Genomic DNA, 57,146 nt, shown 5'->3' on the forward strand with positions numbered 1-57,146 from the left:
GACGTGCATGTCCAGGCTGCGGTCATACAGGGTCAGTTTTCGGCCCAGGGCGATCTGCGCCAGCTCCTGCTTGTCCAGGGGCTCGCCAGGCTGCTTGAGCAGGGCTTCCAGCAGGCGGCTTTCGGAAACGGTCAGGGCGATGTCCTGATCGTCGATGTTGACCACACCGCGCACTGGGCTGAAGCACAGATCGCCCAGCTCCATCTGGCTGGAGGCTGCCACCGGGTGGCTGCGGCGCAGCACGGCGCGCAAGCGGGCGGTGAGTTCGCGAGGGTCGCAAGGCTTGGCCAGGTAGTCGTCGGCGCCCAGTTCCAGGCCGAGGATTCGGTCCAGGGGCTCGCCCCGGGCCGAGAGCATCAGTACCGGCAGGTCGGGGTGGTCGTTGCGCAGTTGCTTGAGCAGCTCCAGGCCGCTGCCGTCGGGCAGCATCACGTCCAGGACTACGGCAGACGGGGCCATTTCCGACAAGGCCCGGCGTGCACTCAGGCCATCGTGGCAGGCCCGCACTTGAAAGCCTTCCTGGCCGAGCCAGCTGCTCAGGAGCTCGCACAGCTCCTGGTCGTCATCAATCAGTAACAGGTCGCTCATGAATCACTCAATTTAGCCATTGTCGACGCTTGCGATGTCCGCCACTGGCAAAGATACCGCAGAGCAGGGCGATGAGGGCCACGCCGCCGCCGGTGACGAACCATTGCTGCTGGTCGGTCAGCAGGCGTGGCGCCGGGTTGGCCTGGGCCTCTTTGAGTTGCAGCTTGAGGCGCTGGTTCTCCTGGCGCAAGCGGGTCAGCTGCGGGCTTTCCCGTTCGGCATCGGCATTCTGCAGTTGTTTGCTCAGCTCTTCACGCAGGCGTTCGCTTTCTTTCAAGCGTTGCTGCAACTCGGTGATCTGACTGCCGGCACTCAGGGACAGCGGCGTGGAATGGCCGGTTTCCTGGGTTTCCTCGGCAAGGGCCGGAGCCCCGATCGACAACATGACCAACAGCAGGCACAGCGGACCTTGGCGCATCGAAACTCCTGATTCCAATCGAGTGTTGGGCAGGTTGTCGGCCGTCAAACGAGAATAATGAGCGATTGAGAACGCGATGAACCGTGAAGGTTCATCGCGTCAGGGAGGATTTACGGCATCGATTGCCTGAACGGCTTGACCTGCACATGGGCATAGACGCCGGAGGTCACGAAGGGGTCGGCGTCGGCCCAGGCTTGGGCGGCGCTCAGGGAGTCGAACTCGGCGACGATCAGGCTGCCAGTGAAGCCGGCGGCGCCAGGATCATTGCTGTCGATCGCCGGGTGTGGGCCGGCCAGCACCACACGCCCTTGGTCCTTGAGCACTTGCAACCGTTCCAGGTGCGCCGGCCGGTTGGCCAGGCGTTTTTCCAGGGAGTTGGCGACGTCTGTGGCAATGATTGCGTAAAGCATGTCAGTCCTCGGTTTTCGGGGTAGTGGGATCAGCGTCATGCAGGTGGCGCGACAGGTAGACGCCCTGGCCCACCAGGAACAATACAGTCATGCCCAGGCTGCCGAAGACCTTGAAGTCGACCCAGATGCTCTGGAAGGTGAAGGCGACGAACAGGTTGGCGGCGCCGCAGAACAGGAAGAAGGCGATCCAGGCGATGTTCAGGCGGGTCCACACCGGGTCCGGCAGGGTCAGGGCATGGCCCATGATGCGCTTGATCAACAGGCGATCGCCGATGAAGTGGCTGCCGGCAAAGGCCAGGGCGAATAGCCAGTTGACCACCGGCGCCTTCCATTTAAGGAAGGTTTCGCTATGGAAGGCCAGGGTCAGGCTGCCAAAGACCAGGCAGGCGATCAGGGTCAGCCATTGGCTTTTTTCCAGTTTGCGCTGGGAAATGAACAGTGCGCCGTAAACCGCCAGGGAACTGATGATCAGTACTGCGGTGGCGCTGTAGATACCGCCCACGCTGACTTCGTGACCGGCAAGGTCGACGATCCGGGGATCGATTTTGTAGACGATGAAAAACAGGAACAGCGGGATGAAGTCGATGAATTGTTTCACAGTGGCAGCCAGAAGCAGGATGTGGCGGCATAATAACAAACATCCTTGGTAGCGAAAGCGCCAGCTGACTTGAGGTTTTATCGTCCTGTGAATGTTGATTTGCACTGCCATAGCACGGCCTCCGACGGCGCCCTGGCGCCTGCGGTTCTGGTTGCGCGTGCGTACGAGAGAGGCGTGCGAATCCTGTCCTTGACCGACCACGACACCCTCGAAGGCCTGGCGGAGGCCCGTCAGGCAGCGGCGCAACTGGGCATGCAGTTGGTCAACGGCGTCGAGCTGTCCTGCACCTGGGGCGGCGCCACTATTCATGTGCTGGGCTACGGATTCGATACCCAGGCCCCGGCTCTGGTGGCGGCCATCGACAAACTGCACGAGGGGCGCTGGCTGCGCTCCGAGGAGATCAGCCGCAAGCTGGCCCTCAAGGGCATGCCCGGGGCGCTGGAAGGCGCCAGGGCGATCCAGCAGGAGTTGGGGGACAGTGGCAATGCCCCGGCGCGGCCGCACTTTGCCGACTATCTGGTACGTGCCGGTTTTGTGAAGGATCGTGCCGAAGCTTTTCGCAAATGGCTGGGGGCGGGAAAGCTGGGGGACGTCAAACAGCATTGGCCGACGCTGGAAGACACCGTCGGCACCCTTCGCGAGGCGGGGGCCTGGGTCAGTCTGGCCCATCCCTGGCATTACGATTTCACCCGCAGCAAGCGCCGCCGCTTGATTGCCGACTATATTCAAGCCGGCGGCCATGCAATCGAAGTAGTCAATGGCCACCAACCTGCAGAGCAAGTGGGCAGTTTGGCTATCCTTGCTCGTGAATTCGGACTGCTGGTCAGCGCTGGCAGTGACTTTCATGGCCCAGGAGGCTGGTCCGAGATCGGCGAGTATCGTCCGGTTCCGGAGGACCTGCCGCCACTTTGGTGTCGGTTCAAACATGAGCCAATTATTGCCGCCTGAACAGGTAGAGACAGTGAGTCAATTTTTCCAGATCCACCCGGAAAACCCACAGCCACGTCTGATCAAACAGGCCGTCGAGATCATTCGCGGCGGTGGCGTGGTGATTTATCCCACGGATTCGTCCTACGCCGTTGCCTGCCAGATGGGTGACAAGGGCGCGATCGAACGAGTGCGGCGCTTGCGTCAACTGGACGACAAGCACAACTTTGCGCTGATCTGCAGTGACCTGTCGCAGTTGGGGCTGTTCGCCAAGATCGATACCGGCACTTTCCGCCTGCTCAAGGCTCATGTGCCGGGGCCTTACACCTTCATTCTCAACGCCACCCGGGAAGTCCCGCGCCTGCTGCTGCACCCCAAGCGCCGCACCATCGGCCTGCGGGTGCCGAGCAATCCTATTGCCCTGGCGCTGCTGGCCGAGCTGGGTGAGCCACTGATGAGCGTCAGCCTGATCATGCCCGGCGATACCGAGGCTCTGAGCGACCCCTATGAAATGCGCCAGCTACTGGAGCATCAGGTGGACCTGATCATCGACGGCGGCTTTGGCAGCACCGAGTCCTCCACGGTGATCAGCCTGGCCGATGGTGAACCGGAAGTGATTCGCGTCGGTTGCGGCGACCCTGCGCCGTTCATGGCCGAGGCCTAGATGTCCGTACTGGAAACCGTCGACGAGCAGGCCGGCGCCCAACAGGAGCTGCCATTCGCCATGGTCTACGGCCAGGCGGTCATGGAAATGCCCCTGGACCTGTACATCCCCCCGGATGCCTTGGAGGTCTTCCTCGAAGCCTTCGAAGGCCCGTTGGACCTGCTGCTGTACCTGATCCGCAAACAGAACATCAACATCCTCGACATCCCGGTGGCGGAAATCACCCGTCAGTACATGGGCTATGTGGAGCTGATGCAGTCGGTGCGCCTGGAGCTGGCCGCCGAGTACCTGGTGATGGCGGCGATGCTGGCCGAGATCAAATCGCGGATGCTGCTGCCGCGCTCCGCTGAGATCGAGGAAGAAGAGGATGATCCCCGGGCCGAGCTGATTCGCCGCCTGCAGGAGTACGAACGCTTCAAGGCGGCCGCCGAAGGCATCGACGGCCTGAGCCGGGTCGGCCGCGACGTGGTGGTGCCCAAGCTCGATGCCCCGGAGGCCCGGGCGCGCAAGCTGCTGCCGGATGTGGCCCTGGAAGAGTTGCTGATGTCCATGGCCGAGGTGCTGCGCCGTGGTGACATGTTCGAAAGCCATCAGGTCAGCCGCGAAGCCTTGTCCACCCGCGAACGCATGAGTGATGTGCTGGAGCGGCTCAAAGGCGGTGGCTTCGTGCCCTTTGTCGAGCTGTTCACCGCAGAAGAGGGGCGCCTGGGAGTGGTGGTGACCTTTATGGCGATCCTCGAACTGGTCAAGGAATCCCTGGTCGAGCTGGTGCAGAATGAGCCCTTTGCGGCCATCCACGTACGGGCGCGAGCCGAATAACGAGCTTAAATCATGAATTTGAATGAACCCCGCGAGCTGGCGCCCCTGCTCGAAGCCTTTCTGTTGGCCTCGGGAAAACCCCAGTCCCTGGAGCGCCTGTTCGAGCTCTTCGAAGAAGCAGAGCGGCCGGACCCGGCCGTCTTCAAGAAGGCCCTGACCCTGCTGGGCAAATCCTGCGAAGGGCGGGCTTTCGAGCTCAAGGAAGTGGCTTCCGGCTATCGCCTGCAGATCCGTGAAAAGTTCGCGCCCTGGGTCGGCCGCTTGTGGGAAGAGCGCCCGCAGCGCTACTCCCGTGCCCTGCTGGAAACCATGGCCCTGATTGCCTACCGTCAGCCGATTACCCGGGGCGAGATCGAGGATGTGCGCGGCGTTGCGGTCAACAGCAACATCGTCAAGACCCTGCTCGAACGCGAGTGGATTCGGGTGGTGGGTTACCGCGATGTGCCGGGCAAACCGGCGATGTTCGCCACCACCAAGGCGTTTCTCGACCATTTCAACCTGAAGAACCTCGATGACCTGCCGCCCCTGGCCGAGTTGCGGGAGATCGAGGCCGAGCCGGTGCTGGAGTTCGACGATGCGCCGGTGCCCGAGCACCTGCAGCAGTTGGCCGATGCCAGCGCCGAGCCTGAGGAACCCAAGGAAGAAACCAGCTTCCATAGCCTGCTGCTGGAGCTGGACTCCATGGAGGAGGGAATCAAGACCGACTTCGACGACCTGCATCGTGATGGCGCGGTTGAGCCAGAGAACCCGGAGCCGGTGGTCGATCAGCCTGAGGGGCAAACCGAGGCTGCCGTCCCTGATGACAACTCTGATGACACCGATGAACTTGCGGTCGAGCCCGAAGAGGAGCCGCTGCTTGACGCCGAGGACGATGTGCTGGGCGTTGCCGAGGCCCGAGCCAAGTTGCTGGCTGCCGTTGCGGCCCTGGAGCCTTCGGCGCCGGACTTGAGTGAAGAAGAGGCCGAAGCCCTGGCCCTGGCCGAAGCGATCGAAAACGAACGCCGTCTGCTGGACGACTGACCGTAGCTGGCTGGCCAGTGAAGGTGTCGACCGGTTGGGTGCAAGGCGTGTGGGCCTCTTCGCCGGCAAGCCGGCTTGTGCAGAAGGGGCGCCGGTGGGCGGAAAAAAGCCTGGGCGGCGACTTATCAACTAGTCTGTGATGCGCAACCGCCGCCATGAGCGTATGATTCGCGACCCTTTGGCGATCCCTTCGCCAGAGAACCTGTTTTCACGTCTTCAGGCCGCTCTAGCCTGAAGCGATACACCGGGAGGTGCCCAGATGAGCGATAACGATCAGAACGACCAGGAAATCCGTCCAGCCGGCGAGAAGCTGCAGAAAGTCCTCGCCCGCATTGGCGTCGGCTCGCGCCGCGACGTCGAGTCCTGGATCAGCCAGGGCCGGATCAAGGTCAACGGCAAAGAGGCCACCCTGGGCCTGCGCGTCGACCTGCATGACGCCATTTCCATCGATGGCAAGGTGATCAAGCGCGAAGAGGCCGCCGAATCGGTGCGCCGCGTGATCATGTACAACAAGCCCGACGGCGAGATCTGCACCCGTGACGACCCGGAAGGCCGTCCGACCGTGTTCGACAAGCTGCCGCGTCCGCGGGAAGGCCGCTGGATCAACATCGGCCGCCTGGACATCAACACCACTGGCTTGCTGATGTTCACCACCGATGGTGAGCTGGCCAACCGCTTGATGCACCCCTCCTACGAAATGGACCGCGAGTACGCGGTGCGTGTGCGTGGTGAAGTCGACGACGAGATGATCGAGCGCCTGAAGGCGGGCGTTATGCTCGAAGACGGCCCGGCCAAGTTCACCGATATCCAGCAGGCGCCCGGCGGCGAAGGTTTCAACCACTGGTACCACTGCGTGGTGATGGAAGGCCGCAACCGTGAAGTGCGTCGCCTGTGGGAGTCCCAGGGCCTGGTGGTGAGCCGACTGAAGCGCGTGCGTTTCGGCCCGGTGTTCCTCAACTCCGACCTGCCCATGGGCCGCTGGCGCGAAATGAGCCAGTACGAAGTCGACGTGCTCAGCGCCGAAGTCGGCCTGACGCCGGTGGCGCTGCCACAGCTCAACGCCAAGTCCAAGGACAAGCTGGAGCGCATGCAGCGTAAATCCTCGCGTCCGGTAGGCAAAAGCGAGCGTGTACGCACCCTGCGTCCGGCCAATGGCGCACCGGCCAATCCGCGGGTGTCCCGCGAGCCGCAGATCGAAGGCGAGCGTCCAGGGCGCAAGCCGGCGGCCCGTCAGGATGGCGAGCGCGCGCCACGTGCACCGCGTCCGGCAAGCGGCCGTGGTACTCCAGTAGCCGAGCGTCCGGCGGACACCAAGCGTCCAGCCAAGCCGGCACCGAAGTCCAAGCGCCCAAGCCTGGTGCTGGACAAGGACGCACCGTCCGGCAAGCGCCGTGGCGCCCCGGCCGGTAGCGGCCAGCGTCCTGGCTTCGGTCGTCGCAAGCCTGAATAAGCCTCGGCCCGCAGACAAAAAAAACGCCAACCTTCGGGTTGGCGTTTTTTTTGCCCGGTGCTTCGTAGGAGCCGGCTTGCCGGCGAATAGACTCTCAAGCCTTGGGCAAGGCTCATGATCGCCTTCGCCGGCAAGCCGGTTCCTGCATCAAGAGGGGTTAAAAGGCGAACTGGCCGTCGAACACCGGTTTGTTGTCCACCGTCAGCACGCCGGCGCTGAAGATCAGGTCCAGGTGGTGGCTGCCCTTGGCTCCACCTCCCAGCCCCAGATGCAGGCCGCAATGACGCTCTTCAAAGCCGGAGTTGCGTCCGTACAAGGACTTGATGCCTTCGTTGGTGCCGATCCCCAGCTCCTCGATGCGTCGGTTCGACGGGTTGGCGTCCAGGTACTTGTTGAAGTCATTGGCCAGCCCGGGCACCTGGGTGGCGACCTGGCGGATGCTGGAGTTCTCGATCCACAGCTCCAGCGGAGTCTGCAGCACCCCGTATTTACGAGCAAAGGGGATGGTGCTGAGGAAGGTGCCGAGGAATTTCACATGGCCATTGATTGCATCGCTGTGGGTGGCGATCTCACCCGGTGCCAGGTCGTAATTGCCCACGCCGTTGATGTCGGTCCACTTCTTCACGCTGTTCAGGGGCGCCTCGAAATATGAGCCCTGGGGATCGCTGAAACTCAGGGTGCTGGCGTGGGACAGGCGCCGGATCAAGGTGGCGTTGAGGTCGGCGATACGTTGTGGCTCGACGCTGAAGGTGTCGTAGAAATAGTCGCCGTAATCCTTGAACAGCAGGGACTTCTTCCAGTGTTCGGCCATCAGGCCATGCAGGGGGCGGAGGAATTCCGGGCCATCGGGGCGTGGCTGGGGCAGGGTCGAGGAGTCGTAGAAGAAGATGTACAGGTCACAGTCGATGATCGCCTGGGCGAGGCGTTCGGCCGGCTCCAGGTCCAGGCGCAGGGCGCTGACAGTCAGGGGTGTGGCCTGGCGCGATTGTTCGATGATGGCGTTGGCCATGGCCTGGTAGTCGGCGGTATGACCGATCACCACATTCGATGCTTGGGCACCGCTCAAGGCCGGATGGCGTTCGAGGTAGTACAGGAAATGGCGGATGGCGCGGGTCTGGTCCATAAAACCTCCCTGGAGGACAAAGGTGACCGGGGCAGGCGCGAGGCCTGCTCCGGTCCGGGCGCCTTACATCGGCCACATCGCCGTGCCGAACGGCACCACCGCCTCGGCCTGCATCATTTCCACGGCCGCATCGTGGGTTGCCGCTTCGAACCAATCGTCCAGTTGCAGTTCGGTTTCCAGGTCTTGTTCCAGTGTTTGCATGGTGACTCTCCTAGATGACATAGGGCACAGCAGTCCATTGGCGGAACGGATCAACAGCGGCGAACGGGATGGTTGCGAGGGCTGCTCATCCACTCCTCGTACTTGTCGGATGAGGCATCCGGCAAGTGGCTGGAAACCTAGTTCAGGGGATTTTGAAGTGCAAAAAAATAATTAGATTATTTTCTACTGAACTTTATTTTCTATTTCAGGGGCGGAAATATATCACCTGAAAACAAAAAGCTAAGGCTTTTTCCGATGTGGGATGGCGTGCGCGTCAATTTGCAGTCGCCGCGCTGGTCGATCTGGTTTGGCAAATTCACGTTACGCACTGTAAAGAAAGTTTTACGAAATCCTCCGTGTTTCGCCCTGAATCGGCCAAGGCCCGGACGCTGTAAGGAAAAGCTGCCGCCGGGCATCGGTTAATCCGCTCGCCAGAGCTCTGGCCCGCTTGTTCCAGGGCGCCAAGGCAGGTGAGATGCACACCTGCCTGCGTACAGGTGCATAACAAGAAGGAGGCGCAATGAACGCCGTAACCGACTTTCACCGACACCCTTCGAAGGGCGATGGTCATCGCACCTTCATCGACGACCCCACTCGGTCCGTCCAACTTTGCGCCGCCGATGCCGAGCATCGAGCAGGCCCCTCAGGATCCCGGTTACCGGCACGCTGATACAGCGGTGTCTGGCGGCAGGGGGTCAGGGGTGTACAATGCGCGGCGTTTTAACTGTGACCCAACTGCGTACCCGCGCACTTTGCGTCTGCGCCGCGTGTTTCAGCCTGCTCCCAGGGCGCTGAAGACACTGCTGCCGGGCCAATAAACTCAAGGTTATCCACCTTGTTCACTCCGCCGCGTCACGAGCGTGGTGGGTTCGATTTCGTCACAGATAAAAACAAACAGGTGACGCATGACCGTTAGAAAAACGCTGAACTTCGGGTGCCTGCGCTGGGGTTTGCTCCGCGCCGCTTAAGCCTTCACCGGGCGGCAACGTCTTGCAAACATCATCAAACCTTGCGTGAGAACCTTTTCATGAGTGGACAAAACTCGCATTCGGGCGAGCTGAAACGCGGCCTGAAAAATCGCCATATTCAACTGATCGCCCTGGGTGGCGCGATCGGTACCGGTTTGTTCCTGGGGTCGGCCGGGGTGCTCAAATCCGCCGGTCCGTCGATGATCCTCGGTTACGCCATCTGCGGTTTCATCGCCTTCATGATCATGCGCCAGCTGGGCGAGATGATCGTTGAAGAGCCGGTGGCCGGTTCTTTCAGTCACTTCGCCCATAAGTACTGGGGCGGCTTTGCCGGTTTCCTTTCCGGCTGGAACTGCTGGATTCTCTACATCCTGGTGGGCATGTCGGAACTGACTGCGGTCGGCAAGTATGTGCATTACTGGTGGCCGGAGGTGCCGACCTGGGCCTCGGCGGCGGTGTTCTTCGTGATGATCAACGTCATCAACCTGGCCAACGTCAAGGTGTTCGGCGAGGCTGAGTTCTGGTTCGCCATCATCAAGGTGGTGGCCATCGTCGGCATGATCGCCCTGGGCAGCTACCTGCTGGTCAGCGGTAACGGCGGCCCGCAGGCATCGGTGAGCAACCTCTGGTCCCATGGCGGCTTCTTCCCCAACGGCGTCAGCGGACTGGTGATGGCCATGGCGATCATCATGTTCTCCTTCGGCGGCCTGGAAATGCTCGGCTTCACTGCTGCCGAGGCCGACAAGCCGAAAACCGTGATCCCCAAGGCCATCAACCAGGTGATCTACCGCATCCTGATTTTCTACATCGGCGCCCTGGTGGTGCTGCTGTCGCTGACCCCGTGGGACACCCTGCTGGTGACCCTGAATGCCTCTGGCGATGCCTATAGCGGCAGTCCGTTCGTCCAGGTGTTCTCGATGCTGGGCAGCAACACGGCAGCGCACATCCTCAACTTCGTGGTCCTGACTGCAGCGTTGTCGGTGTACAACAGCGGCACCTACTGCAACAGCCGCATGCTGTTGGGCATGGCCGAGCAGGGCGATGCGCCGAAAGTCCTGGCCAAGATCGACAAGCGCGGCGTGCCGGTGCTGTCGATCCTCGCCTCGGCGGTGGTGACCTTCGTTGCCGTGGTGCTCAACTACCTGATTCCCCAGCACGCCCTTGAGCTGCTGATGTCCCTGGTGGTGGCAACCCTGGTGATCAACTGGGCCATGATCAGCTACTCGCACTTCAAGTTCCGCCAGCACATGAACCGTACCGGTCAGACCTCGCTGTTCAAGGCGCTGTGGTACCCCTACGGCAACTATGTCTGCCTGGCGTTCGTGGTGTTCATCCTCGGCATCATGCTGATGATTCCAGGCATTCAGATCTCGGTGTACGCGATCCCGGTGTGGGTGGTGTTCATGTGGGTCTGCTACCTGATCAAGAACAAGCGCAGTGCTCAGCACTCGCTGCAAGCAGCCAGCACTGCGCTGAAGTAAGCGCGGCCTCGGCCATGACAGACCCGGCTCCGGCCGGGTTTTTCATGCCTGTGATCTTTGTGGGAGCGAGATCGCTTTCGTCGGCCAGTCGGCTCCTGCATGGGAGCTGCCTGTTGCAGGTGCTGGCTTGCCAGCGAACAGGTCCGCAAGAGCGTGGGGAATGGGGGTATCCTGTGCACCCTGAAGACGGATTCCTGTTCCATGCTGGTGATTTCCAACAACGTGCATCTGCCGGATGCCGAGATCGAGCTGACCGCCATCCGCGCCCAGGGCGCCGGTGGTCAGAACGTCAACAAGGTGTCCAGCGCAGTGCATCTGCGCTTCGATATTCCTGCCTCGTCCCTGCCACCTTTCTACAAGGAGCGCCTGCTGGCGCTGCGCGACAGTCGCATCACCAGTGACGGCGTGATCATTCTCAAGGCCCAGCAGTACCGCACCCAGGAGCAGAATCGCGCCGATGCCCTGGAGCGTCTCACCGAGCTGATCCTCAGCGCCGTCAAGGTGGAAAAGAAGCGCCGCCCCACCAAGCCGACCCTGGGCTCGAAGAAGCGCCGCCTGGAGACCAAGGCCAAGCGCGGCAGCATCAAGGCTGGCCGCGGCAAAGTGGACTTCTAGCGGTTCGAACGTTCCTTACGCTGCTTGGGGGCCTGGTGATACAGGTACAGGCTTAGCAGCAGGCCGCAGCACGCGGCGATGGCGGCAAACAGGAAGATCGAGGCAAAGCCGAAACCGCCGGCAATCGCCCCGGCCAGTGGTCCGGTGATGCCCAAAGACAGGTCGATGAACAGCGAGTAGGCGCCCACCGCCGCGCCACGGCTGGAGGCCGGCACCAGATTGACCGCTTCCACGCCCAGTGCCGGGAACACCAGGGAGAAGCCAAAGCCGCTCAAGGCCGCGCCGGCCAGGGCCCAGTTGGCATCGGGGGCCAGCCACAGCAGGAGCAGGCCGAGGGTTTCCACCGACAGGCAGGCAATGGCCACGCGAAAGCCGCCGAGGCGGTTGATCAGGTTGCCGAACAGCAGGCGTGCACCAATGAAACTGGCGCCGAACAGGCTCAGGCACAGCACCGCGTTGGACCAGTGCTGGGTCGTGTAATACAGGGTGATGAAGGTGGCGATGGTGCCAAAGCCGATGGAGCCCAGGGCCAGGCCGCAACCGTGAGGGAAGACTTTGCCCAGCACATGGATGAACGGCAGGCGTTCCCCGGCGACTATCGGCGCGGCGAGTTTTGGCCAGGCCAGTAGCAGGCCGAGCACCGCCAGCAGAATGATGCTTACCCCCATGCTCCACAGGCCCAGGCGGTTGACCAGCCAAACCCCCAGGGGCGCGCCGATGGCCAGGGCGCCATAGCTGGCGATGCCGTTCCAGGAAATCACCTTGGCGGTGTTCTGTGCGCCGACCCGGCCGATGCCCCAACCAATCGACCCCGAGCCCACCAGGCTTTCCGCGCTGCCCAGTACCAGGCGGCCGATCAGCAGGCTGATCAAACTCAGGGTCGGCTGACCCTGCAGCCAGGCGGAAAGCAGCATGAACACGCCGCTCAGGCCGCAGCCGGCCAGGCCGTACATGACGGCGCGCTTGCAGCCCAGGTTGTCGATGATGCGTCCGGCGTAGGGACGGCTGAGGAGGGTGGCCAGGTATTGCACGCTGATCACCAGGCCGGCGATCACTGCGCCAAACCCCAGGTCGCTATGGACGTAGCCTGGCAGTACCGCCAGGGGAATGCCGATATTCAGGTAGCCAATAAAGGTGAACAGGACGATGGAGACGACTTGCAGCGTGACCGTCAAGGGGCGCTGGGTATCTGGCATGGGGATGGGTCCACTGCGACAGCTAAATAGATAGGCTGCTTATGATACCGATGTGGACGGGGATGCAGGGGCAGAAATCGACGCGTTGTTCAGAACGTCCCTGGTTGAGGGATTGAGTCAGGCGTCTTTGGCGCTCAGCAGCTGAGTGGTGACCAGAGCGGCCAGGGCATTTTCCTGGGTGCCGAAACGGGCCAGCAGGGCGGCCTGTTTTTCCGGGCTGAGGCGATTCCAGATCTCGATCATTTTTTCCGCAGTACCCAGCAGTACGCTGGCTTGGGTTTCGCTGAAGGAGTCGGTCATGGTTCGGCAGGGGCTCGGGGGGGGGAAGATTCAGGCGGTGTGGAAAGCGCTTGAGTAGCGCTTTCCACACGGTCTGGTTACAGCTCTTTTCAGTCTTCGCTGTCGGCCTTGCGGCTGTCGGCGGCTTCTTGCACTACAGGCTTTTCGGCACTGGCTTGTGGCGTGGTTGTCTGCTCAGTTTCGTGCAGGCTTGGGAAGGGGAGATTCGGGATCTCATGCATGTCGTTGCTCCTCGCAAAGTCTGTTTTTTAAATCGCTGGGTAGGTCCGCGCTTTTAAAAAGCCTGGGCAGGATACAGCACTGGAAATGACAAAAAGATTTTTATCGCGATTTCGGGATGAAAGGACAAAGCGGCGGCAGGAACCGGCTTGCCAGCGAAGGCACCCTCAGGGCCTCCCGCGCCGGCAAGCACGCGCTCTGCTTTTAGACGACCCGAGCGATCGCCTCAGCCAGCAGGTTCAGGCGCGAAGCGTCGATTCCGGCCACGTTGGCCCGGCCGGAACTGACCATGTACACGCTGTGGTGTTCACGCAGTTCCTTGACCTGAGACGGGCTCAGGCCGGTGTAGGAGAACATGCCGCGTTGCACGCCGATGTGGGCGAAGCGCTCGGCCAGTCCATAGGGCTGCAAGGCTTCCAGCAGGCCGGCGCGCAGTTGGGCGATGCGCTGGCGCATGGCTTCCACTTCGTCGGCCCAGAGGCTTTTCAGCTCCGGGTCGCCGAGGATGGTGGCGACTACTGCGGCCCCATGATCCGGTGGTGTGGACCACAGGTTACGGGCGATATGGGCCAGTTGACTGCGCACGTCGATGAGTTTTTCGGCGTCCCGGGTGCAGACGATCAGGGCCCCGGTGCGATCGCGGTACAGGCCGAAGTTCTTCGAGCAGGAACTGGTGATCAGTACTTCCGGCACTTCGGCGGCGAACAACCGCACCGCCCAGGCATCCTGTTCCAGGCCGTCGCCAAAGCCCTGGTAGGCGAAGTCGATCAGCGGCAGCAGGTTGCGCTTGCGCACCACCTCCAGCACCCGTTGCCAGTCGGCCTGGCTCAGGTCGAAGCCGGTGGGGTTGTGGCAGCAGGCGTGCAGCAGCACCACGTCGCCCTCGGGCACCCGGTTCAGGGTGTCCAGCATGGCCTCGACGTCCAGGCGGTTGTCGCTGCCCACGTAGGGGTAGTGACTGACCTTGACCCCCGCTGCGGCAAAGATGGTTTCGTGGATCGGCCAGGTCGGGTTGCTCAACCAAACGCCGCGGCCCGGCAGGCACTGGGCGATGAAGTCGGCGCTCAGGCGCAGGGCGCCGGTGCCGCCGGGGGTCTGGGTAGCACCGGCGCGCTGCGCGGCGATGAGTGGCGAATCACTGCCCAGTACCAGTTCATTGATTACCTTGCCGAAGGCCGCGTCACCGTGGCCTCCGATGTAGGTCTTGGTGGTCTGGCGATCCACCAGGCGCTGCTCCGCCAGCTTCACCGATTGCGGGATCGGCGTCAGGCCCTGAGCATCCTTGTAGACCCCCACGCCGAGGTCGAATTTGCGCGGATTGGGATCGTTGGCGTAGGCCTCCATCAGGCCGAGAATCGGATCGCCGGGTACGCGACCGATGGCATCGAAATGCATTACTTGCGTCCTTCTGCGGTCTTGGCCACTTCGTCGGTGCGGGCGGCCATGATGAAGTCGTTGCGGTGCAGGCCCTTGATCGAGTGGCTCCACCAGGTCACGGTGACTTTGCCCCATTCGGTGAGCAGGCCCGGGTGGTGGCCTTCGGCCTCGGAGATCTCGCCCATGGCATTGGTGAAGGCCAGGGCGAATTTGAAATTCTTGAACAGGAAGACTTTTTCCAGCTGCATCACGCCGTCACGAACTTCGATGTTCCAGTCGGGGATCTGCTTGATCAGTACCGGCAGTTCTTCGTCGCTGACCTGAGGGGCATCGGCGCGGCAGGCTTCGCAATGGGCTTGGTTCAGAGCGGTCATGGTGTATTCCTGAGTTCGATTCTTGTTGGAAGTTACTATCTTTCGCAGCCGCCCGCGAGGGCGGGCTGCTCAGGCCGCCTTGGGTTTTGGCGGGAATTTGGGGGCGTGCAGGCCCAGCTGCATGCCTTGGTGAACCAGGGCCATGATGTCTTCATGGGCCAGGTCGAACAGGCGCTTTAGGTTGGGCAGGGCAAAGTAGATGGGTTGCAGGATGTCGATGCGATAAGGCGTGCGCATGGCTTCCAGCGGATCGAAGGCCTGGTGCTCCGGCTCTTCGGACAGGCTGTAGACGGTTTCCTTGGGCGAGGAGAGGATGCCGCCGCCGTAGATGCGTCGTCCGTCCGGGGTGTCCACCAGGCCGAACTCGATAGTCATCCAGTACAGACGCGCCAGGTAAACGCGCTCTTCCTTGGTGGCTTGCAGGCCGAGCTTGCCGTAGGTGTGGGTGAATTCGGCGAACCAGGGATTGGTCAGTAGCGGGCAGTGGCCGAAAATCTCGTGGAAGATGTCCGGTTCCTGCAGGTAGTCCAACTCTTCAGGAGTACGAATGAAGGTCGCCACCGGAAAGCGCTTGCTGGCCAGCAGTTCGAAAAAGGTCTGGAAAGGAATCAGTGCCGGCACCCGGGCCACTTGCCAGCCCGTGGTTTCGCCGAGGACCTTGTTGATTTCACTCAGCTGCGGGATGCGGTCGTGGGGCAGTCCGAGCTTGTCGATGCCGTCCAGGTACTCCTGGCACGCGCGCCCCTCGATCACTTTCAACTGGCGCGTGATCAGGGTGTTCCACACCGCGTGTTCTTCGGGTGGATAGTCGATAAAACCTTGCGCGTCGGGCTCGCGGGCCACGTACTGCGTCTGCTTCATGCTGCTCTCCTGCCAGGGGATGCGTTCTTGTTATGTGTGACCCCAGTGATACCCCAGGGTGCGACGCTTTGCAGCAGCTGACTGGCGCTGACGGAGGGGGTTAGGACGTTAATTTGTAAACTAATCGTTACGGTTTTGCCCAGGGCTCCCAAGTATTGTGGGTTTTCAGGTTTGAAAAAGCCCTTTGCTGTCACATAATCTTGACGATTATCTGCGCCATCCAGCAGAAAGTTTGCAAATGCCGACGTCAAAAGCGTCGGTTTTCGGCGTTTATGCCCTCCATTATCCGCTTCGGGCCTTTCTTCATGCGTATCAAAGTTCACTGCCAGAACCGCATCGGCATCCTGCGGGACATCCTCAATCTGCTGGTGGAATACGGGATCAACGTGGCCCGGGGCGAGGTGGGGGGCGAGCATGGCAACGCCATCTATCTGCACTGTCCGAACCTGATCAACCTGCAGTTCCAGGCATTGCGCCCCAAGTTCGAATCCATCGCCGGAGTGTTTGGCGTCAAAAGGGTCGGGCTGATGCCCAGCGAGCGTCGGCACATGGAGCTCAATGCGCTGCTGGGTGCCCTGGAGTTCCCGGTGCTGTCCATCGACATGGGCGGCTCCATCGTGGCCGCCAACCGAGCGGCAGCGCAGTTGCTGGGCGTGCGGGTGGATGAAGTGCCGGGGATTCCGCTGTCACGCTACGCCGAGGACTTCGATTTGCCGGAGTTGGTGCGGGCCAACCAGTCGCGGATCAACGGGCTGCGGGTCAAGGTCAAGGGCGACGTGTTTCTGGCGGACATCGCCCCGCTGCAATCCGAGCACGATGACAGCGAGGCCATGGCCGGTGCGGTATTGACCCTGCATCGGGCGGATCGGGTTGGTGAGCGTATCTACAATGTGCGCAAGCAGGAGCTGCGGGGCTTTGACAGTATTTTCCAGAGCTCGAAAGTCATGGCAGCGGTGGTGCGGGAAGCCCGGCGCATGGCGCCCCTGGATGCGCCTCTGTTGATTGAAGGCGAGACCGGCACCGGCAAGGAGTTGCTGGCCCGCGCCTGCCACCTGGCCAGCCCTCGGGGCCAGTCGCCGCTGATGGCTCTGAACTGCGCCGGGCTGCCGGAATCCATGGCCGAGACCGAGCTGTTCGGCTATGGCCCCGGGGCCTTCGAAGGGGCTCGGGCCGAGGGCAAGCTCGGGCTGCTGGAACTGACGGCCGGCGGCACGCTGTTTCTCGATGGTGTGGGGGAAATGAGCCCGCGCCTGCAGGTCAAGTTGCTGCGTTTCCTCCAGGATGGCTGCTTCCGTCGTGTCGGCAGTGACGAGGAGGTGTACCTGGATGTGCGGGTGATCTGTGCGACTCAGGTGGATCTGTCCGAACTCTGTGCCCGGGGCGAGTTTCGCCAGGACCTGTACCACCGACTCAACGTGCTGTCCCTGCATATTCCGCCGCTGCGCGAATGCCTCGATGGTTTGACGCCCCTGGTGGAGCACTTCCTCGATCAGGCCAGTCGCCAGATCGGTTGTCCGCTGCCACGGCTGGCTCCGGCGGCCATGGAGCGCCTCAGTCACTATCACTGGCCGGGCAATGTCCGGCAGTTGGAGAACGTGCTGTTCCAGGCGGTCTCGCTGTGTGATGGCGGCATGGTCAAGGCCGAGCATATCCGTCTGCCGGACTATGGCGCCCGCCAGCCCCTGGGGGACTTTTCCCTGGAAGGCGGCCTGGAGCAGATTGTCGGTCGCTTTGAAAAGGCGGTGCTGGAAAGTCTCTATGCCGAGCATCCCAGCAGTCGGCAGCTGGGCAAGCGCCTGGGGGTTTCCCATACCACCATCGCCAACAAGTTGCGCCAGTACGAGGTCGGCAAGGAGTCGCCGGAATGAAAAAAGCCCCGCTTATGAAGCGGGGCTTTTCGTTTGGCTCGGGGCTGGCTGTCTTCAGATATGGAAGTAGCCGACACAGGAGTCAAAAGGCAGGCGCTTGAGTTCGATCTTGTTCATGTCGAACACTTCGCGCAGGGCCTTGGTTTCGCCCGGGAAGTTGCGGTAGGCGACTTCGTCGAGAACCACGATAGCGCCCTTGGGCATGTACGGCAGGAAGGTTTCCAGGGCGACCTTGGTGGGCTCGTACAGGTCGGTGTCGAGGATCAGCATGGCCACTACCAGGTCCGGACGCGACTTGACGAATTCCGGCACGGTCTTGCAGATGTCGCCCTTGACCAGCTCGCAGCGCGGGATGCGGTTCACCGGACGCAGCAGGTCGTTGGCATCGATCATGTCCTGGATCAGCGACTGGTCGGTGTCGGAGAACATGGTCTCGTTGATGTCGGCCGGGTCCTCGTCCTTGTTGATGCTGGTGAAGCCTTCGAAGGTGTCGAAGCCGACGATGGAGCGGTTGATGGCATAAGGCTCGAGGATCATCGACAGGTGCATGTAGAGCATCAGCGAGTTGCCCTTGTACACGCCGCACTCGATGATCGCCCCGGGCACATCCATGACCTTCTTGAACAGCTCCATGCGCGACAGCGCGGCGGTGACGTTGATGCGGTTGGCGAAGACGAAGGGCGCGTCGGCTACGTACTCGGCGTCGACCCGCTTGAGTACGCCGGCGCGGGTTTCGTTGTATTGGGCTTCGGCGGGGGTAAGGCGACGTTTGGTCATGGCTTGAATCCTTGGAAATTCGAGAAGTCGTGGGCGTGGAAGTAGTCTTTGAAGCCGGAGCCGACGTCGGGGCAGGCGCTGTCTACGTTGGGGGCTCCGCGGTTGTGTTTCAGGTCTTCGAGGTGCATCAGGCGGAAGTCCACGCTGAAGCGGGTGCGGTCGGTACGGTTGGGGACAGTGCCGTGCAGATGCGAGCCGGAGAACACCAGCATCTCGCCTGAGTTGCCGGCGATGCGCAGTTCAGAGCTGTCGTCGATCTCCCCGAGGGGCACCGGGTGGACCCGTACTTCTTCGGTCAGGTTGTCCTTGGCCTTGTGTCGCTGGTTGCTGATCCAGTCCTTCAGGCTCCAGTCCTTCGAGGTGTTGGCCACCGGCTTCTCGAAGTAGCTGGGGTTGATCATCATGGTCTGGTCCGGGGTGATGGTGTAGACCGGCATCCAGGTGTTGATCTGGCAATCCACGCTGCCGTACCAGCTGTCGCGATGAGGCTTGTAGGCGTAGCTGACGCCAGCGTGCAGGTAGTCGTAGTTGGGCACGACCCGCAGGCGCGGTACGTCGAAAATGTAGTCCCGAGGATCGATGCCGATCTCGTGAATGAAGCCAAGGATCAGATCCTTGACGCGCTGGCTGTTGGTGAACTGGCCCTTGAGTCGGGTAACCCGGCTGACGAACTCTTCTACCGGCATCATCGTGTGCAGAGCCTGGTGGTTGGTTTCGCCATCGAATGCCGCGGTGATGCTTTCCTTGGCGTACCCGCAGAGTTCTTTTGCGGTGGCCAGGTCAGTGTCCAGGAAGATATCCCCGGAATAGATGGCTTCCTTGAAGTCAGCTGTCTTGCGCAGCTGATTGAGGTACAGGTTCAAAGTGGTTCTCCTTGGCAGTCACTGGCTTAGGTGTCGGCCACCCCTGCGCAAACTGAAGTTGCGATAGCCAGTCACTGTGCCTAGCAAGATCCGTTCACAAAGTGTCCAGCCCGAGTGCGGAACGAACCCAGGGCGTGCGACCGAGGCTTGCCGTTAGCGGCATAAGTCCGCCGTTTTTTCGTCTCTCATTCCGCCCTGAAAAACCCGTTGCTCGCGGCAAAGCCCCGGCCTGTATGGGGAGCGCTGTTGGAAGTTAAAGTTGGTGTAGAAATTGCTTACGCCATGCTCAGTACAGTGTGGGGCGGCAAACGTCCGGCAGATGAGGAACGATTGTGGACAAGTACCTTTATGTGGCAATGACCGGCGCCAGCCAGAATGCTCTGGCGCAAAAGGCTCATGCCAACAATCTGGCGAACATCTCCACCAACGGTTTTCAGCGCGACCTGGAGCAGGCGCGCGCGATGCCGGTGTTTGGTGACAGTTTTCCGGCGCGGGCCTTTGCCATGGGGGAGCGGCCGGCAACGGATTTTACTCCCGGCTCTATGGTGGAAACCGGTCGTGACCTGGACGTGGCCGTCAGCGGCAAGGGCTGGATTGCCGTGCAGAGCCCCGATGGCAGCGAAAGCTATGTGCGTACCGGCAGTTTGAATGTCGACGCTCTGGGCGTGCTGCGTGCAGGCAATGGCATGCCGGTCATGGGCAATGGCGGTCCTATCGCCGTGCCGCCAGAGCAGAAGATCGAAGTCGGCCAGGACGGCACCATCAGCATTCGTGCCATGGGTGAAGGTCCGCGGGTCATGGCCGAGGTCGATCGCATCAAGCTGGTCAATCCGGATATCAAGAACCTGACCAAGGGCCTGGATGGGTCGATCAAGACCAAGGACGGCCAGCCGGCGCCTGCCGATGCCAATGTGCAGTTGGTCTCGGGTTTCCTGGAGTCGAGCAACGTCAATGCCGTGGAAGAAATGACCGCGGTGCTGGCCTTGTCCCGCCAGTTCGAATTGCACGTCAAGATGATGAACAGCGCCAAAGAAGACGACCAGGCCATGGCTCGGGTCTTGCAGATCAGCTAATTACCAGTATCTAGCGCCGTAAAACAGGCGCGAGAGGAGAATCGAATGCTTCCGGCTCTATGGGTTGCCAAAACCGGTCTGTCCGCCCAGGACACCAACCTGAGTGTTATTTCCAACAACCTGGCGAACGTCTCGACCACGGGTTTCAAACGTGATCGCGCCGAGTTCCAGGACCTGCTGTATCAGATCAAGCGCCAGCCCGGTGCCCAGTCGACCCAGGACAGCGAACTGCCAACCGGCCTGCAGGTCGGTACCGGTGTGCGCATTGTCGGGACCCAGAAGAACTTCACTGCCGGCAGCCTGCAGACCACCGAGCAGCCTCTGGACCTGGCCATCAATGGCCGTGGTTTCTTCCAGATCCTGCAGCCCGACGGCACCACGGCCTATACCCGTGACGGTACGTTCCACCTCAATTCCGATGGCCAGATCGTCACTGCCAGCGGTTTTGCCCTGGAGCCTGCGGTGGTTGTGCCCAACGACGCACAGACCTTCACCGTGGGTCAGGACGGCACCGTATCCATCACCATCGCCGGCAACCCGGCTTCCCAGGTGATCGGTAACCTGCAAACCGCCGACTTCATCAACCCGGCTGGCCTGCAGTCCCAGGGCAACAACCTGTTCCTGGAAACCGCCGCCAGTGGCGCGCCGCAAATTGGTACTCCAGGCCTTAACGGCTTCGGCACCACGCTGCAGAACACCCTGGAAGCGTCCAACGTCAGCACCGTTGAGGAAATGGTCAACATGATCACTACCCAGCGGGCCTACGAGATGAACTCCAAGGTGATCTCCACTGCGGACCAGATGCTCTCGTTCATTACGCAGAAGCTGTAATCAAGTCTTGAGGTCGCCACGGGTCTGAAGTGGCGCACCGGCAACATCGTGAGGAAGGGTCATGAATCGGTTTATGTGTGTTCTAGCGCTGAGTGGGAGTGCCGTGCTCGCGGGCTGTGTTGCTCCGCCGCCCAAGCCCAATGACCCTTATTACGCCCCGGTGTTGCCGCGCACGCCGCTGCCTTCCGCGTCCAACAACGGCTCGATCTACCAGGCCGGTTTTGAGCAGAACCTGTACAGCGACCGCAAGGCGTTCCGGGTGGGTGACATCATTACCATCACCCTGAACGAGCGGACCAGCGCCAGCAAGGGCGCCAACTCGGCCCTGAACAAGACCAGCTCCAACAGCATCGGCCTGACCTCGCTGTTTGGCGCTGTGCCCAATGTCAACAACCCGTTGAGCGATGGCGACCTGACGTTGAATGCCGGCTACAGCGGTAATCGCGCCACCAAGGGCGACAGTAAGGCCGCGCAGAGCAACAGCCTGACCGGTTCGATCACCGTCACCGTGGCCGATGTATTGCCCAACGGCATCATCGCGGTGCGCGGCGAGAAGTGGATGACGCTCAACACCGGCGACGAACTGGTGCGCATTGCCGGTCTGGTACGGGCAGACGATATCGCTACCGACAACACCGTCTCCTCGACCCGGGTGGCAGATGCCCGCATTACCTATTCGGGTACCGGCTCGTTTGCCGATGCTAACCAGCCTGGCTGGTTCGATCGTTTCTTCCTCAGTCCGCTGTTCCCTTTCTAGGTGATGAGAAGCCTCATGTTCAACTTCAAGCACCTGATGGCGGCGGCGTTGTTGCTGTCCACTTCCCTTGGCGTCCAGGCCGAGCGGTTGAAGGACATTGCCAGTATTTCCGGCGTGCGTTCCAACCAATTGATCGGTTACGGCCTGGTGGTCGGGCTTAACGGCACCGGCGACCAGACGACCCAGACCCCGTTCACTCTGCAGACGTTCAACAACATGCTGTCGCAGTTTGGCATCAAGGTGCCGGCCGGCTCCGGCAACGTGCAGTTGAAGAACGTCGCGGCGGTGTCGGTCAGCGCCGATCTGCCGGCATTCGCCAAGCCGGGTCAGCAGGTGGATATCACCGTTTCCTCCATCGGTAACTCCAAGAGCCTGCGTGGCGGCACCTTGCTGCTGACCCCGCTCAAGGGGATCGACGGCAACGTCTACGCCATTGCCCAGGGCAACCTGGTGGTGGGCGGTTTCGATGCCGAGGGGCGTGACGGTTCGAAGATCACCGTCAACGTGCCATCTGCCGGACGGATTCCTGGTGGTGCCTCGGTGGAGCGCGCCGTGCCCAGCGGTTTCAATCAGGGCAACAGCCTGACCCTGAACCTCAATCGTTCGGACTTCACCACCGCCAAGCGCATTGTCGACAAGATCAATGACATGCTCGGCCCGGGCGTGGCCCAGGCCATCGATGGCGGTTCGATCCGGGTCACCGCGCCTCTGGACCCAAGCCAGCGCGTGGACTACTTGTCGATCCTGGAGAATCTGGAAGTCGATCCGGGGCAGGCGGTGGCGAAGGTCATCATCAACTCCCGTACCGGCACCATCGTCATTGGCCAGAACGTCAAGGTGTCGCCGGCGGCGGTGACCCACGGCAGCCTGACCGTGACCATTACCGAAGACCCGATCGTCAGCCAGCCCGGCCCTCTGTCCAATGGCCAGACCGCTGTGGTGCCGCGTTCGCGGGTCAACGCCCAGCAGGAAGCCAAGCCGATGTTCAAGTTCGGCCCGGGCACCACCCTGGATGAGATCGTCCGTGCGGTGAATCAGGTCGGGGCTGCGCCAGGTGACTTGATGGCGATCCTCGAAGCCTTGAAACAGGCCGGCGCCTTGCAGGCCGACCTGATCGTGATTTGAGGTGAGCGCCATGGATATTCGTAAGAGCGGACTGATTGGCAGCGGCGATTCCGGGTCTTACTCCGACCTCAATCGCCTGCAGCAACTCAAGGTCGGCGACAAGAACGGCGAAGCCAACGTGCGCAAGGTGGCGCAGGAGTTCGAGTCGCTGTTCCTCAATGAAATGCTCAAGTCCATGCGCAAGGCCACCGATGTCATTGCCCAGGACAATCCGCTCAATACCCCAGCCGCCAAGCAGTACCAGGACATGTACGACCAGCAGCTGGCGGTATCCCTGTCTCGTGAGGGGGGCGGTATCGGCCTGGCCAATGTGCTGATGCGCCAGATGATGAAGAACAAACCGGCCAACCCGGGCGCGACCCATACGGCCTTGACAGCCGCGGCGCCGGTGGCTACTCCGACCCCGATTGCCGCCGGTACCACCGCCCAGGATGGTCCGTTGAGCCGGGTCAATGGTCAGCGTCCAATGTGGGCCTCGCGTGCCCAGGACCCGTTGCGCAGCACGGTGTCGCATAACGATATGGCGTTGCTCAATCAACGGCGCCTGTCGTTGCCGAGCAAGCTCACCGATCGCCTGTTGACCGGTATCGTGCCTTCGGCCGGTGCGACTGCTGACGCCTCTACCCAGAACGTTGCGCCTACCCGCAATAGCGCAGCCGCCGATGCAGTGCTGCGTGGCGAGTGGCGGGTCAACCAGGGCTACGCCGAGTCCCAGGGCAAGATGCGCGTGTATGGCCGGGCCATGGCTCAGCCGCCGCTGGCGCCGGCCAAGCGCGCCTTCAGTTCCGCAGATGATTTTGTCGCCACCATGTTGCCGATGGCGCAGCAGGCGGCCCAGCGCATCGGTATCGATCCGCGTTATCTGGTAGCCCAGGCCGCGCTGGAAACCGGCTGGGGTAAATCGGTCATGCGTCAGCAGGATGGCAGCAGCAGTCACAACCTGTTCGGCATCAAGGCCAACAAAAGTTGGCAGGGCGCTCAGGCCCGAGCGATCACCAGCGAGTTCCGCGATGGGCAGATGGTCAAGGAGACGGCGGCGTTCCGTTCCTATGATTCCTACCAGGACAGCTTCCACGATCTGGTGACCTTGTTGCAGAGCAATAATCGCTATCAAGAAGTGCTGAAGGTTGCCGATAAACCAGAACAGTTTGTTCGCGAGTTGCAAAAAGCCGGGTATGCAACGGACCCGGATTACGCTAGCAAGATTTCGCAGATAGCCAAGCAGATGAAGAACTACGAGAGCTACGCTGCGGCGGGCGTTTCCACGAATTTATAAGGTCTGAATCATGAGTTTGCTCAATATTGGGATGTCGGGGCTGGCCGCCAGCCAAACGTCGTTGGTGACTACGGGTAACAACATTGCCAACGCCGACACCGCCGGGTACTCGCGCCAGCAGACCGTGCAGGGCACCAAGGCCTCCGCTCAATTCGGCAATGTCTTCATCGGCACCGGTACCACCCTGGCGGACGTACGCCGGGTGTACAACAGCTTCCTCGATGCCCAGTTGCGCACCGCCACGTCCTTGAACAGTGACGTCGCGGCCTACCAGGGCCAGATCAGCCCGGTCGACCAGTTGCTGTCGGACAACGGCACCGGCATGAACGGCGCCCTGACCAAATTCTTCGCCTCGCTGCAGAACCTCAACGCCAAGCCTACCGACGAGGCTTCCCGGCAGTTGCTGCTCAGCGACACCCAGGCCTTGAGCAACCGTTTCAACTCGGTGTCCAGCCAGCTCAACGAACAGAACAGCAACATCAACGGCAACATGGCGAGCATGGCCGACCAGGTCAACAAGCTGGCCAATACCGTCGCCCAGCTCAACCAGAAGATTTCCGAACTGTCGACCAACGGCAACGGCATGCCCAACGACCTGTTGGATGCCCGTAACGAAACCGTGCGCCAGCTTTCGACCTTTATCGGCGTCCAGGTGTCGGAGCGTGGTTCCAGCCTCGACTTGTACTTGGGCAGTGGCCAGCCGCTGGTGATGGGCAACTCCGCCAACACTCTGGAAGTGGTGCAGGGCAAGAACGACCCGACGCGCTCCATGCTGCAGCTCAATCGCGGCACCAGCACCGTGGACATCACCAACGTCACCACCGGTGGCGAGATTGGTGGCCTGTTGCGCTATCGCAGTGAAGTGCTGGACCCGGCAATGAATGAACTGGGGCGCGTGGCCCTGGTGGTTGCCGACCAGATGAACAGCCAGATGGCCCAGGGTATCGACAAGAACGGTGAGTTCGGCGGCAACCTGTTCAACGACATCAACAGCCTGCGGATGATCAGTCAGCGCAGTATGGCCAGCGCCGCCAACAGCGCGGGCTCGGGCAACTTCGATGTGACCATCAAGGACACCGGCCAGCTGAGCACCGGCGACTACACCGTGACCTTCAGCAGCGCCACGAATTACAGCGTCAAGCGTTCCGACGGCAAGGACATGGGCACCTTCAGCACCACGACCAGCCCGGCACCCGTGATCGACGGCTTTTCGCTGAACCTCAATGGTACGGTGGCCGCCGGTGACAGCTTCAAGATCACCCCGACCCGCAATGCCGCAGCCACCATCCAGACGGAAATGACCGACGCCAAGCGCCTGGCTCTGGCTGCGCCGCTGAAGGCCGAGATCGGTGCCGGGGTCAAGAGCTCCCTGAGCATCTCTGCGCAGCCGTCCCTGGCGGTGCCGATCAACAACTACGATGCAGCCAGCAAGCTGGAAATGCAGACCGCCCTGAAGAACTCCGGCCCGGTCAAGGTGGTGTTCAATGCGGCCTCCGGCGGCAGCCAGACCTACGATTACTTTGACGCCAAGGGCGTCAAGATGGGCAGCGGCTCCATCGTGCCAGGGCAGAGCAATGTCCTGAACCTGCAGATCAAGATGCTCGATGCCAGCGGCAACCCGATCACTGACGGCGGCGCGCCACCTGTGACCAAGACCTTCACGGTGCAGATGACCGTTGCCGGTTCGCCCAATGCCGGCGACAACATGAACATTTCGGTGAATGGCGCCGGTTCTTCGGATAACCGCAACGGCCTGGCGCTGTCGGGTCTGCAGACCAAGCAGACCGTGGACACCGGTTCGGCGAGCAAGGGCATCACCCTGGTGGATGCCTACGGCAAGCTGATCGAGAACGTCGGCGCCAAGGCCAGCCAGGCCAAGCTCGACAGTGCTGCCAACGGTTCCATCCTGGCCAACGCCAAGGGTGCCCGTGACTCGCTGTCCGGGGTCAACCTGGACGATGAGACCGGCAACCTGGTCAAGTTCCAGCAGTACTACACCGCGTCTTCGCAGATCATCAAGGCTGCGCAGGAAACCTTCAGCACGCTGATCAACAGCCTTTAAGGAGTCGTAGCCCATGCGCATTTCCACCGCCCAGTATTACGAGACTTCGGCTGCCAACTATCAGAAGAACTTCTCCAACGCGATCAAGAGCGGCGAAGAGGCCAGCAGCCTGGTCCGGGTCAAGACCGCCGCCGACGATCCGGTGGGCGCTGCCCGTTTGCTGCAGCTGGGTCAGCAGGCTTCCCTGCTTGATCAGTACAAGGCCAACAGCAACTCGATCAAGGCTTCCCTGGGCCAGGCCGAGTCGGTGATGACCAGCATCAACAACGTTCTGGACCGGGCCAAGCAACTGGCCGTCGGCGCCGGCAGCGCCGGTTACACCAATGCCGACCGGCAGGCCAATGCTGCCGAGCTGGGGCAGATCGAAGAGCAGCTGCTGAGCCTGATGAACTCTCAGGACGAAAACGGCAAGTATCTCTTTGGCGGCTCCAAGGACGACGTTCCGCCGTTCAGCCGCAACTCCGATGGCACCTACAGCTACAACGGTGACCAGAGCAGCCTGAAGCTGCCGGTGGGCGACACCATGATGATGGCTGCCAACAGCACCGGTTGGGATGTGTTCCAGCAGGCGCTCAACACCAGTCGTAGCCAGGTCACCATGACCTCGCCGGTGGTGGATGATGGGCGGGTTTCCCTGTCCAATGGCCAGATGACCAACAGCGGCACCTACAACAGCCAGTTCCGCGGTGGCGAGCCTTATACCGTGTCGTTCGTCAGCGGTACCCAGTTGCAGATCCTCGATGGCAGCGGCAACGATGTGACGGCCGAGGCCAGCAAGGGCGGCGTGATCGGTACTTCACCGAATCAGACGGTGAGTTTCCGTGGTGTCGATCTGAACCTGAACATCAATCTCAAGTCCGGCGATGTCGCTGGCACGGTGCTGCCGGGGCACAGTTTCACCTTGGCGTCGAAGCCGGACACCTTCAACGTTGCACGTTCTCCGGGCAACCCGAGCATGACTCAGGTCTCGGCCGCCAGCGTGACTGATCCGGTGGCCTACAACTCGACGTTCCCGAGTGGCTCTGCCGTGCTCAAGTTCACCAGCGCCACCAACTTCGATCTGTATGCCGCGCCGCTGACGGCAGACAGCAAACCGGTGTCTTCGGGTGTGGTAGGGCCGGGCAATATCGCCACTGCGGCAGGCGTGAGCTTCACCCTGACTGGCGCTCCTTCGCCGGCCGCCAACGATCAGTTCAGCGTGGCGGTTAACACCCACGAAACCCAGAACATCCTGGACACCGTGAGTCAGTTGAAAAACGCGTTGAGCACACCCACTGACGGTGACGTCTTGGCAACCCAGAAGCAGTTGGCCGACCTCGCGTCGGGCATGGCCAACCTGGCCAGTGGTGTCGATCAGCTGTCCATCGGCATCAGCTCCATCGGTGGTCGTGGTTCGGCTTTGGCCACACAGAATGAAATCAACGAAAGTCTGGCGGCAGCCAACGTCACCACCCGTTCTGCCATCAGTGATTCCGATCCGGCCGAAGTCATGACCCGCCTGACCCTGCAGCAGACCATGTTGCAGGCCTCGCAGTTGGCCTTCAGCAAGATCACTCAGCTCGGCCTGTTCAACAAGGTCTGAGAACATGGCGTTCGAGCTGCGGCTCGAACGCCATGACCGTCGAGCCGTCAGCCGTCTTTTTTAAGCGGTTCTGCAGCCTTGGTCTTTCTGGCCAGGGCTCGCCGCTCGAGAGTTTGCAACCGTGAACCAAGCCCCTCTAGTCAGCATCGTTATCCCCGCCTTCAACCCGCGCTTCTTCAGCCAGGCCCTCGACAGTGCCTTGGCCCAAACCTACCAGCCCCTGGAAATCGTCATTTGCGACGACAGTGCCGACGATCAGATCCAGCGTATCGTTGAAGCCGTGGCCGAGCCTGCGCACCCTGTGCGGTACCTGCGCAACCCGCAACGCCTTGGGCTGCAGAAGAACGTTCTGCGCTGTGTTGAAGAGGCGCGTGGCGAGCTGATCAAGGTGTTGTGTGACGACGATCGGCTGTTTGCACCCAGCATCGCACTGCAGGCGCCGGTGCTGATCGACAATCCGGATGTCAATCTGGTGTGTGCGCTGCGGGTATTCAGTGACGCTGGGAATTTCATCCTGCCGCCGCGGGTCGACAACTGCCGTTTTACCTACAACGATGCCGTGCTCAAGGGCGAGGATATGCTGGCGATCTTCGAGAGCACGCCACGCAACTTCCTCGGCAACTTCAGCTCGGCGCTGATGCGTCGTGCCGATGTGCTGGAGCTGCTGCCGGCATTGATCCAGGAGGGCGCGGGTTTTGTCGCGCTGCTGGATTTCGCCCTGTTCATCTGCCTGATGCGCCGTGGCAATCTCGCGGCGCTGGTGACGGTGCTCAGTTGCGAACGCCTGTACCCGGGGCGCCTGAGCGCTACCCCGGAAATGCTCAAGCAGGCACGCAGTGAGTGGGAGTGGCTGGTGCAGATGCTGGCCGCCCGCAGTGGCGAGTCGGCGCCGGCGGCAGGCTGGGTGCGGTATGTCGATATGGCTCGGGAGGCCGGGCAGCCGCGCAACTGGCAGGAGCTGTGCGTGACCCGGGTGCTGGGCAACCGCAGTACCGTGGTCGATGGCCGGGTGGGTGGCGAGAGCATCAGTTACGAGGATTTCTATCGAGAGTGGCTGTCGGTACGCAAGTTCTCGGCGGTGGAGCAGCGGCTGATGCCTCAGCGCATCGACAGCTGGCCGCGGCGGGTGCAGTTGGTGCCGGTGGTCCTTGACTTCGAGGGCGATGGCGAGGCGCTTGCCCGGACTCTGGACAGCATTGATGGCCAGCTGTTCGCGCCTGCCGCGGTGCTGGTGTTGTCGGTGGGCGAGGAGCAGGTGCGTGACCGGGTTCTGCACCAGCCTCTGCGAGGCGACTGGGTGCAGCAGCTCAATGAGCTGCTGCCGCAGTTGGAAGGTTGCGACTGGTTCTATCTGCTGCAGGCCGGTGATCGCCTGCAGGAGTCGGCACTGTTGATCCTTGCCGAGCGCATCGCCAATACCCCGGCCATGCTCTGCGCCTACAGTGATGAAGGCGCGCTGGTAGAGGGTGAGTCGTCGGAGCCGGTGTTCAAGCCTGACTTCAACCTCGACCTGATGCGCTCCTATCCCTATGTCGGTCGTGCCCTGGCTTTTTCCCGCGAGCGCTTCATGGCCGAAGGCGGGTTCGATCCGCGCCATGGCGAACTGGCGCCCCATGATCTTCTATGGCGGATGGTGGAGGCGGCGGGGCCCCGGACCATCGAGCACATTGCCGATATCCAGCTGGAGTCCGAGTTCAGCTTCGCCCAGTGGTTGTCCCGCCCCCAGGTGATCGAGGCCAGTGAAGGGCTGGTGGCCGCGCATCTGCAGCGGATCGGTGTGGAACACCGGATTGTTCACGATGACCTGCCCCTGCTCAATCGCATCGATTACCTGCATGGCAGCCGGCCGCTGGTGTCGATCATCCTGCCGTGCGGTGACTCCCTGGCGACCCTGCAGCGCTGCGTTGAAAGCCTGATCGAGCAGACGGCCTACAACCACTACGAAATTGTGCTGGTGGATGCCGGCAGTCGCGACCCGGCCATGGCCGACTGGCTGGCGGCCATGGCCCAGCTGGGTGGTGCGATGCTGCGGGTTCTGCCTTATGTCGGTCCGCACAGCCAGGCTGCGCTGATCAACAGTGCGGCGAGCCAGGCGCGTGGCGACTACCTGTTGCTGCTCAATCCGGGGGCGCTGATCTGCAGCGGCGACTGGCTTGATGAGTTGCTCAATCAGGCCCAGCGTCCGGAGGTGGGCGTGGTGGGGGCGCGGATTCTGGCCACCGATGGCTCCATTCTCCATGCCGGCCAGGTGCTGGGCATGGCCGGGCCTGCGAGTTCGCCCTTTGTCGGCGAAGCCATGGACGCCCGGGGCTACATGCAACGGCTGCAAGTGGTACAGAACTGGAGTGCGGTCAGTGGCGATTGCCTGATGGTACGCAAGGAGGTCTTCGACAGCCTGGGCGGCTTGGATGCGCAGGCGTTCGCCGACGAATTGGGTGCGACCGACCTGTGCCTGCGGGTCGACCGCAACGGCTATCTGGTGGTCTGGACGCCTCACGCCACCCTGATGCTGCGGCCAGCGTCGCCTGCCGGTGATGACAGCGAGCGGCAGCTGGCCCGCGAGGCCGAGCAGGAGCGCTTCTACCAGCAGTGGATGGCGAAGATCGCTCGCGATCCGGCCTATAACCCGGCCCTGAGCTTGGGCTACTCCAGCTTCAGTCTGGAGCCTTCCTTGCGCAACAACTGGAATCCGTTCTGCAGTCGCGCCTTGCCCTTGATCCTCGGCTTGCCGGTCAACAGTTCCGCGGTCGGGCATTACCGGGTGACCGGTCCCCTGACGGCGTTGGAAGAAGCGGGGCGGGTGATTGCCCGGGTGGCCTACGAGTCGCCGTCCACGGCGGACATCGAGCGCCTGTCGCCGGATACCATCATCCTGCAGTGCCGCTACAGCGAAGGGGCGGCCAGTGACATTCTGCGGATGAAAAAATACTCCAGCGCCCTGCGGGTCTTCGAGCTCGACGACTACATCGTCAGTGCGCCGAAGAAGAACACCCACGCTCGGAACAAGCCGGTGAACACCGAGCAGATGCTGCGCGAAGGCATCGGCTTGTGTGATCGCGTGGTGGTGACCACCCAGCCCCTGGCCGATGCCCTGTCGAGCATGCACAGCGACATTCGCGTGGTGCCCAACATGCTGGCGCTGGACCCCTGGGCCAGTTTGACCAGTCGTCGTGGTACCTCCAGCAAGCCGCGGGTGGGTTGGGGCGGTGGCACCAGCCATACCGGCGACCTGGAGATCATCGCCGAGGTGGTGCGCGAGCTGGCGAACGAGGTCGAGTGGGTATTCTTTGGCATGTGCCCTGACGACCTGCGTCCTTACGTACACGAATTTCACTCGCTCACCAGCCTGCAGAGCTATCCGTTCAAGCTGGCCAGCCTGAACCTGGATCTGGCGCTGGCGCCGCTGGAGTTTCATATCTTCAACGACTGCAAGAGCAACCTGCGGCTCCTTGAATACGGTGCTTGCGGTTACCCGGTGATCTGCACCGACACCGAGGCCTATCGCGGTTTCCTGCCTTGCACCAAGGTCCGCAGCAACAGTACCGAGGAATGGTTGCAGGCGATCCGCATGCACCTGTCCGACCCGGCAGCCAGTTACCGCATGGGGGATGAGCTGCGAGAAGCGGTGCATCGCGACTTCATGCTGCGCGACGACAACCTGCGGCACTGGCTGTGGGGATGGTTGGCCGACTGATCGTCCTCCCCCGGGCCGGCGATTGCCATCGTCGTTGGCCGGGATGTGGGGCAATCCTCCGTTCGGGTGGTTGCTCTCGCTGTCTTCTGCGGCGCCTGCGGGCGCCGCGCACGCAATTGGCGCACTTCCTGCAAGTCCTCGGCAAATCGCCATAAATCCTTCACTGCGGCGCAGTGCAAGGGCCCCTTTGGTTGCGATGAATGATCTGCATCTGGCGCCGTGCCAGTCCTGAAAGGGCTGGGCTGGCCCACGAAGAGCAAGAGGACAGCGATGAAGGCAGTAATTCTGGCAGGTGGACTGGGTACGCGAATCAGCGAAGAGTCCCACCTCAAGCCCAAGCCCATGATCGAGATCGGTGGCAAGCCAATTCTTTGGCACATCATGAAGCAGTATTCCGCCCACGGGATTCATGACTTCGTGATTTGCCTGGGCTACAAGGGCTACGCGATCAAGGACTTCTTCGCCAACTACTTCCTGCACACTTCGGATGTGACCTTCGACATGCGCAACAACCGCATGGACGTGCATCAGAATTACAGCGAGCCGTGGAGCGTGACGCTGATCGACACTGGAGAGGAAACCATGACCGGCGGACGCTTGCGCCGGGCCGGACGTTATCTGCAGGAAGACGAGGCTTTCTGCTTCACCTATGGCGATGGCGTATCCGATCTGGATATCGGTGCATTGGTGGATTTCCACAGGTCCCACGGCAAGCTGGCCACGGTCACGGCCGTGCAGCCTCCGGGCCGCTATGGCGCCCTGGATCGTGATGGCGACCAGGTCCTGGGCTTCACCGAGAAACCCCGTGGCGATGGTGGCTGGATCAACGGCGGGTTCTTCGTGTTGTCGCCCAAGGTGCTGTCCTACATCGATGGCGACAGCACCACCTGGGAGGCCGAGCCGCTGATCCAGTTGGCCAAGGATCAGCAACTGAGCGCCTACGAGCATTCGGGATTCTGGCAGTCCATGGATACCCTGCGGGACAAGAATCATCTGGAGCAGCTCTGGCAAAGCGGGGAGGCCCCGTGGAAGCAATGGGACTGAGCCAGGAATTCTGGCGTGGCAAGCGGGTCCTGCTGACCGGCCATACCGGTTTCAAGGGCAGTTGGCTGAGCCTGTGGCTGCAAAGCCTGGGGGCCCAGGTCAGCGGATTCGCCCTGGACCCGGGGACCGAGCCGAGTCTGTTCGAACTGGCCCGGGTGGCCGAAGGTGTCGACGATCATCGTGGCGACCTGCGAGACCTGGGCAGCCTGCTGGAGCTGATCGCCCAGGTGCAGCCGGAAATCGTCCTGCACCTGGCTGCCCAGCCCCTGGTGCGCGAGGCCTACCGTGATCCGCTGGGGACCTACTCAAGCAACGTCATGGGCACCCTCAACCTGTTGGAAGCGATCCGTCAGGTCGGTGGGGTCCGTGCCTGCGTCCTGGTGACCACTGACAAGGTCTACGCCAATCAGGAATGGCTGTGGCCCTATCGGGAAAACGAAGCCCTGGGCGGCCACGATCCCTACAGCAGCAGCAAGGCTTGTTGCGAATTGCTGGCCCAGTCCTATGCCTCATCCTTCTTTGCTGCCGAGCGTTATGCCGAGCACGGCCTGGCCCTGGCCACGGCCCGGGCCGGCAACGTGCTGGGCGGTGGCGATTTCGCCCCCGAGCGGTTGATTCCCGACGTGCTCAAGGCCTGGTCGGCCGACGAGCCGGTGACCTTGCGTTATCCCCAGGCGGTACGCCCCTGGCAGCACGCCCTGGAGCCCCTGGCCGGTTACCTGCAACTGGCAGCCGGCCTGTACGTGAACGGCCCGCAATACGCCGGTGCCTGGAACTTCGGGCCCGGTGAACAGGACATGTGCAGCGTCGGTGAAGTGGTGGAGTTGCTGGCCCGGCAATGGCCCGAGGCCCCGGGCCTGCGAATCGAACCCAGTGAGCTGCACGAAGCCGGCCTGCTGCGTCTGGACAGCAGTCGTGCGCGCCAGCTGTTGGGCTGGAAACCTCGCTGGACGCTGCAACAGTGCCTGGCGCAGACCCTGGACTGGCACCTGGCCTGGAAGAGCGGCGCGGACATGCGTGCCGTGACCCTTGGGCAGTTGAACCTGTACCGGGGGGCGCTGTGAGCGAGTTCCAGGTCCTGGCTCTGCCAATGGCCGGGTTGTTCGAGGTGCGCCACAAACGCTTCGAAGATCAGCGCGGGCATTTCTCCCGGCTGTTCTGCGAAGGCAGTCTGAGCGCCTTTGGCCAGCCCTTCCATATTCGCCAGATCAACCACTCCTGCACCCGCGAACAGGGCAGCGTGCGTGGCTTGCACTATCAGACCGCCGCCCGGCCCGAAGCCAAGCTCATCAGTTGCTTGCGCGGCGAAGTCTGGGATGTGGCGGTGGACCTGCGCCCCGAGTCACCGACCTTTTTGCATTGGCATGCCGAGCACCTGCGTGGCGGCGATGGGCGCAGCCTGTTGCTGCCGGCGGGTTTCGCCCATGGCTTCCAGGCCCTGAGCGACGATGCCGAGTTGCTCTACCTGCACAGCGCCGACTACGCCCCCGAGCACGAGGCCGGGTTGTCGGTGCTGGACCCGCGACTGGCGATCAACTGGCCGTTGCCTGTCAATAATCTGTCGACCCGGGATGCCAGCCACCCCTTGCTCGATGCTGCCTTCGCTGGAGTAAGACTATGAATTGCCGCGGTTGTGGCGCATGCCTGAGCCTGCCTCTGATCGACCTGGGCACCTCGCCGCCATCCAACGCCTACCTGCGGGCCGAGCAATTGGATCAGGCCGAGCAGTGGGTGCCGCTCAAGGTCCAGGTGTGCCAGCAATGCTGGCTGGTGCAGACCGAGGACTACACCCGCGCCGACCACCTGTTCGACGCCGACTATGCCTACTTCAGTTCGTTCTCCAGCACCTGGTTGCAGCATGCCCGAGACTACGTGGCGCAGATGGTCGAGCGTTTCGGCCTGGACGCCCGGAGCCGGGTGGTGGAAGTGGCGGCCAACGACGGCTACCTGCTGCAGTACGTGGCCCAGCGTGACATTCCCTGCCTGGGGGTCGAGCCGACCCGCAGCACCGCCCAGGCTGCGCGGGCCAAGGGCCTGCAGATCCGCGAGCTGTTCTTCGGCCGTGGCACTGCCGCGCAGTTGCTGGAGGAGGGCTGGGCCGCCGACCTGATGGCGGCCAACAATGTGCTGGCCCATGTGCCGGACATCAACGATTTCCTCTGCGGTTTCGCTACGTTGCTCAAGCCGGCGGGCGTGGCGACTTTCGAGTTTCCCCAGCTGCTGACCCTGATGGCCGGGCAGCAGTTCGACACCCTGTACCACGAACATTATTCCTACCTGTCGCTTACCGCCGTCCTGAGCCTGTGCCAGCGCAACGGCCTGGAAGTCTTCGACGTCCAGACCCTGGCCACCCATGGCGGTTCGCTACGGGTCTTCGTGCAGCGCATCGATGGCTCGCGCCGGCCGGTGCAAGACAGCGTGGCGCAGCAGTTGCTGTTGGAACAGCGTGCCGGGGTGAACACGCCCGAGTACTACCAGACCCTGGCGCCAGCCGCTGAGCGGATCAAGCACGAGCTGCTGCGCTTCCTGCTCCAGGCCAAGGCCGAAGGCAAGCGCGTGGTGGGCTACGGCGCGGCAGCCAAGGGCAATACCTTGCTCAACTACGCTGGGGTCAAGGCTGACTTGCTGGCCTGGGTCGCCGACGCCAGCCCGCACAAGCAGGGCAAGTTCCTGCCGGGCAGTCGCATCCCGGTGGTGGCCCCCGAGCGCATCGACCAGGAGCAGCCGGACTATGTGCTGGTGTTGCCCTGGAACCTGTTGGGCGAAGTCAGCGAGCAACTGGCCCAGGTGCGGCAATGGGGCGGGCGTTTCGTGATTGCCGTGCCTGAGTTGAAGCTGCTGTGAAGGGCATGACGGTGCTGGTCACCGGCGCCACTGGCTTTGTCGGCCGGCATCTGGTCGCGGCCTTGCTGGCCCGGGGTTGCCGGGTCCGTGCGCTGGCCCGGGATCTGGACAAGGCGCGGCAGATGCCCTGGTTCGACGCGGTAGAGTTTCGTGCGCTGGATGTGCATGACCCGCAGCTGGATGTCGCGGCCCTGGTGGACGGGGTCGATGCCTTGGCCCATCTGGCCTGGCCCGGATTGCCGAACTATCAGGCGCTGTTTCACCTGGAGCACAACCTGATGGCCGACTATCGCTTTATCAAGGCGGTGGTCGAGGCGGGGGTGAGCCAGGTGCTGGTCACCGGCACCTGCTTCGAGTACGGCATGCAGAGTGGACCTTTGACAGAACAGACCGAGGCTCGTCCAGGCAATCCCTACGGCTTGGCCAAGCACAGCCTGCACCTGTTCCTCCAGGCCCTGCAGCAGCAGTTGCCCTTCAGCTTGCAGTGGGCGCGGCTGTTCTACCTGCATGGCCCCGGACAGAATCCCAAGAGCCTGCTGGCGGCACTGGATCGGGCCATCGACGGCGGTGACGAAGTGTTTGACATGTCCGGCGGCGAGCAGTTGCGGGACTACCTGGCCATTGAAGAAGCGGCCGGCTACCTCACGGCACTGCTGCGCCAGCGGACGTTTTCCGGGGTGGTCAATTGCTCCAGCGGCCGGCCGATAGCCGTGCGTTCCCTGGTGGAGCAGCGCATCGCCCAGCGCGGTTCGGCGATTCGCCTGAACCTGGGGCATTACCCATACCCGGACTACGAACCCATGGCGTTCTGGGGCTTGAACCAGCGCTTGCTGCAAATAACAGGAGCCGAACATGGCGCATGAGTTGTATCGGGTCGCCGACTTGCCGGTGCTGCAGAACCGCACCTTCGCCGATGCCCAGAGTGCCCGGGCCTCGGCGTCTGCGGACATCGTGCTGGTGCAGGATCTCAAGAGCGGGCTGATCTTCAATCAGGCCTTCGATGCCGACAAGCTCAGCTACGACAGCGACTACCAGAACGAACAGGCCCATTCGGCGCAGTTCCAGCAGCACCTGATGGATGTGGAGGGCATCATCGCCCGGCACTTTAAGGGGCGCGAGCTGATCGAGGTCGGTTGCGGCAAGGGCTACTTCCTCGAACTGCTGCGCAGTGAGGGCTATGCCATCACCGGCATCGACCCGGCCTACGAGGGGATCAACCCCGAGGTGATCAAGGCGCCTTTCACCCGTGGCCTGGGGCTGGCTGCCGAGGCCATCGTGTTGCGTCATGTGCTGGAGCATATTGCCGATCCGCTGGCCTTTCTGGCAGAGATTGCCGATGCCAACCAGGGCGGGCAGATCTATATCGAAGTGCCGTGTTTCGACTGGATTCTCGAGCATCGCGCCTGGTTCGACGTGTTCTATGAGCACGTCAACTACTTCCGCCTCGAGGACCTGCAGCGCATGTTCGGCACCGTGCACGAGGCCGGGCACCTGTTCGGCGGCCAGTACCTATATGTGGTGGCGGACCTGGGCAGCTTGACGTCGTCGTTGCCGGCGCCGATCCAGCCCTTGCAGATGCCGGCGGATTTCACCGCCAGCATCGAGTGCGCCAAACGCATCATCGGCTCGGCGCCGCACACCGCTGCCGGGATCTGGGGCGCGTCGTCCAAGGGCGTGATCTATTCGCTGTTCCTGCAACGCGCGGGTGTGGCGGTGGATCAGGTCGTCGATATCAACCCGGCCAAACAGGGCCGGTACCTGCCGCTCAGTGGCATGCGTGTGTCATCGCCACAAGAAGCCATGGAGGCACTGCCGGCAGGCGCCAACCTTTTCGTGATGAATTCCAACTACCTCGAAGAAATCAAGCGCATGACCGACGGCCGTTATGTCTATCACGCCGTCGACAGCGCTTCGTTCAGCTAATTTGCCATTGAGAACCGAACATGACCGAGCACAACGTCATTCAAGCCTTTGAACAAGAATGCCAGGCGCAGATCAGCGCCCAGGGCCAGGATGAAAAACTCAAGGGCCTGGCCCGTGACTTTTTCAACGAGTCGGCGACCCACAAGTACAGCTATCACTTTTCCTGGATGGGCCGGCCGATCATCCAGCTGCCCCAGGACATGATGGCGATGCAGGAAATCATCTGGCAGGTCAAGCCGGACCTGGTGATCGAATGCGGTATCGCCCACGGCGGCTCGATCATCTACTACGCCTCGCTGCTGGAGTTGCAGGGCCATGGCGAAGTGCTGGGCATCGACCTGGATATCCGCCCGCACAACCGCGAAGCCATCGAGCAGCATCCGATGAGCAAGCGGATCCGCATGATCGAAGGTTCGAGCATCGACCCGGCCATCGCCGAGCAGGTACGGGCTGCAGCCGCCGGCAAGAAGGTGATTCTGGTCCTGGACTCCAACCATACCCACGAGCACGTGCTCGAAGAGCTGCGTCTGTATGCGCCGCTGGTGTCGGTGGACAGCTACTGCGTGGTCATGGACACCGTGGTCGAGGACATGCCGGAAAGCTTCTTCCCGGATCGTCCCTGGGGCCCGGGTGACAACCCGAAAACCGCAGTCTGGGCCTATCTGGAGGAGAACCGCGATTTCGAGATCGACTACCAGATGCAGAACAAGCTGCTGATCACCGTGGCGCCGGACGGTTACCTGCGTCGGGTTCGTTAACTATCAATGGTTGCAGATTTAAGGCGTTTGGCCGGTTGTGGGGAAGTACCTATGTGGGTTGGAGACAAAGCAATGAATGACAAAGCACCCCTGAGTGAGCGTTTCACCCTTGTGCTGTTGTCCCACAACCGCAAAGCGTTCATGCGGCGCACCTTGCAGTATTACAGCACCTATCCGTGCTCGATCCTGGTACTGGATTCGTCGCTGGAGGCGGATGAGTCACTGGCGCAGCTCTATCCCCAGGTCGACTACCGGCATCTGCCGCAGTTCGGCTACAAGGGCCTGCAGGACAAGCTGACCTACGGCATGAGCCTGGTGACCACGCCTTACATGGCGTTCGCTGCCGATGACGATTTTCTCCTCCATGATGCGCTGACCAGCTCCCTGGAGTTTCTTGAGGCCCATCCCGACTACGGGCTGTGCCATGGCTACGGGATGATGTATCTGGCCCGGGCTTCGGAAACCAATTACTACCGCCGTGATCGCCGGGTCATGGAGGACTATGACGCCGATGATGCCCAGGATCGGGTGATGAACTTCATGGGGCATTTCCTGCCGCCGTTCTATGCGGTAACCCGCACCGACCTGCTGCGCCAGTGGTATGAGCTGCTGCCGCCGGGAGTGAGTTTCGAATGGCAGGAAATCGGTCACTCCTTCTTCCTGCTGGCCTGTGCCAAGGCGCGGATCCTGCCGATTCCGTTTGCCGTGCGTGAGGCCAACTACGGGGCCTCGGAGCACAACACCAATGTGCTGACGGTGCTGACCTACAAGGACGCGCAATCGGTGGCCCAGCGTGAGGCGTTCGCCGAGTTCCTCGCCTCCCTGCCCACCGGTTTCAGTGGTCGGGACCCCGAGCAGGTGAAGCAGATCGCCCTGGACAGTTTCACTGCCATGGCCGACTGCCTGCTCAGCGGACGTTCCCTCAAGGGCACGGCGATCTTTCGTTCGGCCTGGGTCGAGGTCGGAGCTGAGCCGGTACGCTCCTTCGGTCCCGAGCAGTTCGTCGAGATGCCGTTCTACAACCAGCCGATGTTCGATCTGCTGACCGAGTTGGAATTCCTCATGCATGCCATGCCCACCGGGCGTCTGCAGCTCAAAGAGCTGGAGGGTGTGTTGCTGCGTCAGGAAGAGTTGATGCGGGTTCATCCCAACGACACACCAGAGAGCCTGCGCGCCCGGTTGTGGGAAGCGCTGACCCTGAACCTGTTCAACCGCGAGGTGGTCAAGCGCCTGGCCGAGTCGATGCAAGACAGCGACGAGCCCGAGGAGGCGCGCAAGCTGCAGGCCTGGGCCGAGCGCCTGGCGTCGGTACCGGGGTCGGACAGCCGTGCGCTGTTCAACGCGACCGAGTCGGGACGCTTGCTCAAATGGCTCGAGGCCCGTGCTCCGGAGCCGGCACAGTTGAGTGCCATCGCTGCGCACCTGGCCCGCCATGCCGGTGGCCCGCAGGTGCAGATCCTGCTGCTGGACCTGGACGCTGACCTGGTCAAGTTGCAGGCCACGCTCGACAGCCTGCTGGCCGGTCATTACAAGGCGTTCAAACTGGTGGTGTTCACCACGGGCGAGCTGCCGGCCACCACCACGGCCCAGGACACCTTGCATTTCGTCAAGGTCACGGAAAACAACTACGTCGAGCGCATCAATCAGGCCATGGCCCAGTCCCGTGCCGACTGGGTGCTGTTGGCCGAGGCCGGTGATCAGTTCACCGCCAGCGGCCTGCTGCGGGCGAGCCTGGAATTGCTCGGCGCCGAAGGCATTCGTGCCGTGGCCATGGACGAGATCCAGCGCCGTACCGATGCCACTTTGACTTCGGTGTTCCGCCCCGGGGTCAACCTCGATCAATTGCAAGGCACACCGGGGCTGATGGCCCGGCATTGGCTGCTGGACCGCGAGACGGCGCTGCAGGCTGGTGGTTTCTCCCGTGAGCTCAAGCAGGCGCTGGAGCTGGACCTGCTGCTGCGCCTGATCCAGGACGGCGGCCTGGCCGGTCTGGCCCACCTGGCCGAGCCCTTGCTGATTTGTCAGGCTCCGGGGGACGAGGCTGACGCCGAAGAGCGGCAGGTGCTGACCCGGCACCTGGCCGCACGAGGCTATCGCGCTCAGGTCGGTTCGGCGCAGCCGGGTACCTACCAGATCGAGTATCAGCACGCCGAGCGGCCGTTGGTATCGATCATCCTGCCCAGCCAGGACAATTTCGCCGAGTTGCAACGTTGCCTGGTCAGCGTGCTGCAGCGCACCCGCTACCAGCGCTATGAAGTGCTGATCGCCGAAAACCACAACCAGAGTGCCGAGCTCGACAGCTGGCTGACCAGCCTGGAAGGCCGCGGCGAGCGCATTCGTGTGTTGCGCAGCAGCCAACGCCTGAGCGCTTCGGCTTTGTTCAACATGGCTTGCCGGGAAGCTCGGGGCGAGTACCTGGTGCTGCTTGCGGCCGATGCCGAGGTGGTCAACGCCAACTGGATCGAGAGCTTGCTCAACCAGGCTCAACGCCCGGAAGTCGGGATTGTTGGCGCCAAGCTGGTGAACGAAAACGGCGTGACCACCCAGGCCGGGCTGATCCTGGGGTTCGACGGCCACCTGGGTGCGGCCTTCGCCGGTGAGACCAAGGAGGCTGCGGGCTACATGAATAGCCTGTGGGTGGAGAAGAATTATTCAGCGGTGTCCGGTGCCTGTCTGATGATCGGCAAAGCGCTGTTCGAGGCGGTGGGCGGGCTGGATGAAGAGCATTTCGACCAGGCTTTCGCCGATGTCGACCTGTGCCTGAAAGTGGCCGATGCCGGTTACCTCACGGTACTGACGCCCCAGGCCCAGGTGCAGCATCCGGGGACGTTGCCGCAACACCCACAGGCGGCCGCGGCCCTGCAAGACAAATGGGCGGCACGCTTTGCCCAGGATATTGCCTATAACCAGAACCTGGCGTTGAGCGGCAAGGGTTTTTCGCTCGGTACCGCCAGTGGTGTGGATTGGCTGCAGATGATTGCCAATTGATTGCTGTTTAGAGGGACCCAAACATGCTCAATAAGCTTTTGATTGTCCGCTCTGCGCATCATGGCTTGACACCTGCTTGCGGTGGGAGACGGCCATGACTCCCTACAGGATTCCTTATGGCTGCCAGAGCATCAATCAGGCGGACATCGATGCGGTGCTGCAGGTGCTCAAGTCTCCCTGGCTGACCCAAGGGCCGACTATCGAGCGTTTTGAGCAGGCCCTGGCCGACTATTGTCAGGCCGGGCATGCGGTTGCCGTGTGCAATGCCACGGCGGCGCTGCATATTGCCTGTCTGACGGCGGGGTTGGGGCCGGGCGACTTTCTGTGGACCAGCCCCAATACCTTCGTCGCATCGGCCAACTGTGGGCGTTACTGCGGTGCCGAGGTCGATTTTGTCGATATCGATCCCCATACCTGGAACATGGATGCTGCTCTGCTGGCGCAGAAGCTCGAGTTAGCCGAACGCAACGGCACCCTGCCGAAGGTGGTGGTGGTTGTCGCATTCGCCGGACAGAGTGCCGATATGCAGGCCATTGCCGAGCTTGCCGAGCGCTACGGATTTGTCTTGATCGAAGACGCGGCACATGCCGTGGGGGCCTCCTACCTGGGGCTTCCAGTGGGTTGCGGAACCTATGCGGCAATGACCATCTTCAGCTTTCACCCGGTGAAAATCATCACCAGTGCCGAAGGCGGAATGGTGCTGACCAACCGGCCTGAGTTTGCCGAACGCCTGCGCCGTTTGCGCAGTCATGGCATTACCAGCGACCCGGCACTGATGCAGATCCCGGATACCGGCCTGTGGTACTACCAGCAACTGGAGCTTGGTTTCAACTATCGGATGACCGATTTGCATGCAGCACTGGGACTATCTCAAATGTCCCGGCTCGACGAGTTCGTGGCTCGGCGCCGGGAGCTGGCGGCGCGCTACCAGATGTTGCTGGCCGACTTGCCGCTGACCTTGCCGGTGGCGCAGAGCGGGTCCGACTCGGCTTGGCATCTGTATGTGGTGCGTCTGGATCTGAGCCGTATCCGGCTGACCCAGAAGCAAGTCTTTGACGAATTGCGTGCGGCGGGGCTGGGGGTGAACCTGCATTACATTCCCGTGCATCTGCAGCCTTATTACCAAGAACAGGGCTTTGCCGAGGGTGATTACCCCGAGGCCGAACGTTACTTCCGGGAAGCCCTCAGTCTGCCCCTTTATCCAGAGTTGACCGATGAGTTGCAAGACGAAGTGGTGACGCACCTGCAGCGGATTCTGGACTGAGAGGTATTGATGATGGTTTTTTCCTGGCCTGGGATGCGCTGCGTCCGCGCGGAGGCTACGGCTCCAGGCTGCCTGCCTGAGTCAGGGGTGTGCAAGTTGGAGTCAGGCCTGTGAGTTGTGTGGCGTTGATTCCTGCCCGAGGCGGCAGCAAGCGTATCGCGCGCAAGAACCTCAGGGCCTTTGATGGGGTGCCGATGCTCGCTCGCTCCATTGACAAGGCCTTGAGTTGCGGATTGTTCCAGCGAGTGGTGGTCAGCACCGACGATCCAGAGATCGCCGAACTGGCGCTCGCCTGTGGCGCCGAGGTGCCGTTTATTCGGCCACAGTCCCTGGCAGATGACTTCACCGGCACGGCAGCGGTGATTGTCCATGCCCTGCAGGCGTTGCAGGAGCAGGGGCAAGTGTTTGAGTACGCGTGTTGCATCTACGCCACCGCGCCCTTGCTGCAGGTGCGTTATCTGCGCCAGGGGCTGGAGACGCTGGTGCAGCACCCGGACAAGGCGTTCGCCTTCTCGGTGTGCAGCTTCGGCTTTCCCGTGCAGCGGGCGCTGACTCTCGATGAGCAAGGGGCGCTCAATGCCCTGTACCCGGAATTTCGCCAGAGCCGTTCCCAGGATCTGCCACCGGCCTATCAGGATGCCGGGCAGTTCTACTGGGGCAGGAGCCAGGCCTGGCTGGAGGGGGAGGTGCTGTTCTCGCCCCGCAGCCTGCCGGTGATCCTGCCCCGTCATCTGGTGCAGGACATCGATACCGAAGAGGACTGGCAGCGAGCTGAATACCTGTATACCGCGCTGAAGGCCACAGGAGAGCTGGAGTGAGGGTGCTGATCCGCGCCGACGCGTCGCCGCCCATCGGCAGTGGCCACGTGGCCCGCTGCCTGACCCTGGCCCAGGAACTGCGCCGTCAGGGTGCTGATGTGGCATTCGCCTGTCGGCGTCTGCCCGGCCATCGCCTGGAGGCGCTGCGGGCCGAGGGCTTCCAGGCCTTTGAATTGCCGGAGTGCTACGTCGGCGAGCATCCAGAGCTGGGGATCGAGGCGCCTTTGCCCTGGCAGGCGGACATTGCCGCGCTGCAGCTGGCATTGGCCTCTCAGCCGGCCTTCGACTGGGTGCTGGTGGATCATTACGGCCTTGATCATCAATGGCAGAGCGCCGCTCGCCAATGGGCGCCGAGGATTGCAGCGATCGATGATCTGGCCAACCGCAAGCATGCCGTGGACCTGTTGCTGGACCAGAATTTCAGCGGCAGTGCCCAGGCTTATTCCGGATTGCACGATGCGTCGTGCCGGACCCTGTTCGGCCCGCACTACGCCTTGCTGCGCGAAGAGTTCCGCCGTCCACCGATATCGATCCGGCCACAGGCGCGGCGCTTGCTGGTGAACTTCGGCGGCTTCGATGCCGCCGGTCAGACCCACAAGGCCATGTTGGCACTGCTGGATTTTCACGATCTGCAGGTGGACTTCGTCGCCGGCAGCGGCAATCCGGACTGGCAGGCCATGCAGGCCCTGGCTGCCGAACGGCCGCACTGGCGACTGCACAGCTATGTGAAGGATTTTGCCGGGCTGTTGGCCGAGGCCGACCTGTGCCTGGGCGCGGGAGGCGGTACCAGCTGGGAGCGGGCGGTATTGGGCGTGCCTACGCTGTGCATCACCGTGGCCGCTAACCAGGAGGCCAATGCCCGGTTGCTGGCCGAGGCGGGTGCCCACTTGTACCTGGGGGCCTGTGAGCAGGTCAGCGTGGAGCAGGTGCGCCAGGCCCTAAGCCTGTTGCTGGGCAATCCGGGGCTGCGGCATAGCCTGTCTCGCCGGGCCCGCAAGCTGGTGGATGGTCGGGGCGTGCAGCGAGTGGCGGGGGCGTTATTCACTGCGGTACTGCGCTTGCGTCCGGCGACTATGGAGGATGCCCGGCTACTGTTCGACGGGCGCAATGCTGAGCCTGTCAGGCGTTGGTCCCAGCAGCCTGAGGCGCTTGAGTGGCCGGACCATGTGCGCTGGCTGGAGGCCGCTGTGAATGATCCGCAGCGGCTGTTGCTGATAGCGGAAATAGCCGCGGGGGCCGTGGGGGTGCTGCGCTATGACCGCCAAGGCGTTCAGGTGGATGTGTCCATCTACCTGTTTGCCGAGCACCTGGGCTTGGGCTGGGGGCGGACGCTGCTGGAGCAGGGCGAGGCTTGGCTGGTGCGCCATTGGCCCGATGTGCAGCGTCTGGGGGCTAGGGTGCTGGCAGAGAATCAGGTTTCGCTGACATTGTTTCGCCGGGCCGGCTATTGCCAGGCGCCCTGCGAATTCACCCGTGTGTTGAAGGAACATCTGGATGACTAGTTTCAAGATCGGCTCGCGCTGCGTGGGCGCGGGTGCGGCGCCGTTGATCATCGCCGAGATGAGCGGCAACCATAATCAGTCGCTGGATGTGGCCCTGCAGATTGTCGAGGCCGCAGCCAGGGCCGGTGCCCATGCCCTGAAGTTGCAGACCTACACCGCCGACACCATGACCCTGGACCTGGATCAGGGGGAGTTTTTCATCAAGGACCCGGACAGCCTTTGGGCCGGTTCATCGCTTTACGACCTGTACCAGCGTGCCCATACGCCATGGGAGTGGCACGAGCCGATCTTCGCCCGGGCGCGGGAGCTGGGCATGCTGGCGTTTTCCACGCCGTTCGACGAGAGCGCGGTGGACTTTCTCGAGAGCCTCGACGTTCCGGCCTACAAGATCGCCAGTTTCGAGAACACCGACCTGCCGCTGATTCGCCGGGTCGCCGCCACCGGCAAGCCGCTGATCATTTCCACCGGCATGGCCAGCATCGCCGAGCTGGACGAAAGCGTGCAGGCCGCCAGGCAGGCCGGCTGCCGGGATCTGGTATTGCTCAAGTGCACCAGCACCTATCCGGCTTCGCCGGCCAACAGCAACCTGCTGACTATTCCTCATCTGCGGGAGCTGTTCGGCTGTGAGGTGGGCTTGTCCGATCACAGCATGGGGGTTGGGGTCTCGGTGGCTGCTGTGGCCCTGGGCGCCACGGTGATCGAAAAACACTTCACCCTGGACCGTTCGGCCGGTGGGGTCGACGCCAGTTTTTCCCTGGAGCCAGGGGAGTTGGCCAGCCTGGTGGTGGAAACCGAGCGAGCCTGGCAGGCCATGGGGCAAGTGCGCTATGGCGCTACTCAGGCCGAGAGCAAGTCGCTGATGTACCGTCGGTCGTTGTATGTCACCCGGGACATGCAGGCCGGGGAGCTGTTCAGTGCCGACAACGTGCGGGCAATCCGTCCCGGGCTGGGGCTGGCTCCCAAGCACTACGATGCGCTGCTCGGCCGTCGTGCGCGTCAGGCCCTCAAGCGCGGCACGGCACTGGACTGGGCGCTCATCGAATAGGCCTTTGTGTGGCTGATTCGGCAAAATAGCGTGACCTGCGAGTCATAACGTGCATCTTCACTGTATTGTATTGCCCGGGAAGATGGCGCCAGCCCTGCGTGACAGGACCCGTGATAGCCCTTGGTTCTTCCCGATGCCGTTGTGTTCGGCGCAAGTATCTGTGTTTCTTTCGGCAGCCCCTGCTCAGTGACTGAGCGGGGGTATTGAGCTGTTTATTATTGGGAAGCCGTAATGATTGGCATAAAAAGCATTGCGAGCTACGTGCCTGTAGCCGGCGTGGACAATTACGCACAAGGTGCAAAATTCGCCAAGGATGAAGATTTCATCCTGGGCAAGATCGGTTCTGCTTTTTTGCCGCGCAAAGACGACGGGCAAGAGACTTCCGATCTGTGTGTCGAAGCGGTCAATGCCCTGTTCGCCAGCAACCCGGAACTCAAGCGTGAAGCTATCGACGTATTGATCGTGGTCACCCAGAACGGTGACGAGGAGGGGCTGCCTCACACTGCCGCGATCGTTCAGGACAAGCTGGGTCTGCCGACCACAGTGGCGGCCTTCGATATTTCGCTGGGCTGTTCCGGGTATGTCTACGGTATCTATGCCATCAAGGGCTTCATGGAAGCTGCGGGCCTGAAGAACGGCCTGTTGGTCACCGCCGATCCTTATTCGAAGATCGTCGATCCTGAAGACCGCAATACCACCATGCTGTTCGGCGATGCCGCCACCGCCACCTGGCTGGGTGAGGGCGCTACCTGGCAGTTGGGCAAGGCCAAGTTCGGCACCGATGGCTCCGGTGCTCCGCACCTGAAAGTCAGCGACGGCGTGTTCTTCATGAATGGCCGCCAGGTGTTCAACTTCGCGCTGCTCAAGGTACCTGCCCACCTGCACGAGTTGCTGGCCGAGTCGGGCTTGCAGCCTGACGATATCGATGCCTTCTGCATTCACCAGGGCAGTGCCGCGATTGTCGACGCCGTGGCCCGGCGTTTCGAGGGCGATCCGGACAAGTTCATCAAGGACATGGTGGAAACCGGTAACACGGTTTCCTCGAGCATTCCGCTGCTGCTGGAAAAGCACATGTTCGACTCCAGCTGGAAACGCGTGGCCTTGAGTGGTTTCGGCGTTGGCTTGTCCTGGGGGTCGGCGATTATCTATCGCTCCTGACACTCAGCTTCCGGCGGCACACGTAGCGCTCAAGGTGTAATCTTGAGCGCTATTTTTTTGCGCGAGTGATAAGCGAGGCAGCATGAGCGACAGCTTGGAACACAATGCCCGGATCTTGGGCGAGCGCTGGCCGGTGCTGCTGGAGCGGCTGCAGGCTGAAGACAGTGGTGCGTTGCAGGCCGATCTGGTTGAGGGGCTGGGCTCGACCCTGAGCATTGCAGGTATTCAGCTCACCAGTCGTCATGATCGTACCCGTGAGGCGCATACCCAGGCCGCCAGCCTGCCTGAGGCGCCGGTCCTGCATCTGTACGGCTGTGGCTTGGGGGATCTGCAACTGGCGTTGCTCCAGCGGCCGGAGCTGAAGCGCCTGTACGTGCACATCCTCAATGGCGCGGTGTTCAGGCTGGTGCTGCAACTGCTTGATCAGCAGGACTGGCTGGCCGATCCGCGGGTCGAGTTGCTGTATGCCGGCGATCTGCCGGAGATTCAACTGCCGTTCTTTGCCCTGCCGGCCGAGTTGGTGCTGGCCGATGACTACAACGCGAAGATTCGTGATCGGCTGATCAGCGAGACCCATCTGTCCTTCAACAATCGTTTGTTTTCGGCCGATACGCCGGATATCGCCGCGCGCCTGGCTGCCATCGAGCCTTGGGTTGGGGCGGATCGAGATGTTGCCGAACTGTTCGATCTTCACCCTGGGCGCGAGGTGTTCGTGATCGCTACGGGGCCAAGTCTGGAACAGCATTACTCGGCATTGCGGGTCGTGGCCGGACAACCTGAGCGGCCGTTGTTGATCTGTGTGGATACGGCCTATCTGCCCCTGCTCAAGCAAGGCATCCGGGTGGACCTGGTGGTCAGTATCGATCAGCGAATCTCCACGCGGCACCTGCCGGGCCAGGGCAGTGAAGGCGTCGTCCTGGTCTATATGCCCCTGGCGGACCCGCTGGTTCTTGAAGGTTGGCAAGGGGCGCGGTATGTGGGCTATTCCTCCAGTCCGGTATTCCAGGCGTTGCGCCAGCGGCTGCCGCGGGCGCAGTTGCATGCCGGAGGCAGCGTGATTCATCCGGCCGTGGACCTCGCGGTGAAGATGGGAGGCAGGCGGATCACTCTGTTTGGTGCTGATTTCGCTTTTCCTCAGAATCGTACTCACGCCGGTTGGCAGGACGGTGATCTCGGGCCTCAGGCCGGCGTGGCCCGGCATTGGGTGATGGACGGTTACGGACAGCGGGTCAAGACTCAGCTCAACTTTCGCAGCTATCTGTGCGAGCTGGAGCGTTACATCGCGAGTCGGCCTGAAGTGGCGTTCTTCAATACCAGTCGCAGTGGCGCGATGATCCTGGGCACCACCTTCCATGGGGACTTTGTTCAATGACGCGACTTGAGCCTGTGTTTGATCGTGCGCGGGAAGTTGCCGATCTGTTCCGGCTGGGCCGGGATGTAGAAGCTGTAGGGGGTATGGTGGAGTTGTTCGAGCCCATACAGTTGTGGGTGGACAGTGCGCCGGTTTCGGTTCAGCAGGACTGGGCTCGGCTGCTGGGCCTGATGCTGGCCTGCCAGGAAATGCAGAACTGGTTGGGTCTGGCTGATTATCTTGAATATGAAATGTTGGATTGGCTGCAGGTTGGGCTCGACGGTTGACGAGGTATCCCATCTGAGGGCTCAAAGTTGGTTTTTGCGTGGGTTTTCTGGCGTCATTTTTTCGCTTGTTGATGGGCTTAACCCCTTGTTTTCCAAGGGGTGGCAGGGTGATGGCAAATATTTTTGAAAAAGCCCTAAAGCAACTTGCATTGGCGACGATAACTATTACGAAGGTTCTCTAGGCCATTACCCGGCGGTTGCCAGGGCCGGAAGCCGCAGTACCCAACCAACGAGGAATTCGTCATGGCTTTAACAGTAAACACTAACGTCACGTCGTTGAACGTTCAGAAGAACCTGAACCGCGCTTCCGACGCTCTGTCGACTTCGATGACTCGCCTGTCTTCCGGCCTGAAAATCAACAGTGCAAAAGACGACGCCGCCGGCCTGCAGATCGCTACCCGTATGACTTCTCAGATCCGTGGTCAGACCATGGCGATCAAGAACGCCAACGACGGTATCTCCATCGCCCAGACCGCTGAAGGCGCGATGCAAGAATCCACCAACATCCTGCAGCGTATGCGTGAACTGGCTGTTCAGGCACGAAACGACTCCAACGGTACTCAAGACCGTGTTGCTCTGAACAAAGAATTTGCTCAGATGTCGGACGAACTGACCCGTATCGCCAAGTCGACCAACCTGAACGGCAAGAACCTGATCGACGGTACTGCTGGCACCATGACCTTCCAGGTTGGTTCCAACACTGGCGCTACCAACCAGATCACCATCACTCTGGCCAGCGGCTTCGACGCTGCAACCCTGAGCGTGGGTTCCGCGACCATCGCCATTACCGGTACTGACAGCACCACTGCTGAAGCCAGCACCAAAGCTGCTATGGACGCTATCGACAAGGCGCTGCAGACCATCAACTCCAGCCGTGCCGACCTCGGTGCTGCCCAGAACCGTCTGACCAGCACCATCTCCAACCTGCAGAACATCAACGAAAACGCCAGTGCTGCACTGGGTCGCGTACAAGATACCGACTTCGCTGCTGAAACTGCCCAGCTGACCAAGCAGCAGACTCTGCAACAAGCTTCGACCGCAGTTCTGGCCCAGGCCAACCAACTGCCATCCGCTGTACTGAAACTGCTTCAGTAATAGCTGGCTAAGCCTTGGCGGGGGAGTGCGCTGGTCGTGCTCTCTCGCTTTTTTACTTTAAGAGGTGATGGGCATGGATATGAGCGTGAGGCTGAACTTGTCTTATCCAGCGGCCAAGCCGGTGACGCCCGTTGCTGACAAGCCCGTGGAGAAGCCTCGAGAGGTGGTGCCTGCTGTGGTTGAGGCTGCCAGCCAGGACAGCAAGAAAGATGCTCAGACCGAGCAGGACAAGTTGAAGATGGCCGTTCAGGAAATCGAGAAATTCGTCCAGTCGGTCAAGCGCAATCTGGAGTTCTCGATCGACGAGCCCTCCGGCCAGGTTGTGGTCAAGGTGATTGCCAGTGATTCGGGTGAGGTGGTTCGTCAGATCCCCAACGAAGAAGTGCTGAGATTGGCCAATAGCTTGAATGACGCCAGCAGTCTGCTGTTCAGCGCGAAAGTCTGATAGCTGGCATGAAACTTGTTGCTGTGTTCTTTTGGACGTTGTAGTGGTCAAAAGACCGGCGGCACACTGAAGGGAGAAACACATGGCAAGTCCAATTCTACCGGGTACCGGTCTGGGTTCCGGCCTCGACACCGGTGCTATCGTCAAGGCGTTGGTTGCGGCTGATAAAGCGGCCAAGCAGGGTCAGATTGACCGTGCAACTGCCAGCAACAGTGCGAGCATTTCCGGTATCGGCACCTTGCAATCGCTGTTGTCGACTTTTCAGAGCACCCTCTCGGTCACAGGGCTTGGAAGTTCGGTCAATCCCTCCTTTGCCGGCTTTGCGGCGACCTCCAGCGACAACAAAACTGTGGATGCCACAGCCGACAACTATGCGGTAGCTGGCAAGTACACTGTTGAGGTGTCCAATCTTGCAACTTCGTCAAAAGTGGCCAGTCAGGCTTTTGCCGGAGGAAATACCAGTGCCATTCCGAGTGGTACGTTGAACATCACTCAAAATGGCATTAACTATCCGCTGACGATCGGCGCGAATGCGACATTGCAGTCGGTGCGTGACTCGATCAACGCCGACTCCAAGATGGCCATGTCCGGAATCAGTGCCAACATTGTGACTGACTCGTTCGGCTCGCGTCTGGTGATTGGCTCTGACAAGACCGGTGCGGGCTCTGATATTTCTGTCAGTGGTATCGCCGGGTTGGAAATTGACGGCACCCAACCTATGTTGGCAGGCGCCGCTGCATCGGGCAACATTGGTGGGCTGGCCAAGGATGCGGTTTTCACAATCGATGGCATGCAACTGACCAGCAAGACCAATACCGTCACTCAGGCTGTTTCCGGTCTTAAACTCAACTTGGTGGCCAAGACCGATAAGCCGATAACTATCACCGTTGCGACCAATACTGAAGGTCTGAAAACTTCGATTCAGAAGTTTGTCGATGCCTATAACGCCGTGGCCAATGGTATTTCGACCTTGACCAAGCCCTCGCTGGACGACGACGGCAAGCTGACGGTCCCTGCTCAGTTGACCGGTGACGCTCTGCCTCGTTCGATTCTGGCGGCGATTCGTGCGCCGTTGTCGGAAGTGGGGGCGGGTGACAAGTTGACGGTACTGGCGCAGTTGGGGATTACCACCAACCAGAAGACTGGCGCCCTGGACTTCGACGATAAGAAGTTCACTGCCGCCATGACCGATAAAAAGCTCGGTGGCGAGGTGCAGAAGCTGTTTTCCGGTGATGGCACCAATCCGGGCCTGCTTGATCGCATGACTTCCGCTATCAAGCCGTTCACTCAGGGCGTAGGCAGTATGACCGAGGGGATTCTCACCACTCGGACCAAGACCCTGGATATCACCAAGAAAAAGCTCAGCGATCAGCAGGATGCTCTTGACCGTCGAGTGGCGACGCTGACCGCGGTACTGACCAAGAAGTACAACGACATGGATACTTTGGTGGGCAAGTTGAAGGCCACCGCCAGTAACATCACGTCGATGTTCGAAGCGTTGAACGCACAGAAAAAAGGCTAATATCCAGCCTGCGCCAAAAGCCCGGCAGCGTTTTTTCAGCGCTCCGGGCTTTTGCATTTGATCTAAAGTTTTTTGACGTTGCGTCGATACATTGCTTATACGAACCCTTGATTTTTGAAGAGGTATCACATGAATCCGATGTTAGCCCTTCGGCAGTACCAGAAGGTGGGTGCACAGGCACAGACCTCAGAAGCCAGTCCGCATCGTCTGGTACAGATGCTGATGGAAGGCGGTCTGGATCGTATTGCGCAGGCCAAGGGCGCGATGGAGCGCAAGGATGTCGCCAACAAGGGCGTGTTCATCGGCAAGGCCATTGGCATCATCGGTGGCTTGCGTGAGGGGCTGGACCTGGAAAACTCCATGGATACCCTGGGGGATCTGGACAGTCTTTATACCTACATGATGAAGCGTCTGGCTGAAGCCAATATCAAGACCGATCCGAAGATTCTCGATGAGGTCGCTGATCTGCTGCGTACGGTCAAGGAAGGCTGGGATGCCATCGCTGCACCGGGTCCGCAGTTCTAAGGAGGAACACCATGAGTGCTGTCCTGCAACGCATCGAAGAAACCCGCGAAGCCCTGGTTGGTGCCTTGGCTGAGCGCAACTGGCAAGCCATTGGCGAGTTGGATCTTGCCTGCCGTTCGTGCATGGAAGATGTGCTTGGTGAGGCTCAGGTTGACGAGGTCGCCTTGCGGGACAATCTGGAGGAGTTGCTGGGTGTTTACCGGCAGCTGCTTGAGGTGGCAACCGGTGAGCGTCAGGCAATAGTCGACGAGATGTCGCAGATCACCCAAGCACAGAACGCAGCAAAGGTTTACCATTTGTTCGGTTAATGTTGAGTTAATCCGAACGTTGCGCGCCATAAATTTGACTGTGCACGCATTTTTGACTTAACTAGTGGCTGTTTTCAGATTTCAGGCGTCTATAAGGCAGAAAATGCCTAAAGCGCGTCTAGCTTGCCCCTCATTCTGGGCATTGAGTTGACTAGGGAAGTTGCTATTGCATGTGGCGTGAAACCAAAATTCTGCTGATCGATGACGATAGCGTGCGCCGCCGCGACTTGGCGGTGATTTTAAATTTTCTCGGTGAAGAAAATTTACCCTGCGGTAGCCATGACTGGCAGCAGGCTGTCGGCTCTTTGTCGTCAAGTCGTGAAGTAATTTGCGTCCTCATCGGGACTGTAAATGCTCCTGGTGCGCTTTTGGGCCTGTTAAAGACACTCTCAACCTGGGATGAGTTCCTTCCGGTTTTGTTAATGGGCGAAAATTCTTCCATCGACTTGCCAGAAGACCAGCGTCGTCGAGTGCTTTCCACTCTGGAAATGCCTCCTAGCTACAGCAAGTTGCTTGACTCCCTGCACCGTGCCCAGGTCTATCGTGAAATGTACGATCAGGCCCGCGAGCGTGGTCGTCACCGCGAACCCAACCTGTTTCGCAGCCTGGTAGGCACCAGTCGTGCGATCCAGCACGTGCGGCAGATGATGCAGCAAGTGGCGGATACCGATGCCAGCGTGCTGATCCTTGGTGAGTCCGGGACCGGCAAGGAAGTGGTGGCTCGTAACCTGCACTACCACTCCAAGCGCCGTGACGCGCCATTCGTTCCGGTCAATTGCGGAGCCATTCCTGCAGAGTTGCTGGAAAGCGAGCTGTTCGGCCATGAGAAGGGCGCATTTACCGGGGCCATTACCAGTCGTGCAGGGCGCTTTGAACTGGCCAACGGTGGCACCCTGTTCCTCGACGAAATCGGTGATATGCCGCTGCCAATGCAGGTCAAGCTGTTGCGGGTGCTGCAGGAGCGTACCTTCGAGCGCGTAGGTAGCAACAAGACCCAGGGTGTCGATGTGCGAATCATCGCAGCCACCCATAAAAACCTTGAAAGCATGATTGAAGTGGGCAGTTTCCGTGAGGATCTGTACTACCGCCTCAACGTGTTCCCCATCGAGATGGCGCCGTTGCGTGAGCGAGTGGAAGACATTCCGCTGCTGATGAACGAGTTGATCTCGCGCATGGAGCATGAGAAGCGCGGTTCGATCCGCTTCAACTCCGCGGCCATCATGTCCCTGTGCCGGCATGGCTGGCCGGGTAACGTCCGCGAACTGGCGAACCTGGTGGAGCGCATGGCGATCATGCATCCGTACGGCGTGATCGGTGTGGTCGAGCTGCCCAAGAAGTTTCGCTACGTCGATGATGAAGACGAGCAGTTGGTGGACAGCCTGCGCAGTGACCTGGAAGAGCGCGTGGCGATCAATGGCCATGCGCCGGACTTTGCTGCCACCGCCATGCTGCCGCCGGAAGGTCTGGATCTGAAGGATTACCTCGGTAGCCTGGAGCAGGGTCTGATCCAGCAAGCGCTGGATGATGCCAATGGCATTGTGGCTCGGGCCGCAGAACGCCTGCGCATTCGTCGCACCACCCTGGTGGAGAAGATGCGCAAGTACGGCATGAGTCGTCGTGAAGGTGATGAACAGGCGGATGATTGACGCCTGTTTTTCAAGTTGTTGAAAAAAGGGCGGTTTTTTTTAGGCACGGGTATTGCTAAGTCTCTTGCAACGTTCCGTTTAACTGACGGTCAGCCACGCGAGAAAGCACGATGCCCCAAGCCGCCCAGATGTCTCCTGCCCCTGATACTTCGGGGCAATCGTCGTCCGTAGAGCAGGCAAGCCGGCTGGGTCTTGAGCAGGCCTTCGCCTTGTTCAACCAGATGTCGAGCCAACTTACTGACTCTTACAGCATGCTTGAGGCTCGGGTGACTGAGCTCAAGGGCGAGTTGGCTGTGGTCAGTGCCCAGCGGATGCAGGAGCTGGCAGAAAAAGAGCGTCTGGCCAACCGTCTGCAAAACCTTCTCGACCTGTTGCCCGGTGGCGTCATCGTCATCGATGGCCAGGGTATCGTCAGCGAGGCCAACCCGGCGGCGTGTGATCTGTTGGGGCTGCCGCTGGAAGGGCAATTGTGGCGCAACATCATCGCCCGCAGCTTTGCGCCTCGCGAGGATGACGGTCATGAAATATCCCTGCGCGATGGCCGGCGCCTATCGATCGCTACCCGTTCACTGGATGCCGAACCCGGGCAACTCGTGCTGCTTAACGATTTGACTGAAACCCGTCATCTGCAGGATCAACTGGCCCGTCACGAGCGCCTGTCCTCCCTGGGCAAGATGGTCGCTTCCCTGGCGCATCAGATTCGCACGCCGCTCTCGGCGGCCCTGTTGTATGCCAGTCACCTCACCGAGCATGAACTGCCAGTGGCCACTCATCAGCGTTTCGCTGGGCGCCTCAAGGAGCGACTGCACGAGCTGGAGCACCAGGTGCGCGACATGCTGGTGTTCGCTCGTGGTGAGCTGCCTCTCACTGATCGCCTGACTCCCAAGTCGCTGCTGCAATCACTGCAGGCCGCAGCCCTGACCCATGTCCAGGATGTTGCCGTGCGCTGGCAGTGCGACAGTCATCAGGGAGAGTTGCTGTGCAATCGCGACACCCTGGTGGGTGCCTTGCTCAACCTGATCGAAAATGCCGTGCAAGCCAGTGCCGGCGCGGCGCGGCTTAAGGTGCACCTGTACAGTCGTGGTGACACCTTGCGGCTGTGCATCAGTGACAGCGGCAGTGGCATCGATGCGGCGGTGCTGGAGCGTCTGGGAGAGCCGTTTTTCACCACCAAGGCCAATGGGACCGGGCTTGGCCTGACGGTGGTCAAGGCGGTGGCTCGTGCGCATCAGGGAGAATTGTCGCTGCGTTCCCGTCCTGGGCGCGGTACTTGTGCGCTGGTGACATTGCCTCTGTTCTCCAGTGCTCATGGAGTGGAGTGAAGGTAATGGCAATCAAGGTTCTACTGGTTGAAGACGATCGCGCGTTGCGCGAGGCCCTGGCGGACACTCTGCTGCTGGCCGGTCATGACTACAAGGCGGTCGGCAGTGCGGAAGAGGCGCTGGAAGCGGTCGCCGTGGAGTCCTTCAGCCTGGTGGTCAGCGATGTCAACATGCCTGGCATGGATGGTCATCAGTTGTTGGGTCTGTTGCGTGCCCGCCAACCGCAGTTGCCGGTATTGCTGATGACTGCCCATGGCGCCGTCGAACGAGCCGTGGAGGCCATGCGTCAAGGCGCTGCCGATTATCTGGTCAAACCCTTTGAGCCTCGTGCCCTGCTGGAATTGGTGGCGCGCCATGCCCTGGGTTGCCTGGGGGGGGGCGAGGATGAGGGGCCTGTAGCCTTTGAGCCGGCCAGTGCGCAATTGCTGGAACTGGCCGCGCGCGTGGCCCGTAGTGATTCCACTGTGCTGATTTCCGGCGAGTCCGGCACGGGCAAGGAAGTGTTGGCGCGTTACATCCACCAGCATTCCCATCGAAGTGCCCAGCCCTTTATCGCCATCAACTGTGCGGCGATTCCCGACAACATGCTTGAAGCCACCCTGTTCGGGCATGAGAAGGGTTCTTTCACGGGGGCTATCGCCGCGCAGCCCGGCAAGTTCGAGCAGGCCGACGGCGGCACTATTCTCCTGGACGAAATTTCCGAAATGCCCCTGGGGCTGCAGGCCAAGTTGCTGCGGGTGTTGCAGGAGCGTGAAGTGGAGCGGGTGGGGGCGCGTAAACCTATCGCTCTGGATATCCGGGTCGTGGCCACCACGAACCGCGACTTGGCAGGAGAGGTGGCGGCCGGACGCTTCCGCGAGGATCTGTATTACCGTCTTTCGGTGTTTCCTCTGGCCTGGAGACCATTGCGCGAGCGTACCGCCGATATCTTGCCGCTGGCCGAGCGTCTGCTGGCCAAACACGTCAATAAAATGAAACATGCCGCCGCCAGGCTCTCGGCTGAGGCGCAAGCGTGTCTGCTGGCCTATCCATGGCCGGGCAACGTCCGGGAGCTGGACAACGCTTTGCAGCGGGCATTGATCCTGCAGCAGGGTGGCCTGATCCAGCCGGAAGATTTCTGCCTGGCCGGGCCGGTGGCCTGTGCACCCCTGCCGGCTCTGGCTCCTGCCGGTCAGTCGGCGTTGCGCGGCGTGGTCGGCGAGGATGAGGGCGTGCCTCAGGAGTCGGGTGGCCTGGGGGATGATCTGCGGCGCCGGGAATTTCAGATGATCATCGATACCCTGCGTTCCGAGCGTGGGCGGCGCAAGGAGGCGGCGGAGCGTCTGGGGATCAGTCCGCGCACCCTGCGTTACAAATTGGCGCAGATGCGTGACGCCGGAATGGACGTCGAGGCCTATCTGTTTGCGACCTGATTACTGATATGCAAAGTCCTGGATGGGCTTTTGTCGAGTTGGGCCATGGAGCTGGCACCCTTGTTGCTAACACCTCACTAACCGCACGGTGAGCGTCAAAAAATTGCGGGTCGTCAGAGAGAGTAGACCATGAGCCAAGGTGTTGAATTTAATCGGTTGATGCTGGATATGCGGGCCATGCAAATGGACGCGATGTCGCAGCCTAAATCCGCCGCAGTGGCAGAGGTCAGCGGCAGCAGTTTCGCTGACATGCTTGGCCAGGCCGTGAACAAGGTCAACGACACCCAGAAGGCGTCCAATCAGTTGGCCAGTGCCTTCGAGATCGGCAAAAGCGGTGTGGACCTGACGGATGTGATGATTTCCTCGCAAAAG

At 61.4% G+C, this 57,146-nt stretch carries 55 protein-coding genes (2 of these 55 running past the window's edge); 40 read left to right on the top strand and 15 right to left on the bottom strand.

Annotated elements, in window-relative coordinates; all coding sequences use genetic code 11:
- The 4 genes from PQT43_RS04680 to PQT43_RS04695 form a co-directional block, all read right to left on the bottom strand.
- On the bottom strand, positions 1–588 hold the 5' portion of the coding sequence (locus tag PQT43_RS04680; protein WP_110652182.1) for a response regulator transcription factor. It extends 90 nt beyond the left edge of the window; only the first 588 of its 678 coding nucleotides appear in the window; the start codon lies at positions 586–588; the stop codon falls past the left edge of the window.
- 7 nt (positions 589–595) lie between these two features.
- Positions 596–1,006, bottom strand: a complete 411-nt coding sequence (locus PQT43_RS04685) for a translation initiation factor 2 (protein WP_272753556.1) — start codon at positions 1,004–1,006, stop codon at positions 596–598.
- 110 nt (positions 1,007–1,116) lie between these two features.
- Positions 1,117–1,416, bottom strand: coding sequence for a YciI family protein (locus PQT43_RS04690; protein ID WP_102864069.1), 300 nt, complete (start codon positions 1,414–1,416; stop codon positions 1,117–1,119).
- A gap of 1 nt (position 1,417) precedes the next feature.
- Positions 1,418–2,014, bottom strand: a complete 597-nt coding sequence (locus PQT43_RS04695) for a septation protein A (RefSeq protein WP_272753558.1) — start codon at positions 2,012–2,014, stop codon at positions 1,418–1,420.
- Positions 2,015–2,101: 87 nt separating this feature from the next.
- On the opposite strand from PQT43_RS04695, the gene PQT43_RS04700 reads away from it, so the two are divergent.
- From PQT43_RS04700 to rluB, 5 genes are all read left to right on the top strand, one after another.
- Positions 2,102–2,962 carry a PHP domain-containing protein gene (locus PQT43_RS04700; protein ID WP_102864067.1) on the top strand — a complete coding sequence of 287 codons (861 nt, stop codon included), beginning with the start codon at positions 2,102–2,104 and terminating at the stop codon, positions 2,960–2,962.
- 13 nt (positions 2,963–2,975) lie between these two features.
- Positions 2,976–3,605: an L-threonylcarbamoyladenylate synthase gene (locus PQT43_RS04705; protein ID WP_102864113.1), complete on the top strand. Its 630-nt coding sequence runs from the start codon at positions 2,976–2,978 to the stop codon at positions 3,603–3,605.
- A gap of 120 nt (positions 3,606–3,725) precedes the next feature.
- A complete protein-coding gene (locus PQT43_RS04710; RefSeq protein WP_170001339.1) occupies positions 3,726–4,424 on the top strand; it encodes a segregation and condensation protein A in 699 nt (232 codons plus the stop codon).
- A 12-nt stretch (positions 4,425–4,436) separates the two neighbouring features.
- Positions 4,437–5,444 carry an SMC-Scp complex subunit ScpB gene (scpB, locus tag PQT43_RS04715; RefSeq protein WP_267269581.1) on the top strand — a complete coding sequence of 336 codons (1,008 nt, stop codon included), beginning with the start codon at positions 4,437–4,439 and terminating at the stop codon, positions 5,442–5,444.
- Between the two features lie 259 nt (positions 5,445–5,703).
- On the top strand, positions 5,704–6,894 hold the full coding sequence (rluB, locus tag PQT43_RS04720) for a 23S rRNA pseudouridine(2605) synthase RluB (protein WP_102878833.1): 1,191 nt from the start codon (positions 5,704–5,706) through the stop codon (positions 6,892–6,894).
- A 157-nt stretch (positions 6,895–7,051) separates the two neighbouring features.
- Here rluB and PQT43_RS04725 read toward each other — a convergent pair whose 3' ends face one another.
- Both PQT43_RS04725 and PQT43_RS04730 read right to left on the bottom strand, forming a co-directional pair.
- Complete coding sequence (locus tag PQT43_RS04725; protein ID WP_110652179.1) at positions 7,052–8,017, bottom strand: leucyl aminopeptidase; 966 nt, start codon at positions 8,015–8,017, stop codon at positions 7,052–7,054.
- Between the two features lie 63 nt (positions 8,018–8,080).
- Entirely contained in the window at positions 8,081–8,218 is a 138-nt protein-coding gene (locus PQT43_RS04730; protein ID WP_162884115.1) for a hypothetical protein, read from the bottom strand.
- A gap of 1,027 nt (positions 8,219–9,245) precedes the next feature.
- On the opposite strand from PQT43_RS04730, the gene PQT43_RS04735 reads away from it, so the two are divergent.
- Together PQT43_RS04735 and arfB are read left to right on the top strand one after the other, a co-directional pair.
- The gene (locus PQT43_RS04735; RefSeq protein WP_102864062.1) at positions 9,246–10,667 is read left to right on the top strand and encodes an amino acid permease; all 1,422 of its coding nucleotides are present in this window, start codon (positions 9,246–9,248) and stop codon (positions 10,665–10,667) included.
- A gap of 201 nt (positions 10,668–10,868) precedes the next feature.
- Positions 10,869–11,282, top strand: coding sequence for an alternative ribosome rescue aminoacyl-tRNA hydrolase ArfB (gene arfB, locus PQT43_RS04740; protein WP_065363350.1), 414 nt, complete (start codon positions 10,869–10,871; stop codon positions 11,280–11,282).
- Here the strand turns inward: arfB and PQT43_RS04745 are convergent.
- The 7 genes from PQT43_RS04745 to PQT43_RS04775 all read right to left on the bottom strand — a co-directional run bounded on the left by PQT43_RS04745 (position 11,279) and on the right by PQT43_RS04775 (position 15,932).
- Positions 11,279–12,478 carry an MFS transporter gene (locus PQT43_RS04745; RefSeq protein WP_102878835.1) on the bottom strand — a complete coding sequence of 400 codons (1,200 nt, stop codon included), beginning with the start codon at positions 12,476–12,478 and terminating at the stop codon, positions 11,279–11,281. The genes arfB and PQT43_RS04745 overlap by 4 nt on opposite strands.
- Before the next feature lie 117 nt (positions 12,479–12,595).
- Positions 12,596–12,778: a hypothetical protein gene (locus PQT43_RS04750; RefSeq protein WP_102864060.1), complete on the bottom strand. Its 183-nt coding sequence runs from the start codon at positions 12,776–12,778 to the stop codon at positions 12,596–12,598.
- Between the two features lie 89 nt (positions 12,779–12,867).
- On the bottom strand, positions 12,868–12,999 hold the full coding sequence (locus PQT43_RS04755) for a hypothetical protein (protein WP_258009278.1): 132 nt from the start codon (positions 12,997–12,999) through the stop codon (positions 12,868–12,870).
- Between the two features lie 202 nt (positions 13,000–13,201).
- Positions 13,202–14,392 carry an amino acid aminotransferase gene (locus tag PQT43_RS04760; RefSeq protein WP_272753559.1) on the bottom strand — a complete coding sequence of 397 codons (1,191 nt, stop codon included), beginning with the start codon at positions 14,390–14,392 and terminating at the stop codon, positions 13,202–13,204.
- Positions 14,392–14,748, bottom strand: a complete 357-nt coding sequence (locus PQT43_RS04765) for a 4a-hydroxytetrahydrobiopterin dehydratase (RefSeq protein ID WP_007930096.1) — start codon at positions 14,746–14,748, stop codon at positions 14,392–14,394. Before PQT43_RS04765 ends, PQT43_RS04760 begins: the two co-directional genes overlap by 1 nt.
- Before the next feature lie 69 nt (positions 14,749–14,817).
- Positions 14,818–15,609 carry a phenylalanine 4-monooxygenase gene (gene phhA, locus PQT43_RS04770; RefSeq protein WP_102864057.1) on the bottom strand — a complete coding sequence of 264 codons (792 nt, stop codon included), beginning with the start codon at positions 15,607–15,609 and terminating at the stop codon, positions 14,818–14,820.
- Positions 15,606–15,932, bottom strand: a complete 327-nt coding sequence (locus PQT43_RS04775; protein ID WP_268562638.1) for a hypothetical protein — start codon at positions 15,930–15,932, stop codon at positions 15,606–15,608. The genes phhA and PQT43_RS04775 overlap by 4 nt, the downstream gene beginning before the upstream one ends.
- On the opposite strand from PQT43_RS04775, the gene PQT43_RS04780 reads away from it, so the two are divergent.
- Positions 15,915–17,477, top strand: a complete 1,563-nt coding sequence (locus PQT43_RS04780) for a sigma-54-dependent transcriptional regulator (protein WP_060838115.1) — start codon at positions 15,915–15,917, stop codon at positions 17,475–17,477. The two genes, PQT43_RS04775 and PQT43_RS04780, sit on opposite strands and share 18 nt — an antisense overlap.
- A gap of 54 nt (positions 17,478–17,531) precedes the next feature.
- Here PQT43_RS04780 and PQT43_RS04785 read toward each other — a convergent pair whose 3' ends face one another.
- The gene (locus PQT43_RS04785; RefSeq protein ID WP_110652176.1) at positions 17,532–18,254 is read right to left on the bottom strand and encodes a TylF/MycF/NovP-related O-methyltransferase; all 723 of its coding nucleotides are present in this window, start codon (positions 18,252–18,254) and stop codon (positions 17,532–17,534) included.
- Positions 18,251–19,117 (bottom strand): hypothetical protein, encoded by an 867-nt coding sequence (locus PQT43_RS04790; RefSeq protein ID WP_102878839.1) that lies wholly within the window; start codon positions 19,115–19,117, stop codon positions 18,251–18,253. The genes PQT43_RS04785 and PQT43_RS04790 overlap by 4 nt, the downstream gene beginning before the upstream one ends.
- 332 nt (positions 19,118–19,449) lie before the next feature.
- On the opposite strand from PQT43_RS04790, the gene PQT43_RS04795 reads away from it, so the two are divergent.
- The 32 genes from PQT43_RS04795 to fliE form a co-directional block, all read left to right on the top strand.
- The gene (locus PQT43_RS04795) at positions 19,450–20,190 is read left to right on the top strand and encodes a flagellar basal body rod protein FlgF (RefSeq protein WP_102864054.1); all 741 of its coding nucleotides are present in this window, start codon (positions 19,450–19,452) and stop codon (positions 20,188–20,190) included.
- 45 nt (positions 20,191–20,235) lie between these two features.
- Complete coding sequence (flgG, locus tag PQT43_RS04800; RefSeq protein ID WP_102864053.1) at positions 20,236–21,021, top strand: flagellar basal-body rod protein FlgG; 786 nt, start codon at positions 20,236–20,238, stop codon at positions 21,019–21,021.
- 61 nt (positions 21,022–21,082) lie between these two features.
- Positions 21,083–21,778, top strand: coding sequence for a flagellar basal body L-ring protein FlgH (gene flgH, locus PQT43_RS04805; RefSeq protein ID WP_102864052.1), 696 nt, complete (start codon positions 21,083–21,085; stop codon positions 21,776–21,778).
- 15 nt (positions 21,779–21,793) lie between these two features.
- A complete protein-coding gene (locus PQT43_RS04810) occupies positions 21,794–22,903 on the top strand; it encodes a flagellar basal body P-ring protein FlgI (RefSeq protein ID WP_016963126.1) in 1,110 nt (369 codons plus the stop codon).
- A 10-nt stretch (positions 22,904–22,913) separates the two neighbouring features.
- A complete protein-coding gene (gene flgJ, locus PQT43_RS04815) occupies positions 22,914–24,179 on the top strand; it encodes a flagellar assembly peptidoglycan hydrolase FlgJ (RefSeq protein ID WP_102878840.1) in 1,266 nt (421 codons plus the stop codon).
- 10 nt (positions 24,180–24,189) lie between these two features.
- Entirely contained in the window at positions 24,190–26,241 is a 2,052-nt protein-coding gene (gene flgK, locus PQT43_RS04820; protein WP_102878841.1) for a flagellar hook-associated protein FlgK, read from the top strand.
- A 13-nt stretch (positions 26,242–26,254) separates the two neighbouring features.
- A complete protein-coding gene (locus tag PQT43_RS04825; protein WP_110595146.1) occupies positions 26,255–27,823 on the top strand; it encodes a flagellar hook-associated protein 3 in 1,569 nt (522 codons plus the stop codon).
- Positions 27,824–27,944: 121 nt separating this feature from the next.
- Entirely contained in the window at positions 27,945–31,517 is a 3,573-nt protein-coding gene (locus PQT43_RS04830) for a glycosyltransferase (RefSeq protein ID WP_253084430.1), read from the top strand.
- 270 nt (positions 31,518–31,787) lie between these two features.
- Positions 31,788–32,561, top strand: a complete 774-nt coding sequence (rfbF, locus tag PQT43_RS04835; protein ID WP_102864047.1) for a glucose-1-phosphate cytidylyltransferase — start codon at positions 31,788–31,790, stop codon at positions 32,559–32,561.
- A complete protein-coding gene (gene rfbG, locus PQT43_RS04840) occupies positions 32,543–33,625 on the top strand; it encodes a CDP-glucose 4,6-dehydratase (RefSeq protein WP_102864046.1) in 1,083 nt (360 codons plus the stop codon). Before rfbF ends, rfbG begins: the two co-directional genes overlap by 19 nt.
- Positions 33,622–34,182, top strand: coding sequence for a dTDP-4-dehydrorhamnose 3,5-epimerase family protein (locus tag PQT43_RS04845; protein ID WP_102864045.1), 561 nt, complete (start codon positions 33,622–33,624; stop codon positions 34,180–34,182). The genes rfbG and PQT43_RS04845 overlap by 4 nt, the downstream gene beginning before the upstream one ends.
- Complete coding sequence (locus PQT43_RS04850; RefSeq protein WP_110652172.1) at positions 34,179–35,405, top strand: class I SAM-dependent methyltransferase; 1,227 nt, start codon at positions 34,179–34,181, stop codon at positions 35,403–35,405. Before PQT43_RS04845 ends, PQT43_RS04850 begins: the two co-directional genes overlap by 4 nt.
- Positions 35,406–35,410: 5 nt before the next feature.
- Positions 35,411–36,268: an NAD-dependent epimerase/dehydratase family protein gene (locus tag PQT43_RS04855; RefSeq protein ID WP_110652188.1), complete on the top strand. Its 858-nt coding sequence runs from the start codon at positions 35,411–35,413 to the stop codon at positions 36,266–36,268.
- Entirely contained in the window at positions 36,258–37,328 is a 1,071-nt protein-coding gene (locus tag PQT43_RS04860; RefSeq protein ID WP_253084431.1) for a class I SAM-dependent methyltransferase, read from the top strand. Before PQT43_RS04855 ends, PQT43_RS04860 begins: the two co-directional genes overlap by 11 nt.
- 20 nt (positions 37,329–37,348) lie before the next feature.
- On the top strand, positions 37,349–38,086 hold the full coding sequence (locus tag PQT43_RS04865; RefSeq protein ID WP_102878847.1) for a cephalosporin hydroxylase family protein: 738 nt from the start codon (positions 37,349–37,351) through the stop codon (positions 38,084–38,086).
- A gap of 51 nt (positions 38,087–38,137) precedes the next feature.
- Positions 38,138–41,074, top strand: coding sequence for a TIGR00180 family glycosyltransferase (locus PQT43_RS04870; protein ID WP_272753560.1), 2,937 nt, complete (start codon positions 38,138–38,140; stop codon positions 41,072–41,074).
- A gap of 94 nt (positions 41,075–41,168) precedes the next feature.
- Positions 41,169–42,338, top strand: coding sequence for a UDP-4-amino-4,6-dideoxy-N-acetyl-beta-L-altrosamine transaminase (pseC, locus tag PQT43_RS04875; protein WP_110595150.1), 1,170 nt, complete (start codon positions 41,169–41,171; stop codon positions 42,336–42,338).
- Between the two features lie 110 nt (positions 42,339–42,448).
- Entirely contained in the window at positions 42,449–43,156 is a 708-nt protein-coding gene (pseF, locus tag PQT43_RS04880) for a pseudaminic acid cytidylyltransferase (RefSeq protein ID WP_267269588.1), read from the top strand.
- Positions 43,153–44,658 (top strand): UDP-2,4-diacetamido-2,4,6-trideoxy-beta-L-altropyranose hydrolase, encoded by a 1,506-nt coding sequence (pseG, locus tag PQT43_RS04885; protein ID WP_267269589.1) that lies wholly within the window; start codon positions 43,153–43,155, stop codon positions 44,656–44,658. Before pseF ends, pseG begins: the two co-directional genes overlap by 4 nt.
- Positions 44,651–45,703: a pseudaminic acid synthase gene (gene pseI, locus PQT43_RS04890; RefSeq protein WP_102864036.1), complete on the top strand. Its 1,053-nt coding sequence runs from the start codon at positions 44,651–44,653 to the stop codon at positions 45,701–45,703. The genes pseG and pseI overlap by 8 nt, the downstream gene beginning before the upstream one ends.
- 231 nt (positions 45,704–45,934) lie before the next feature.
- A complete protein-coding gene (locus PQT43_RS04895; RefSeq protein WP_102864035.1) occupies positions 45,935–46,861 on the top strand; it encodes a ketoacyl-ACP synthase III in 927 nt (308 codons plus the stop codon).
- A gap of 82 nt (positions 46,862–46,943) precedes the next feature.
- Positions 46,944–48,233: a motility associated factor glycosyltransferase family protein gene (locus PQT43_RS04900; protein ID WP_272753561.1), complete on the top strand. Its 1,290-nt coding sequence runs from the start codon at positions 46,944–46,946 to the stop codon at positions 48,231–48,233.
- Positions 48,230–48,499, top strand: a complete 270-nt coding sequence (locus tag PQT43_RS04905) for a hypothetical protein (RefSeq protein ID WP_102878854.1) — start codon at positions 48,230–48,232, stop codon at positions 48,497–48,499. The genes PQT43_RS04900 and PQT43_RS04905 overlap by 4 nt, the downstream gene beginning before the upstream one ends.
- Before the next feature lie 243 nt (positions 48,500–48,742).
- Positions 48,743–49,594: a flagellin domain-containing protein gene (locus tag PQT43_RS04910; RefSeq protein WP_102864032.1), complete on the top strand. Its 852-nt coding sequence runs from the start codon at positions 48,743–48,745 to the stop codon at positions 49,592–49,594.
- Positions 49,595–49,667: 73 nt separating this feature from the next.
- Positions 49,668–50,039: a flagellar protein FlaG gene (locus PQT43_RS04915; RefSeq protein WP_272753562.1), complete on the top strand. Its 372-nt coding sequence runs from the start codon at positions 49,668–49,670 to the stop codon at positions 50,037–50,039.
- An 82-nt stretch (positions 50,040–50,121) separates the two neighbouring features.
- Positions 50,122–51,561: a flagellar filament capping protein FliD gene (gene fliD / locus PQT43_RS04920; protein ID WP_272753563.1), complete on the top strand. Its 1,440-nt coding sequence runs from the start codon at positions 50,122–50,124 to the stop codon at positions 51,559–51,561.
- 129 nt (positions 51,562–51,690) lie between these two features.
- Entirely contained in the window at positions 51,691–52,086 is a 396-nt protein-coding gene (gene fliS / locus PQT43_RS04925) for a flagellar export chaperone FliS (protein WP_102878857.1), read from the top strand.
- A gap of 11 nt (positions 52,087–52,097) precedes the next feature.
- Entirely contained in the window at positions 52,098–52,394 is a 297-nt protein-coding gene (locus tag PQT43_RS04930) for a flagellar protein FliT (protein ID WP_102864028.1), read from the top strand.
- Between the two features lie 170 nt (positions 52,395–52,564).
- The gene (locus tag PQT43_RS04935; protein WP_011059970.1) at positions 52,565–54,040 is read left to right on the top strand and encodes a sigma-54 dependent transcriptional regulator; all 1,476 of its coding nucleotides are present in this window, start codon (positions 52,565–52,567) and stop codon (positions 54,038–54,040) included.
- Between the two features lie 128 nt (positions 54,041–54,168).
- On the top strand, positions 54,169–55,362 hold the full coding sequence (locus PQT43_RS04940; protein WP_170001274.1) for a sensor histidine kinase: 1,194 nt from the start codon (positions 54,169–54,171) through the stop codon (positions 55,360–55,362).
- Positions 55,363–55,367: 5 nt separating this feature from the next.
- Positions 55,368–56,774: a sigma-54-dependent transcriptional regulator gene (locus PQT43_RS04945; RefSeq protein ID WP_272753564.1), complete on the top strand. Its 1,407-nt coding sequence runs from the start codon at positions 55,368–55,370 to the stop codon at positions 56,772–56,774.
- Positions 56,775–56,903: 129 nt separating this feature from the next.
- A protein-coding gene (gene fliE / locus PQT43_RS04950) for a flagellar hook-basal body complex protein FliE (RefSeq protein ID WP_102864025.1) crosses the window boundary here: on the top strand, positions 56,904–57,146 show its 5' portion. The gene runs 84 nt beyond the window's last position; 243 of the gene's 327 nt are visible here — the first part of the coding sequence; the start codon lies at positions 56,904–56,906; its stop codon lies beyond the right edge, outside the window.

The sequence above is a fragment of the Pseudomonas sp. BLCC-B112 genome (assembly GCF_028550695.1).
Lineage (GTDB): Bacteria > Pseudomonadota > Gammaproteobacteria > Pseudomonadales > Pseudomonadaceae > Aquipseudomonas > Aquipseudomonas danubii.

Bases quoted from the DNA above. Each gene is read 5' to 3' on its own strand.
- PQT43_RS04685 (WP_272753556.1), bottom strand. From the start codon at position 1,006: ATGCGCCAAGGTCCGCTGTGCCTGCTGTTGGTCATGTTGTCGATCGGG.
- PQT43_RS04690 (WP_102864069.1), bottom strand. From the start codon at position 1,416: ATGCTTTACGCAATCATTGCCACAGACGTCGCCAACTCCCTGGAAAAA.
- scpB (WP_267269581.1), top strand. From the start codon at position 4,437: ATGAATTTGAATGAACCCCGCGAGCTGGCGCCCCTGCTCGAAGCCTTT.
- rluB (WP_102878833.1), top strand. From the start codon at position 5,704: ATGAGCGATAACGATCAGAACGACCAGGAAATCCGTCCAGCCGGCGAG.
- PQT43_RS04725 (WP_110652179.1), bottom strand. From the start codon at position 8,017: ATGGACCAGACCCGCGCCATCCGCCATTTCCTGTACTACCTCGAACGC.
- PQT43_RS04730 (WP_162884115.1), bottom strand. From the start codon at position 8,218: ATGCAAACACTGGAACAAGACCTGGAAACCGAACTGCAACTGGACGAT.
- PQT43_RS04735 (WP_102864062.1), top strand. From the start codon at position 9,246: ATGAGTGGACAAAACTCGCATTCGGGCGAGCTGAAACGCGGCCTGAAA.
- arfB (WP_065363350.1), top strand. From the start codon at position 10,869: ATGCTGGTGATTTCCAACAACGTGCATCTGCCGGATGCCGAGATCGAG.
- PQT43_RS04745 (WP_102878835.1), bottom strand. From the start codon at position 12,478: ATGCCAGATACCCAGCGCCCCTTGACGGTCACGCTGCAAGTCGTCTCC.
- PQT43_RS04750 (WP_102864060.1), bottom strand. From the start codon at position 12,778: ATGACCGACTCCTTCAGCGAAACCCAAGCCAGCGTACTGCTGGGTACT.
- PQT43_RS04755 (WP_258009278.1), bottom strand. From the start codon at position 12,999: ATGCATGAGATCCCGAATCTCCCCTTCCCAAGCCTGCACGAAACTGAG.
- PQT43_RS04760 (WP_272753559.1), bottom strand. From the start codon at position 14,392: ATGCATTTCGATGCCATCGGTCGCGTACCCGGCGATCCGATTCTCGGC.
- PQT43_RS04765 (WP_007930096.1), bottom strand. From the start codon at position 14,748: ATGACCGCTCTGAACCAAGCCCATTGCGAAGCCTGCCGCGCCGATGCC.
- phhA (WP_102864057.1), bottom strand. From the start codon at position 15,609: ATGAAGCAGACGCAGTACGTGGCCCGCGAGCCCGACGCGCAAGGTTTT.
- PQT43_RS04780 (WP_060838115.1), top strand. From the start codon at position 15,915: ATGCGTATCAAAGTTCACTGCCAGAACCGCATCGGCATCCTGCGGGAC.
- PQT43_RS04785 (WP_110652176.1), bottom strand. From the start codon at position 18,254: ATGACCAAACGTCGCCTTACCCCCGCCGAAGCCCAATACAACGAAACC.
- flgG (WP_102864053.1), top strand. From the start codon at position 20,236: ATGCTTCCGGCTCTATGGGTTGCCAAAACCGGTCTGTCCGCCCAGGAC.
- flgH (WP_102864052.1), top strand. From the start codon at position 21,083: ATGAATCGGTTTATGTGTGTTCTAGCGCTGAGTGGGAGTGCCGTGCTC.
- PQT43_RS04810 (WP_016963126.1), top strand. From the start codon at position 21,794: ATGTTCAACTTCAAGCACCTGATGGCGGCGGCGTTGTTGCTGTCCACT.
- flgJ (WP_102878840.1), top strand. From the start codon at position 22,914: ATGGATATTCGTAAGAGCGGACTGATTGGCAGCGGCGATTCCGGGTCT.
- flgK (WP_102878841.1), top strand. From the start codon at position 24,190: ATGAGTTTGCTCAATATTGGGATGTCGGGGCTGGCCGCCAGCCAAACG.
- PQT43_RS04825 (WP_110595146.1), top strand. From the start codon at position 26,255: ATGCGCATTTCCACCGCCCAGTATTACGAGACTTCGGCTGCCAACTAT.
- rfbF (WP_102864047.1), top strand. From the start codon at position 31,788: ATGAAGGCAGTAATTCTGGCAGGTGGACTGGGTACGCGAATCAGCGAA.
- PQT43_RS04850 (WP_110652172.1), top strand. From the start codon at position 34,179: ATGAATTGCCGCGGTTGTGGCGCATGCCTGAGCCTGCCTCTGATCGAC.
- PQT43_RS04855 (WP_110652188.1), top strand. From the start codon at position 35,411: ATGACGGTGCTGGTCACCGGCGCCACTGGCTTTGTCGGCCGGCATCTG.
- PQT43_RS04860 (WP_253084431.1), top strand. From the start codon at position 36,258: ATGGCGCATGAGTTGTATCGGGTCGCCGACTTGCCGGTGCTGCAGAAC.
- PQT43_RS04865 (WP_102878847.1), top strand. From the start codon at position 37,349: ATGACCGAGCACAACGTCATTCAAGCCTTTGAACAAGAATGCCAGGCG.
- PQT43_RS04870 (WP_272753560.1), top strand. From the start codon at position 38,138: ATGTGGGTTGGAGACAAAGCAATGAATGACAAAGCACCCCTGAGTGAG.
- pseC (WP_110595150.1), top strand. From the start codon at position 41,169: ATGACTCCCTACAGGATTCCTTATGGCTGCCAGAGCATCAATCAGGCG.
- pseI (WP_102864036.1), top strand. From the start codon at position 44,651: ATGACTAGTTTCAAGATCGGCTCGCGCTGCGTGGGCGCGGGTGCGGCG.
- PQT43_RS04895 (WP_102864035.1), top strand. From the start codon at position 45,935: ATGATTGGCATAAAAAGCATTGCGAGCTACGTGCCTGTAGCCGGCGTG.
- PQT43_RS04900 (WP_272753561.1), top strand. From the start codon at position 46,944: ATGAGCGACAGCTTGGAACACAATGCCCGGATCTTGGGCGAGCGCTGG.
- PQT43_RS04905 (WP_102878854.1), top strand. From the start codon at position 48,230: ATGACGCGACTTGAGCCTGTGTTTGATCGTGCGCGGGAAGTTGCCGAT.
- PQT43_RS04910 (WP_102864032.1), top strand. From the start codon at position 48,743: ATGGCTTTAACAGTAAACACTAACGTCACGTCGTTGAACGTTCAGAAG.
- PQT43_RS04915 (WP_272753562.1), top strand. From the start codon at position 49,668: ATGGATATGAGCGTGAGGCTGAACTTGTCTTATCCAGCGGCCAAGCCG.
- fliD (WP_272753563.1), top strand. From the start codon at position 50,122: ATGGCAAGTCCAATTCTACCGGGTACCGGTCTGGGTTCCGGCCTCGAC.
- fliS (WP_102878857.1), top strand. From the start codon at position 51,691: ATGAATCCGATGTTAGCCCTTCGGCAGTACCAGAAGGTGGGTGCACAG.
- PQT43_RS04930 (WP_102864028.1), top strand. From the start codon at position 52,098: ATGAGTGCTGTCCTGCAACGCATCGAAGAAACCCGCGAAGCCCTGGTT.
- PQT43_RS04935 (WP_011059970.1), top strand. From the start codon at position 52,565: ATGTGGCGTGAAACCAAAATTCTGCTGATCGATGACGATAGCGTGCGC.
- PQT43_RS04940 (WP_170001274.1), top strand. From the start codon at position 54,169: ATGTCTCCTGCCCCTGATACTTCGGGGCAATCGTCGTCCGTAGAGCAG.
- PQT43_RS04945 (WP_272753564.1), top strand. From the start codon at position 55,368: ATGGCAATCAAGGTTCTACTGGTTGAAGACGATCGCGCGTTGCGCGAG.